At 53.5% G+C, this 53,639-nt stretch carries 54 protein-coding genes; 47 read left to right on the forward strand and 7 right to left on the reverse strand.

Going from position 1 to position 53,639, the window contains the following annotated elements; genetic code table 11:
* Window positions 1–427 precede the first annotated feature (427 nt).
* The 6 genes from NLX71_RS20440 (at window position 428) to NLX71_RS20465 (ending at window position 7,732) form a co-directional block, all read left to right on the forward strand.
* Window positions 428–997 (forward strand): GNAT family N-acetyltransferase, encoded by a 570-nt coding sequence (locus NLX71_RS20440; RefSeq protein WP_254365615.1) that lies wholly within the window; start codon window positions 428–430, stop codon window positions 995–997.
* A gap of 170 nt (window positions 998–1,167) precedes the next feature.
* Window positions 1,168–2,493, forward strand: coding sequence for a GTPase HflX (hflX, locus tag NLX71_RS20445; protein ID WP_254365616.1), 1,326 nt, complete (start codon window positions 1,168–1,170; stop codon window positions 2,491–2,493).
* A 1-nt stretch (window position 2,494) separates the two neighbouring features.
* Window positions 2,495–3,745, forward strand: a complete 1,251-nt coding sequence (locus tag NLX71_RS20450) for a methionine gamma-lyase family protein (protein WP_254365617.1) — start codon at window positions 2,495–2,497, stop codon at window positions 3,743–3,745.
* Window positions 3,746–3,913: 168 nt separating this feature from the next.
* Window positions 3,914–4,327, forward strand: a complete 414-nt coding sequence (locus NLX71_RS20455; RefSeq protein ID WP_254365618.1) for a MerR family transcriptional regulator — start codon at window positions 3,914–3,916, stop codon at window positions 4,325–4,327.
* Window positions 4,328–4,419: 92 nt separating this feature from the next.
* Window positions 4,420–5,757, forward strand: a complete 1,338-nt coding sequence (glnA, locus tag NLX71_RS20460; protein WP_254365619.1) for a type I glutamate--ammonia ligase — start codon at window positions 4,420–4,422, stop codon at window positions 5,755–5,757.
* Window positions 5,758–6,085: 328 nt separating this feature from the next.
* On the forward strand, window positions 6,086–7,732 hold the full coding sequence (locus NLX71_RS20465) for an IS1634 family transposase (RefSeq protein ID WP_254365620.1): 1,647 nt from the start codon (window positions 6,086–6,088) through the stop codon (window positions 7,730–7,732).
* Window positions 7,733–7,943: 211 nt separating this feature from the next.
* Here the strand turns inward: NLX71_RS20465 and lexA are convergent, their stop codons facing one another.
* Complete coding sequence (gene lexA, locus NLX71_RS20470) at window positions 7,944–8,564, reverse strand: transcriptional repressor LexA (protein ID WP_254365621.1); 621 nt, start codon at window positions 8,562–8,564, stop codon at window positions 7,944–7,946.
* Between the two features lie 146 nt (window positions 8,565–8,710).
* On the opposite strand from lexA, the gene NLX71_RS20475 reads away from it, so the two are divergent.
* The 4 genes from NLX71_RS20475 to NLX71_RS20490 all read left to right on the forward strand — a co-directional run bounded on the left by NLX71_RS20475 (window position 8,711) and on the right by NLX71_RS20490 (window position 10,974).
* Window positions 8,711–9,079 carry a LysM peptidoglycan-binding domain-containing protein gene (locus tag NLX71_RS20475; RefSeq protein ID WP_254365622.1) on the forward strand — a complete coding sequence of 123 codons (369 nt, stop codon included), beginning with the start codon at window positions 8,711–8,713 and terminating at the stop codon, window positions 9,077–9,079.
* 159 nt (window positions 9,080–9,238) lie between these two features.
* Window positions 9,239–9,433: a DUF896 domain-containing protein gene (locus NLX71_RS20480; protein WP_025844334.1), complete on the forward strand. Its 195-nt coding sequence runs from the start codon at window positions 9,239–9,241 to the stop codon at window positions 9,431–9,433.
* A gap of 186 nt (window positions 9,434–9,619) precedes the next feature.
* Window positions 9,620–10,135 carry a hypothetical protein gene (locus NLX71_RS20485; RefSeq protein WP_254365623.1) on the forward strand — a complete coding sequence of 172 codons (516 nt, stop codon included), beginning with the start codon at window positions 9,620–9,622 and terminating at the stop codon, window positions 10,133–10,135.
* A gap of 41 nt (window positions 10,136–10,176) precedes the next feature.
* Window positions 10,177–10,974 carry an HAD family hydrolase gene (locus NLX71_RS20490; protein WP_254365624.1) on the forward strand — a complete coding sequence of 266 codons (798 nt, stop codon included), beginning with the start codon at window positions 10,177–10,179 and terminating at the stop codon, window positions 10,972–10,974.
* Between the two features lie 181 nt (window positions 10,975–11,155).
* Here NLX71_RS20490 and NLX71_RS20495 read toward each other — a convergent pair whose 3' ends face one another.
* Complete coding sequence (locus tag NLX71_RS20495; protein WP_254365625.1) at window positions 11,156–11,698, reverse strand: 1,2-dihydroxy-3-keto-5-methylthiopentene dioxygenase; 543 nt, start codon at window positions 11,696–11,698, stop codon at window positions 11,156–11,158.
* 282 nt (window positions 11,699–11,980) lie between these two features.
* On the opposite strand from NLX71_RS20495, the gene metH reads away from it, so the two are divergent.
* Window positions 11,981–15,415, forward strand: coding sequence for a methionine synthase (metH, locus tag NLX71_RS20500; RefSeq protein WP_254365626.1), 3,435 nt, complete (start codon window positions 11,981–11,983; stop codon window positions 15,413–15,415).
* Window positions 15,416–15,510: 95 nt separating this feature from the next.
* Window positions 15,511–16,479, forward strand: coding sequence for a ribonuclease Z (gene rnz / locus NLX71_RS20505; protein WP_254365627.1), 969 nt, complete (start codon window positions 15,511–15,513; stop codon window positions 16,477–16,479).
* A 105-nt stretch (window positions 16,480–16,584) separates the two neighbouring features.
* Here the strand turns inward: rnz and tlp are convergent, their stop codons facing one another.
* Window positions 16,585–16,806, reverse strand: coding sequence for a small acid-soluble spore protein Tlp (tlp, locus tag NLX71_RS20510; protein ID WP_254365628.1), 222 nt, complete (start codon window positions 16,804–16,806; stop codon window positions 16,585–16,587).
* A 157-nt stretch (window positions 16,807–16,963) separates the two neighbouring features.
* On the opposite strand from tlp, the gene NLX71_RS20515 reads away from it, so the two are divergent.
* The 24 genes from NLX71_RS20515 to NLX71_RS20630 all read left to right on the forward strand — a co-directional run bounded on the left by NLX71_RS20515 (window position 16,964) and on the right by NLX71_RS20630 (window position 40,376).
* Window positions 16,964–17,335, forward strand: coding sequence for a CidA/LrgA family protein (locus tag NLX71_RS20515; protein ID WP_254365629.1), 372 nt, complete (start codon window positions 16,964–16,966; stop codon window positions 17,333–17,335).
* Window positions 17,322–18,014 carry an LrgB family protein gene (locus NLX71_RS20520; RefSeq protein ID WP_254365630.1) on the forward strand — a complete coding sequence of 231 codons (693 nt, stop codon included), beginning with the start codon at window positions 17,322–17,324 and terminating at the stop codon, window positions 18,012–18,014. Before NLX71_RS20515 ends, NLX71_RS20520 begins: the two co-directional genes overlap by 14 nt.
* Before the next feature lie 239 nt (window positions 18,015–18,253).
* Window positions 18,254–18,469, forward strand: a complete 216-nt coding sequence (locus tag NLX71_RS20525; protein WP_254365631.1) for a hypothetical protein — start codon at window positions 18,254–18,256, stop codon at window positions 18,467–18,469.
* A 360-nt stretch (window positions 18,470–18,829) separates the two neighbouring features.
* Window positions 18,830–21,115, forward strand: a complete 2,286-nt coding sequence (locus NLX71_RS20530) for a DEAD/DEAH box helicase (protein ID WP_254365632.1) — start codon at window positions 18,830–18,832, stop codon at window positions 21,113–21,115.
* Window positions 21,112–22,767, forward strand: a complete 1,656-nt coding sequence (locus NLX71_RS20535; protein WP_254365633.1) for a ribonuclease H-like domain-containing protein — start codon at window positions 21,112–21,114, stop codon at window positions 22,765–22,767. The genes NLX71_RS20530 and NLX71_RS20535 overlap by 4 nt, the downstream gene beginning before the upstream one ends.
* Window positions 22,768–22,829: 62 nt before the next feature.
* Entirely contained in the window at window positions 22,830–23,639 is an 810-nt protein-coding gene (locus NLX71_RS20540) for an Fpg/Nei family DNA glycosylase (RefSeq protein WP_254365634.1), read from the forward strand.
* Window positions 23,640–23,652: 13 nt separating this feature from the next.
* A complete protein-coding gene (locus tag NLX71_RS20545) occupies window positions 23,653–24,501 on the forward strand; it encodes a deoxyribonuclease IV (RefSeq protein WP_254365664.1) in 849 nt (282 codons plus the stop codon).
* Window positions 24,498–24,839 carry a cyclic-phosphate processing receiver domain-containing protein gene (locus NLX71_RS20550; RefSeq protein WP_254365635.1) on the forward strand — a complete coding sequence of 114 codons (342 nt, stop codon included), beginning with the start codon at window positions 24,498–24,500 and terminating at the stop codon, window positions 24,837–24,839. Before NLX71_RS20545 ends, NLX71_RS20550 begins: the two co-directional genes overlap by 4 nt.
* A gap of 13 nt (window positions 24,840–24,852) precedes the next feature.
* Window positions 24,853–25,626 (forward strand): ABC transporter ATP-binding protein, encoded by a 774-nt coding sequence (locus tag NLX71_RS20555; protein WP_254365636.1) that lies wholly within the window; start codon window positions 24,853–24,855, stop codon window positions 25,624–25,626.
* Window positions 25,626–26,663 (forward strand): SAM-dependent methyltransferase, encoded by a 1,038-nt coding sequence (locus NLX71_RS20560; protein WP_254365637.1) that lies wholly within the window; start codon window positions 25,626–25,628, stop codon window positions 26,661–26,663. The genes NLX71_RS20555 and NLX71_RS20560 overlap by 1 nt, the downstream gene beginning before the upstream one ends.
* A 39-nt stretch (window positions 26,664–26,702) precedes the next feature.
* Window positions 26,703–26,897 (forward strand): hypothetical protein, encoded by a 195-nt coding sequence (locus NLX71_RS20565; RefSeq protein WP_254365638.1) that lies wholly within the window; start codon window positions 26,703–26,705, stop codon window positions 26,895–26,897.
* A 219-nt stretch (window positions 26,898–27,116) separates the two neighbouring features.
* A complete protein-coding gene (locus NLX71_RS20570; protein ID WP_254365639.1) occupies window positions 27,117–28,229 on the forward strand; it encodes an AAA family ATPase in 1,113 nt (370 codons plus the stop codon).
* Window positions 28,226–29,446: a TadA family conjugal transfer-associated ATPase gene (locus NLX71_RS20575; protein WP_254365640.1), complete on the forward strand. Its 1,221-nt coding sequence runs from the start codon at window positions 28,226–28,228 to the stop codon at window positions 29,444–29,446. The genes NLX71_RS20570 and NLX71_RS20575 overlap by 4 nt, the downstream gene beginning before the upstream one ends.
* Window positions 29,447–29,481: 35 nt before the next feature.
* A complete protein-coding gene (locus NLX71_RS20580) occupies window positions 29,482–30,309 on the forward strand; it encodes a type II secretion system F family protein (RefSeq protein WP_254365641.1) in 828 nt (275 codons plus the stop codon).
* Between the two features lie 12 nt (window positions 30,310–30,321).
* Complete coding sequence (locus tag NLX71_RS20585) at window positions 30,322–31,185, forward strand: type II secretion system F family protein (RefSeq protein ID WP_254365665.1); 864 nt, start codon at window positions 30,322–30,324, stop codon at window positions 31,183–31,185.
* Between the two features lie 45 nt (window positions 31,186–31,230).
* Window positions 31,231–31,449, forward strand: coding sequence for a Flp1 family type IVb pilin (locus NLX71_RS20590; RefSeq protein WP_254365642.1), 219 nt, complete (start codon window positions 31,231–31,233; stop codon window positions 31,447–31,449).
* Between the two features lie 27 nt (window positions 31,450–31,476).
* Window positions 31,477–32,505, forward strand: a complete 1,029-nt coding sequence (locus NLX71_RS20595) for a hypothetical protein (RefSeq protein WP_254365643.1) — start codon at window positions 31,477–31,479, stop codon at window positions 32,503–32,505.
* Between the two features lie 30 nt (window positions 32,506–32,535).
* On the forward strand, window positions 32,536–34,605 hold the full coding sequence (locus tag NLX71_RS20600) for a hypothetical protein (protein WP_254365644.1): 2,070 nt from the start codon (window positions 32,536–32,538) through the stop codon (window positions 34,603–34,605).
* 10 nt (window positions 34,606–34,615) lie between these two features.
* Complete coding sequence (locus tag NLX71_RS20605) at window positions 34,616–35,275, forward strand: TadE/TadG family type IV pilus assembly protein (protein WP_254365645.1); 660 nt, start codon at window positions 34,616–34,618, stop codon at window positions 35,273–35,275.
* Between the two features lie 2 nt (window positions 35,276–35,277).
* Entirely contained in the window at window positions 35,278–35,802 is a 525-nt protein-coding gene (locus NLX71_RS20610) for an A24 family peptidase (protein WP_254365646.1), read from the forward strand.
* Window positions 35,803–35,840: 38 nt separating this feature from the next.
* Complete coding sequence (locus NLX71_RS20615) at window positions 35,841–37,505, forward strand: DUF6382 domain-containing protein (protein WP_254365647.1); 1,665 nt, start codon at window positions 35,841–35,843, stop codon at window positions 37,503–37,505.
* Between the two features lie 3 nt (window positions 37,506–37,508).
* Window positions 37,509–38,405 (forward strand): PP2C family protein-serine/threonine phosphatase, encoded by an 897-nt coding sequence (locus tag NLX71_RS20620; RefSeq protein WP_254365648.1) that lies wholly within the window; start codon window positions 37,509–37,511, stop codon window positions 38,403–38,405.
* 72 nt (window positions 38,406–38,477) lie between these two features.
* The gene (locus NLX71_RS20625) at window positions 38,478–40,037 is read left to right on the forward strand and encodes an ABC-F family ATP-binding cassette domain-containing protein (protein WP_254365649.1); all 1,560 of its coding nucleotides are present in this window, start codon (window positions 38,478–38,480) and stop codon (window positions 40,035–40,037) included.
* A gap of 48 nt (window positions 40,038–40,085) precedes the next feature.
* A complete protein-coding gene (locus tag NLX71_RS20630; RefSeq protein WP_054976137.1) occupies window positions 40,086–40,376 on the forward strand; it encodes a Dabb family protein in 291 nt (96 codons plus the stop codon).
* Between the two features lie 24 nt (window positions 40,377–40,400).
* Here the strand turns inward: NLX71_RS20630 and NLX71_RS20635 are convergent, their stop codons facing one another.
* Window positions 40,401–40,832: a DUF2269 family protein gene (locus NLX71_RS20635; protein WP_302058368.1), complete on the reverse strand. Its 432-nt coding sequence runs from the start codon at window positions 40,830–40,832 to the stop codon at window positions 40,401–40,403.
* 136 nt (window positions 40,833–40,968) lie between these two features.
* Window positions 40,969–41,298 (reverse strand): ASCH domain-containing protein, encoded by a 330-nt coding sequence (locus NLX71_RS20640; RefSeq protein ID WP_254365650.1) that lies wholly within the window; start codon window positions 41,296–41,298, stop codon window positions 40,969–40,971.
* An 86-nt stretch (window positions 41,299–41,384) separates the two neighbouring features.
* On the opposite strand from NLX71_RS20640, the gene NLX71_RS20645 reads away from it, so the two are divergent.
* The 3 genes from NLX71_RS20645 to NLX71_RS20655 all read left to right on the forward strand — a co-directional run bounded on the left by NLX71_RS20645 (window position 41,385) and on the right by NLX71_RS20655 (window position 46,166).
* The gene (locus tag NLX71_RS20645) at window positions 41,385–42,446 is read left to right on the forward strand and encodes a M42 family metallopeptidase (protein ID WP_254365651.1); all 1,062 of its coding nucleotides are present in this window, start codon (window positions 41,385–41,387) and stop codon (window positions 42,444–42,446) included.
* Window positions 42,447–42,478: 32 nt separating this feature from the next.
* Complete coding sequence (locus tag NLX71_RS20650) at window positions 42,479–44,395, forward strand: ABC-F family ATP-binding cassette domain-containing protein (protein ID WP_254365652.1); 1,917 nt, start codon at window positions 42,479–42,481, stop codon at window positions 44,393–44,395.
* A gap of 157 nt (window positions 44,396–44,552) precedes the next feature.
* Window positions 44,553–46,166, forward strand: a complete 1,614-nt coding sequence (locus tag NLX71_RS20655) for an ABC-F family ATP-binding cassette domain-containing protein (protein ID WP_254365653.1) — start codon at window positions 44,553–44,555, stop codon at window positions 46,164–46,166.
* Window positions 46,167–46,272: 106 nt separating this feature from the next.
* Here NLX71_RS20655 and NLX71_RS20660 read toward each other — a convergent pair whose 3' ends face one another.
* Complete coding sequence (locus NLX71_RS20660; RefSeq protein WP_254365654.1) at window positions 46,273–46,497, reverse strand: hypothetical protein; 225 nt, start codon at window positions 46,495–46,497, stop codon at window positions 46,273–46,275.
* Window positions 46,498–46,591: 94 nt separating this feature from the next.
* On the opposite strand from NLX71_RS20660, the gene NLX71_RS20665 reads away from it, so the two are divergent.
* The 8 genes from NLX71_RS20665 (at window position 46,592) to NLX71_RS20700 (ending at window position 52,642) form a co-directional block, all read left to right on the forward strand.
* Complete coding sequence (locus NLX71_RS20665; RefSeq protein WP_254365655.1) at window positions 46,592–46,933, forward strand: thioredoxin family protein; 342 nt, start codon at window positions 46,592–46,594, stop codon at window positions 46,931–46,933.
* 46 nt (window positions 46,934–46,979) lie between these two features.
* On the forward strand, window positions 46,980–47,363 hold the full coding sequence (gene kapB / locus NLX71_RS20670; protein ID WP_254365656.1) for a kinase-associated lipoprotein KapB: 384 nt from the start codon (window positions 46,980–46,982) through the stop codon (window positions 47,361–47,363).
* Between the two features lie 21 nt (window positions 47,364–47,384).
* Window positions 47,385–48,773 (forward strand): sensor histidine kinase, encoded by a 1,389-nt coding sequence (locus tag NLX71_RS20675; protein WP_254365657.1) that lies wholly within the window; start codon window positions 47,385–47,387, stop codon window positions 48,771–48,773.
* Window positions 48,774–49,433, forward strand: a complete 660-nt coding sequence (locus NLX71_RS20680) for a response regulator transcription factor (protein ID WP_254365658.1) — start codon at window positions 48,774–48,776, stop codon at window positions 49,431–49,433.
* 135 nt (window positions 49,434–49,568) lie between these two features.
* Window positions 49,569–50,648, forward strand: a complete 1,080-nt coding sequence (locus NLX71_RS20685) for a Gfo/Idh/MocA family protein (RefSeq protein ID WP_254365659.1) — start codon at window positions 49,569–49,571, stop codon at window positions 50,646–50,648.
* 5 nt (window positions 50,649–50,653) lie between these two features.
* Window positions 50,654–51,304 (forward strand): trimeric intracellular cation channel family protein, encoded by a 651-nt coding sequence (locus NLX71_RS20690; RefSeq protein WP_254365660.1) that lies wholly within the window; start codon window positions 50,654–50,656, stop codon window positions 51,302–51,304.
* Window position 51,305: 1 nt separating this feature from the next.
* The gene (locus NLX71_RS20695) at window positions 51,306–51,824 is read left to right on the forward strand and encodes a hypothetical protein (RefSeq protein WP_254365661.1); all 519 of its coding nucleotides are present in this window, start codon (window positions 51,306–51,308) and stop codon (window positions 51,822–51,824) included.
* A gap of 80 nt (window positions 51,825–51,904) precedes the next feature.
* Window positions 51,905–52,642 (forward strand): YhcN/YlaJ family sporulation lipoprotein, encoded by a 738-nt coding sequence (locus NLX71_RS20700; RefSeq protein ID WP_254365662.1) that lies wholly within the window; start codon window positions 51,905–51,907, stop codon window positions 52,640–52,642.
* Window positions 52,643–52,748: 106 nt separating this feature from the next.
* Here the strand turns inward: NLX71_RS20700 and NLX71_RS20705 are convergent, their stop codons facing one another.
* Window positions 52,749–53,459 (reverse strand): response regulator transcription factor, encoded by a 711-nt coding sequence (locus tag NLX71_RS20705; protein ID WP_254365663.1) that lies wholly within the window; start codon window positions 53,457–53,459, stop codon window positions 52,749–52,751.
* Between the last annotated feature and the right edge of the window lie 180 nt (window positions 53,460–53,639).

A 53,639-nucleotide genomic window follows, 5' to 3' on the forward strand; every position in this document is an offset into this window, starting at 1 on the left:
GACAGCTTGCAGCGGCTCGCATCCCATGGAAGCAGCTCATTCAACGTCTGCTCAAACTCGATTTCACGACAAAGTCGGTCCACCAACACGGCGGGGCCCGAAGTATACGAATACGTTTTAAACGGAGTATTCACGTGATCGCCTCCAGAGAAAAAACTATACTTTTACATTCTCTGGAAGTTGGTGATTTCCCTTCAATAAATTTGATTTTCGCGCAGTTTCACCTGCGAAATGTGGGGTGGAAGCAGTTCGTTTGGTGAATTGTGCGTTCCCGTTGTTTATATGGTAAAATCGGGTTGATTCGTTTGCTGTGTTTAAAGCCGGAAGGGCTGCTCCTTCGTAAAGCGCAGTATGATTTTGAATTCACGTTTGATTTCGAGGACTGGTCTAATAAATGAGAATATAGGCCAAGGAGGAAGGCGCGGGCGTGGAAAAACAAGGAACAGTCAAAATTTTGGAAGGCAAGCAAATTTACCTGCGGCCTGTCGAAATGGATGATCTGGATGATTATTATGTGTACTTGTCCGATCCGACAACGAGTAGGTTCACGGGAAGCCAGAAAGTGTTTTCGAAACAAACGGCAGCCAGTTGGATTGAAAACATCTCAAAACTTGATTCAAGCCGTGTGGACCTGATGATTGTTTCCCAAGCGACAGATCGCCTTGTGGGAGAAGTGGTGTTGAATGACATTGATCCGGTAAACCGGAGTGCGAATATTCGGATTGCCATAGCGGGCCAAGCGAACCAAGGGAAAGGCTATGGAACGGAAGCGTTGCTGCTCATGCTTCATCATGCTTTCGGGATATTGAATTTGCATAGGGTTGAGCTGAGTGTCTATGCTTTTAACGACAGGGCGATTCATGTCTACGAGAAGCTGGGCTTCAAAAGAGAGGGAGTTCAAAGGGATTGTTTATTTTGGGACCATCAGTATTACGATGCGTTAAACATGAGCATATTGGAGCATGAATTTCGGAAGCTGCATATGCCGGATGCTTGATGCGCCTGCCGGTAAGTTCATGTCTAGCTCGGAGAATCATCATGAGAAGAAATTGTTCAAGTATTTATAGAAAAAGTTCTATTCCTTGAAGATGAAATCGAAATTGGTTTAAAATTTGGTGGTGAACAAAGGCTGGAACGCACTTACCCAAAGGAGATAACTAAACTTATATGAAAAAAACGATTCATGAAGTAACGGGAGAAATTCAAGACCGTGCGGTGCTGGTCAGTCTGGTCACGCAGCAGCTCAAAAAGCAGGAGATGTACGATCCGGACCATTCGCTCGCGGAGCTGCTCAGCTTGGCCGAGACAGCACAGGTCGAGGTGCTCGGCACGTTGACGCAAAATAAGGAGTATACCGATTCCAAATGGTTCATCGGCAAAGGTAAAGCCGAAGAGCTGAAAGCGATGCTGGAGCAGACGGGCGGCAATACCGCCATCTTCGATCAGGAGCTGTCCGGCGCGCAGGTGCGCAATCTTGAGCAGTTTCTAGATGTCAAAATTATCGACCGGACGCAGCTCATTCTGGACATTTTCGCGCAGCGGGCGAAGACGCGGGAAGGGATCATTCAAGTCGAGCTTGCCCAGCTCAGCTATCTGCTGCCGAGGCTGTACGGACAAGGCAAAAACTTGTCCCGCCTCGGAGGCGGCATCGGGACGCGGGGGCCGGGGGAAACGAAGCTGGAGACGGACCGCCGTCATATCCGCGAGCGAATCTCGGAGCTGAAGCGGCAGCTGCAAGAGGTCGTCAAACACCGCAGCCTGCACCGGGAGCGCCGCAAAAAGACCGGTGTATTTCAAGTGGCGCTGGTCGGCTATACGAACGCCGGCAAATCCACGTTGCTTCGGCAATTGACCCATGCCGACGTATATGTAGAGAACCAGCTGTTTGCGACCCTCGATCTGACTTCGCGCTCACTTGAGCTGCCGGGCGGCATGGAGATCGTCGTTACCGATACAGTCGGATTTATTCAAAATCTGCCTCACGATCTGGTTGCAGCCTTCCGGGCGACGCTGGAGGAGGCTTGCGAGGCGGATCTGATTCTCCATGTCGTCGACAGCTCGTCCGAGATGATGGCGACGCATATGAAGGTCGTCGATCAAGTGTTGGAAGAACTGGGGGCGCACGGAAAAGAACGCGTGACGGTGTTCAACAAAATCGACCTCTGTTCCCCCGAGCAGAAAGAGCTGCTGACGACCGACGGGACGTTTGTCCGCCTCTCGGCTTACCGGGAAGAAGACTTAAGTCTCCTCGTCGAGCTGATCGAATCCCGGTTCATGGGCGCAAGCCGAACCTACCGCATCCCGGCGGACAAAGGCGACCTGATCTCACTCGTTTATCGCGTAGGCGAGGTGCTGGAAAATGAAGTGGATGGGGAAGACATGCGGTTCAAGGTCCGGGTGAACAACAAAGAATACGACAAAATCGGGTATCTGCTCGCCGCTTACGATGAGGCGCGCCCAACGCAAGAGCAACCCAAGGGAGAGACATTGTAGGATGTTTAAAGAGAAGGTGCTCGGTCTCATGGAGCAGGCCGAGCTGCAGATCGAGGGGAAGTTGAAAGAGATCGACCGCGTGATCGACTGGAATCAATGGAAGGTCATTCGCGCTTTTCAGAAGCATAAAGTGAGCGATTATCATTTCGCGGGCTCGACAGGCTACGGCTATAACGACCGGGGACGGGAAGTGCTTGATCTGGTGTACGCCGACGTGTTCGGCGCCGAGGCGGCGCTTGTGCGGCCGCATTTCGTTTCGGGAACGCATACGATCGGCACGGCGCTCTTCGGGGTGCTTCGTCCGGGAGACGAGCTGCTGATGATGACCGGACGGCCCTACGATACGCTGCATAAAGTGATCGGCAAGCCGGGAGACGGGCAAGGCTCGCTTCAGGATTGGGGCATTGCTTACCAGGAGGTCGACTTGCTGGAGGACGGGTCCCCGGATTTCGCCGCGGTTGCGAAGCGTATCACACCCCGAACGAAGGTGATCGGCATTCAACGTTCCCGCGGGTACGCTTGGCGTCCGTCGTTCACCGTAGCGCAAATCGGAGAGATGGTGCGGTTTGTCAAAGAAATCAAGCCGGACGTCATCGTTTTCGTCGACAACTGCTACGGGGAATTTACGGAGCTGACCGAACCGACGGAGGTCGGCGTGGATTTGATGGCCGGGTCGCTGATTAAAAATCCCGGCGGCGGTCTTGCGGCTACGGGAGGCTATATTGCGGGCAAGAGCCGCTACGTGGAACTGGCTTCTTACCGTTTGACGGCGCCCGGTATCGGAGGCGAGGTGGGGGCCATGCTGGGGACGACCCGGGCTATTTTCCAAGGGCTGTTTCTGGCGCCTCATCTGGTCGGGCAGGCCGTCAAGGGGTCGGTTTTTGCCGCATCGGTGTTCGAGCAGCTTGGATTCACGACGCATCCGCGCTGGAACGATCCGCGAACGGATCTGATTCAGGCGGTTCAATTCACGGGACCTGAGCATTTGATCGCTTTCGTACAGGGGATTCAACAGGCGGCTGCGGTCGACGCCCATGTCGTTCCGGAGCCTTGGGACATGCCCGGATACGAGCATCCGGTCATTATGGCTGCAGGCACGTTCATTCAGGGAGGAAGTCTGGAGCTTTCCGCGGATGCGCCGATCCGGGAGCCGTACATCGCCTATATGCAAGGCGGGTTAACATATTCGCATTGCAAAATGGGCGTGCTGACCGCGATCCAAAATATGATGGACCGCGGACTGCTGTCATAACACCGATTGTCCTTCATTGGATGCGCGGATGCAGGTCATCCGCGTATTTTTGTGAGAAAATATACGGTAATATGGGTTGACATAAAGCGAAAACCTTACATGACTTGACACGTTTTTTGAACAAGGTTACAATAGCGGTAAGGTTCTAAGTGCTTAGGAGTGATGGTCATGAGTGATGATATCCGCAGGAATATGGCGCTTTTTCCCATCGGCATCGTAATGAAGCTGACCGATTTAACTGCGCGGCAAATCCGGTACTACGAACAGCACGAGCTTGTAATTCCGGCCCGAACAGGAGGCAACCAGCGGTTGTATTCGTTCAACGATGTCGAGAGACTGCTCGAGATTAAAGATTTGATTGAAAAGGGTGTCAACATCGCCGGGATCAAGCAGGTGCTGCTGCCGGTCGACAAAAACTCCGAGGAAGCGACCGTCTTGAACGAGCAAACCGAGGTCAAACGTCGGGAAATGACCGATACGCAGCTGCACAAAATGCTTAAGCAGCAGTTGTTGGGCGGTGGCAAGCGTCCGAATCAGGTATCGCTGATTCAGGGCGAATTATCCCGCTTTTTCCGCAAGTAAGGCTGTGTTGGGGCCTGTTCCGGTAGCGCTTTCGCGCCTGTTCGGACAAAGCTTCGTTAATTTGGCTCATAGTTTAAGGAGGAGATTGTACAGTGACGGATAAACAATACACCAAGGAAGACATTCTGCGCATCGCCAAGGAAGAAAACGTAAGATTCATCCGCCTGCAATTTACCGACCTGCTCGGTACGATTAAAAATGTGGAAATTCCTGTGAGTCAGTTGGAGAAAGCTCTCGACAACAAAATGATGTTTGACGGTTCTTCCATCGAAGGCTATGTTCGTATCGAAGAATCCGATATGTACTTATACCCGGATCTGAATACTTGGGTCGTTTTTCCATGGGTGACGGAAGACCGCGTTGCCCGCATGATTTGCGATGTGTACCTGCCGGACGGCCGGCCGTTCCCGGGCGATCCGCGCGGCATTCTGAAATCGATGCTGAAGGAAGCCGAGGAAATGGGCTTCAGCTCGATGAATGTTGGTCCGGAGCCGGAGTTTTTCTTGTTCAAAACCGATGAAAAAGGCAACCCGACGATGGAACTGAATGACCAAGGCGGTTATTTCGATCTCGCTCCGACAGACTTGGGAGAAAACTGCCGCCGTGAGATCGTACTGACGCTGGAGGAGATGGGCTTTGAAATCGAAGCGTCTCACCACGAAGTGGCTCCGGGCCAGCACGAAATCGACTTTAAATATGCGGACGCCATCAAAGCGGCCGACCAGATTCAAACGTTCAAGCTCGTTGTCAAAACGATCGCCAGACAGCATGGCCTGCATGCCACCTTTATGCCGAAACCGCTGTTCGGCGTGAACGGCTCCGGAATGCACTGTCACCAATCGCTGTTCCGCGGCAAAGAGAACGCGTTCTACGATGAAAGCGACATGCTGGGTCTAAGCACGTTGGCCAGACAATACATGGCGGGTATTTTGCGTCACGCCCGCGCTTTTGCAGCCATTACGAACCCGACGGTCAACTCCTACAAACGTCTGGTGCCGGGCTATGAGGCGCCTTGCTACGTAGCTTGGTCGGCCAGCAACCGCAGCCCGATGATCCGCATTCCGGCTTCGCGCGGACTCAGCACGCGTGTGGAAGTGCGCAACCCGGACCCGGCGGCGAATCCGTATCTCGCGCTCGCCGTTATGCTTAAAGCTGGGCTCGACGGCATCAAGAAAAAAATGCAGCTGCCGCCTCCGACAAACCGGAACATCTATGTGATGTCCGAAGAGGAGCGGGAAGAGCAGGGCATTCCAAGCCTGCCGGTCGACCTGAAGCAAGCGCTCGATGAGCTGCTTCGCAACGAGGTCATCTGCGGCGCTCTCGGAGACCACGCTCTCGCGCACTTCGTCGAGCTCAAAGAAATCGAGTGGGACATCTACCGGACTCAAGTTCATGCTTGGGAACGCGATCAGTATTTGACCCTTTATTAATAAGCCCGGCAAGCATTAGAAGCAGCCTCTCATGATGGTGAAGCCATGGTGAGAGGCTGTTTTTCAAACTTCTGAACAACTTTCGCATGCTTCCGGCCGGTTATTCGCTGCTTACCATAGTAGGGATGGCCCGGGTTCGACAGTCTTCCCCGTTTTGTAGGCACCTGTGCTTAGCTGTGGATAAGTAAAATGCTGTAGTGGCGCAGGTTCCGTGGTTTGGTTTTTTAAAAATGTGGACAAATCGCAGAAAAATTTGTAGGCACACGCTTTATGTGGATAACTCATATTTTTTATTGATCTATAGCTATTTTAGTAGTAACATCATATTATGTACATTCGAACCACTTCTCGTAAAAACAAAGACGGCACTTCGGTCCGTTATATTCAACTTGCCCATAACGAGCGCAATCCTAAGACCGGTCAGTCACAAGCGAAGATTCTCTACAATTTTGGTCGTGACGATGAGGTGAATATGGCGGCGTTGCGGGGTCTCGCCCAAAGCATCGGACGTTATCTTGGCGATGATCCGCAAACAGCTGATCGCGACCCTTCTCCTATCGCTCCGCTTCGGCTCACACGGAGTAAGTCACTGGGCGGCGCGTGGCTCTTAAATGAGCTCTGGCAGAAGCTCGGAATCGGCAATGCGATGACCAAGCGCCTGACGGAACGGCAGTTTCAAACACCCATGGAGCGTATCTTATTCGCACTTGTCGCCAACCGGGCGCTTGCTCCATCGAGCAAACTTGCCGCTGAAGAGTGGGTGGAACACGATGTCGTCATCCCTGAGTTGCCAAAACTTGACGTTCAACAAGCGTACCGGGCGATGGATGTTCTGCTTGAATCAGAAGAAAGCATCCAGCACGATGTATTTCATGCCGTTGCAGATCTCCTTCAGTTGGAGGTCGACCTGCTCTTCTTTGATACGACGTCGACGTATTTCGAAACCGAAGACGAGGACGATGAATTTCGCAAACTCGGCTACTCGAAGGATCATCGCCCCGACTTGCCACAAGTGGTCATCGGCTTTGCCGTGACGCGGGAAGGCATTCCAATCCGATGTTGGGTATGGCCCGGGAACACGTCGGATATGAGTGTGGTTCCGGAAGTGAAAAAGGATTTGATCGGTTGGAAACTTGGACGCGTCATCTCTGTCGTTGACCGCGGCTTTTCATCGGAAGAAAATTTACGATATTTACAACGAAGTGGCGGCCATTACATCTCCGGAGAAAAGCTATCGTCCGGCAAGCCGACCGTAGAAGCAGCACTGGCACACCCGGGCCGGTTCAAAACAGTACGCGATAACCTGGAAGTTAAGGACATTACGATCGGCGACGGTGAAGCGAGAAAACGATACGTCCTGGTCCGCAATCCGGATGAAGCCAGACGTGACGCGGCGCGGCGTGAGAAGCATCTAACCGCGCTCAAAGAGGAACTCGCCCGGTTAAAGGAACTGGACGGAGAAGCACATACCAAGGCGCATTGCCGCTTGCACAACCATACGACGTACAAGCGTTATCTCAAGATGGACAAGCGTGGTAACCTCCGAATTGATCTGGAGGCTGTGAAAGGCATGGAACATCTGGATGGTAAGTATTTGCTGCAAACCTCGGATGATACGCTTTCGGCGGAAGATGTGGCGCTTGGCTATAAGCAGCTTTTGAAAGTAGAGGCCGCGTTTCGGACGCTAAAACAGTCGCTAGACCTTCGCCCCGTGTATCACCGCAAGGAAGAACGGATCCGCGCGCATGTACTCTTATGCTGGTTGGCGCTCATGCTGGTTCGTATCATAGAAAACCAGACAGGCAAAACGTGGCGAGAGGTCCGCGATTCATTCGGTCGTGTGCAATTAGTGGAGTATGAATCTCACGATGGCAAGGTTCAACAACGTACAGAATTAACACCTGAACATTTAGGTATTGTTTCGGCATTAAAATTGACAGAACCCCAGAGAATATGGGGGATTTCACTCCGTTAGCGCCCCAAAAACGTAGATACACACGTAGTTATCCACAAACCGCCTAAACCCTTGCCACGACTGGGCCCAAGGCGGTTTGTGTTTCTACGGACTGTCGAAGCCGGGGATGGAGACGCGCATTTTTATCCGAAGGCCCGGAACGTTCGGCGGACGACAGCAAAAAAAGACTCCCTCATCGGGAGTCTTTTTTTTTGGCTGCATGGGAATGAAATTAATGAATATTGCGGAATACGCCGATGACTTTGCCCAGGATCGATACACTTTTCAGACGGAGCGGCTCCATAGTCGGGTTTTCCGGTTGCAGGCGAATGTGATCCTTTTCTTTAAAGAACGTTTTGACCGTCGCTTCGTCGTCCTCAGTCATGGCGACCACGATTTCGCCGTTGTTCGCCGTTTGCTGTTGGCGAACGATGACGTAGTCCCCGTTGCGAATGCCTGCGTCGATCATACTTTCGCCGATGACGCTCAACATGAAGACGTTATGGTCCCCGACGACGTTGCTCGGAAGCGGGAAGTAGTCTTCAATGTTCTCCGTCGCGGTAATCGGTACGCCGGCCGTAACTCGTCCGATCAGCGGGACGCGAGAAACCGATACAGCGAATGCGCCGTCGCCAGTCGTGCCGTCCAAAATCTCAATGGCTCTGGGCTTCGTAGGATCGCGCCGGATCAGCCCTTTCTTTTCCAGCCGCTCCAAATGACCGTGTACCGTCGAGCTGGAAGCAAGACCGACCGCTTCGCCGATTTCCCGAACGGACGGAGGATACCCTTTATCTTTGACCTCGTTCTTGATGAACTCCAGAATAGCTTGCTGCCGAGTGGATATCTTGCCCATATGAATCACTCCATTTTTGGTAATCATTACTTAGGAGTATAACATAGAACCGGAGTTCGTACAAACATAAGTTCGAAAAATGGATTGACACAAACATTTGTTCGTGTTAAATTCAGAACAGAACAAATGTTTGGGAGATGATGTTCATGTATCAGAACAGTCAAATGCTAGCTCAATACAACCACGGTCCAGCTGCCGTCTCCATAGATACTGCTTATAAAGCGAAAAAAAACCGAACATACGTACGAGTTGTAGTTTTCATTATATCGGTAATACTGCTGCTCTTTGTCGGAAGCACCGTATCCGCCTGGGTAGGGAACGGTAACGCGCACGCCAAAGGCGTCGCTCCTGTTCAAGCTTACGTAGTCGTACATCAAGGAGATACCTTATGGAGCATTGCTTCTTCGCACGCGGCCAAAGGACAAGATCTGAGAGCGTATGTCTTTCAGCTAAGGAAGCTGAATAACTTGAAGAACGTAACGATTTACGAAGGGCAGAAGCTGCTGCTTCCATAATACATAGCTGCTTTAACTTTTTCTGGATTATTTCTTCCACAGGGCTTCGGGTCTATCTCTTGACTTTCAAATCCGGTAATGTCAAAGTATAATTTGATAAGAAGCTCTTATCGTTCGCGGATAAACGGACGAAGAGCTAACATTACCGGGAGGACAGGCATGATTGAATCAGAGCACGACGTAACCGTTAAGCGGATCAACGAATTGGCCCGCAAGGCGAAAGCCGAAGGATTGACGGAAGAAGAGATGGATGAGCGCAACGCACTTAGGAAAAAGTATATCGATTCTTTTAAATCCTCCTTGCGTTCTCAACTGGACAACATTAAATTCGTGGATGAGGACGAGAAGAAGTAAGGAGGAGGGGACTTGCTTCACTGGTATACCCCCCACTGAGACACGCATCACACGTTGGACGATCTTGTATCCGCTGGAAAAACGCGGTATACTTGGATGCTCCAACTTTTTGACGTATTTGGACGTATCGGTTGACGAATCGCTCGGGATCGGCGATTTAGAAAGAATGGATAAAGGGGCTCAACTATGTCACGAAAATGGCAACGCATGGTTAGCAAGAATACGAAAGTAACCAACACTCAGCGCAAAAAGAGCGGCAAGGAATCGATTTCGCAGTCCAGCTCCTCCGACAACTCGGTCACCTTCAAAGGACGCAGCTGGTTTCTTCCGATGATACTAGTCGCCACCGGGATTTTCTGCTTCATCGTATTCCGCGGTCAAGCGGGGCAGGATCAGATGTACTGGTTCACAGGCGCGAGCTATATTTTCCTTGCGCTGCTGATTTATTGGGTCCGCCGGCCGCTGTTGAAAATAGGTCAGGATTCGCTTACCTCACGTCGTTTCGGCGGAGACCGGACGATGAGTGCGGATATGATTAACGAAATTTCCGTGTCGAAGGATTCGATCTTTATTACATTAAAGCCGAAAGGCGCCCGCTGGGGATACACGAAATTTTATCATCAATTCCCCGTGGATGCGGCGAAGGAAAAGCTTCAGGAATTTGCTCAAAAAAATCAAGTGGCATTTAAGCAAGAATCTTAAGACAGAACCGACATCACAGGGGAGAAAGAGGAATCCGGCTTATGGCAATCAAAGCGGTGCTTTTTGATTTGGACGATACGCTGCTCTGGGACGAGCGCAGCGTAAAAGAAGCGTTTCAGGCGACATGCAGCGAGGCTGCCAAGCATTATGATCTCGATCCCGCTCAGCTTGAGGAAGCGGTGAGACGCGAAGCGCGGGCATTGTACGAATCGTTCGAGACGTTCCCGTTTACCAAAAAAATCGGCATTAACCCATTTGAAGGGCTGTGGGCCCGGTTTGTCGAAGGAGAACAGGAAGAGTTCCGCAAGCTTCAATCGTTGGCCCCGGCTTATCAACGGGATTCGTGGACGCGCGGCTTAAAGGCTCAGGGGATAGAAGATGCCGCGCTGGGCGTTAAGCTGGCGGAGATGTTTTCGGCCGAGCGAAGAAACCGTCCGATCGTTTATGAAGAGACGTTCGAGGTATTGGATCAGCTGAAAGGGAAATATAAGCTGCTTCTGCTTACGAACGGTTCGCCTGATCTGCAAAAAGAGAAATTGGCGGGTGTCCCACAGCTTGCTCCTTATTTCGATCATATCGTCATTTCCGGCGAGTTTGGCGAAGGGAAGCCGGCGGTATCGATTTTCGAGCATGCCATGCAGCTGCTTGGCATTTCGGCCGAGGAAGGCGTCATGATCGGGGACAAGCTGACAACGGACATTTTGGGCTCCAACTCGATTGGGATGCGGAACATGTGGATTAACCGTCATGGGCTCCCGCTAACGGACGAGATTGCTCCGGCGCACGAAATTACGAGCCTGCGGGATATTCAGAAGATCATTGATTCTCTGGAAGCTTAGGATCTAACGGCATCATAACCTTATTTATAATCCAATGTGTAACCGGCACTCCTTTTTGAACTAATCTAAACAAGCCCGTCATTCCATTTGGCGGGTTTTCATTTTGTTTTTAAATAATAAAACAAGCCGCCTTTCACAAGGGGCTTGCTGCTTGAGTGTTCGTTTATTTTAAAAGTTTCACTTACGCTTTTTGGAAAGTCGGGTCTTCGAACGGATGTGCGATCCAGCCCTCGGTTTCGATGAAAAGACGGACGGCTACGATTTGACGGTTTTCCATCAAGGTGAAGAAGTGCGGCTTGTGCTCCGGAACCGAGATCACGTCACCGGCTTCCAGTTCAACGTCGAAATAGCCGACATCGTCGGTCCCTTTAATGATGAAAATTCCTTTGCCGGCTGTGATAGCGCGAACTTCGTCTTCCGTATGCGTGTGCACCTGTTCGAATTTTTTGAGCAGTTCGTCCAAATTCGGGGTGGCGTCGGACAGCGCGACGATGTCCCAAGTCTGGTAGCCGCGGCGGCTGGCCAGATCGCGGATTTCTTCATCGTAAGTAGCCAAAATCTGCGATTTTTCCTCGTCCGTCAACGAAAACTTCCCTTGAAGCTCTGCGGGCAGTTTAGCGGCGTTCCAGTGCTCATAAAGCACCTCTTGCTTATCCAAAAAAGCCTTCACGTTGGCTTCGCCCGAGATGCGCTCGTTGGTGTTGCGAATGCGAATTTCTGCCATAGTTCTCCCTCTTCCTTCTTGAATTCGTGACTTCTGCTTCTTATTATAGTGGAAGGGGACGTATCTGTCGATGTATAATGTATATAAATCCGATAGGATTCGTTAGATAAGTGCTGAATTTTGTCGCAATTGCTTTTCAACAAGTAACGTTTCTGATACACTTAAGGTTACATAATTTGTGAGTATTATGCGCAGTACGGTGCGAGAATCATAGATCGGCTGCAAGAGTATCCGACCCCAACACAGAATGGAGCGGGGCGGCAGGGTGAAAGGGGATCACGGATGAGCAAGCCTTTATTGCAGGAGCAACTACAGAAAAAAATTATGATTTTAGACGGCGCCATGGGAACGATGATCCAGCAGGAGAATTTAACCGCGGATGATTTCGGCGGCGACGAGTTGGACGGCTGCAACGAAATTTTGGTGGTGACCCGGCCTGACGTCATCCGTAAAATCCATGAAGCGTATTTTGCGGCCGGTGCCGATATGGTTGAGACGAATACGTTCGGCGCAACAAGCGTCGTGCTGGCGGAATACGATCTGCAGGACCGCGCGCGGGAGCTTAACCTGGTAGCGGCCAAACTGGCCGTCGAAGCGGCTGAAAAATACAGTACGCCGGAATGGCCTAGATACGTTATCGGTGCGTTGGGGCCAACGACGAAGACGCTTTCCGTAACCGGCGGAGTCACGTTCGACGAGCTTGTAGACAGCTACTACGAACAGGCGTTGGCATTGATGGAGGCGGGCGTGGATGCGCTGCTGCTCGAAACGTCGCAGGATACGTTGAACGTCAAAGCCGGCAGCATCGGCATCCGCAAAGCGTTTGAGACGGAAGGCCGCAAGCTTCCGCTCATGATTTCCGGTACGATCGAGCCGATGGGCACGACGCTGGCGGGTCAAAATATTGAATCGTTCTATATATCGCTTGAGCATCTCGAACCGATTTCGGTCGGTCTGAACTGCGCTACCGGACCGGAGTTTATGCGTGACCATATCCGGACGTTGGCCGATATTGCGGGAACCGCGGTAAGCTGCTATCCGAACGCTGGTCTGCCGGACGAGAACGGACAGTACCATGAATCGCCGGAATCGCTCGCGAAGAAGCTGGCAGGCTTTGCCGAGCAGGGCTGGCTGAACATTGCCGGCGGCTGCTGCGGTACGACGCCGGATCATATCCGCGCCATGGCCGAAACGCTCAGCCAGTACCAGCCGCGCGGTCATCGGGGAGAGCATCCGCCCGCGGTATCCGGCATCGAGACGGTCTACATTGAAGATGCGAACCGCCCTTACATGGTTGGGGAGCGGACGAATGTTCTCGGATCGCGGAAGTTCAAGCGGCTTATTGCTGAAGGCAAATATGAGGAAGCATCCGAGATTGCCCGGGCGCAGGTGAAAGGCGGCGCGCATGTCATCGACGTCTGTCTGCAAGACCCGGACCGCGACGAAATGAGCGATATGCAGCAGTTTTTGGAGCTTGTCGTTAAAAAAGTGAAAGTTCCGCTTATGCTCGATTCCACGGATTATCGGGTCATTGAGCTCGGGCTCAAATATTCGCAGGGAAAAGCGATCATCAACTCGATCAACCTGGAGGACGGGGAAGAGAAGTTCGAGACGGTCGTACCGCTTATTCATCAATACGGCGCAGCCGCTGTCGTCGGCACGATTGACGAGCGTGGGCAGGCCATTACGGCCAAAGACAAGCTTGAAGTAGCCCAGCGTTCCTATGATTTGCTGGTGAACAAGTACGGGATGCACCCGAACGATATTATTTTTGACCCGCTTGTTTTCCCGGTCGGAACGGGAGATCAGCAGTATATCGGTTCGGCCAAGGAGACGATCGAAGGTATCCGGTTAATTAAAGAAGTGATGCCTGACACCGAGACGATTCTTGGTCTCAGCAACGTATCGTTTGGCTTGCCGGAAGCGGGCCGCGAGGTGTTGAACGCCGTCTTTTTGTACCATTGTACGAAAGCCGGGCTCGACTATGCGATCGTCAATACGGAAAAGCTGGAGCGCTATGCGTCCATACCGGAAGAAGAGCGCCGTCTTGCCGAAAGTCTGATCTACGATACGAACGACGAAACACTGGCCGAATTCGTAGCGCACTTCCGTACGAAGAAGGTCGAGAAGAAGGAAAAAATTTCGAACTTAACGCTGGAAGAGCGACTGTCCTCTTACGTTGTCGAAGGCACGAAGGACGGACTGATCCCGGATTTGGGCGAAGCGTTGCAAAAATACAAGCCGCTCGATATTATTAACGGTCCGCTGATGAAAGGGATGGGGGAAGTCGGCCGGCTGTTCAACAATAACGAGCTGATCGTGGCGGAGGTGCTTCAGAGCGCCGAGGTCATGAAGGCGTCCGTTGCTTATTTGGAGCCGTTCATGGAAAAATCGGAAAGCGCCGTGAAAGGCAAAATCATTTTGGCCACGGTCAAGGGCGACGTGCATGATATCGGCAAAAACTTGGTCGAAATCATTTTATCCAACAACGGCTACCAGATCATCAACCTGGGCATTAAAGTGCCGCCGGAGCAGTTGATCGACGCTTACCGCAAGGAGCGCCCGGATGCGATCGGGCTGTCCGGGCTGCTCGTCAAATCGGCGCAGCAGATGATTGTCACCGCACAGGACTTGAAGACGGCTGGCATCGATGTGCCGATTCTGGTAGGCGGCGCGGCGCTGACCCGGAAATTCACCAAGACCCGCATTGCGCCGGAGTATGATGGTTTGGTACTATATGCCAAGGACGCGATGGACGGGCTGGATATTGCGAACAAGCTGAGCGACCCCGAGCAAAGGCAGCAGCTAGTGCGGGAGCTTCGGGAAAGCATGGAATCCGACGTGAAGGAATCCGGCCGCAAGGAAGAGCAAATGCCGGTCTTGACTCGCGTCAGAACATCGTCGGTAGACCGGAATGTTCCGGTACAGGTGCCGCCGAGCTTGGAGCGACGCGTGCTGCGCGACTACCCGATAAGCCATCTGATCCCGTATATCAATATGCAGATGCTCCTCGGGCATCATCTTGGCTTGAAGGGGAAAATCGAGCAATTGCTGGCCGACAAAGATCCGAAGGCGCTGCAGCTTAAAGAAACCGTTGATGAGCTGCTGGCGGAGGCGCAAAAAAGCGGCATTCTTCAAGCGCACGGCATTTACCGTTTCTTTCCGGCGCAGTCGGACGGCAACGATGTGCTCGTCTACGATCCCGAGGATCATACGAAAGTGCTCCAGAAGTATACGTTCCCGCGGCAGGGGAAGGAGCCGTACTTGTGCCTGGCCGACTACCTCAAGCCGGTAGATAGCGGAATCATGGATTACGTCGGTTTCCTCGTCGTGACGGCCGGTCATGGCGTCAGCAATCTGGCCGCTGAGTGGCGGGATAAAGGCGACTACCTGCGGTCTCATGCGCTTCAAGCGGCGGCTCTCGAGGCTGCCGAAGGGTTTGCCGAGCGTATCCACCAAATGATGCGCGATGTCTGGGGCTTCCCGGACCCGGCCGAAATGACGATGCAGGAGCGCTTTGGAGCCAAGTACCGCGGACAGCGGTTCTCGTTTGGCTATCCGGCGTGTCCGAACCTCGACGATCAGCAGCAGCTGTTTGCTTTGATGAAGCCGGAGGATATCGGCGTACACTTGACGGAAGGCAGCATGATGGAGCCGGAGGCATCCGTCTCGGCTATCGTGTTTGCGCATCCACAGGCTCGTTATTTCAACGTATAACCGTTTTTTGGGTATGCTATAACAGGGTGGGGCCGTGGTCGCTCCACTCTTTTGTTTATTAACAATCGTAACGATAGAAATGGGGTTGATGCAGCTTGGAGCTGTATTTTCTTGGAACAGGCGCAGGTATGCCTTCCAAAGAGCGGAATGTCACCTCCGTCATGCTGAATCTGATTGCGGAGCGAAACGTCTATTGGATGTTCGACTGCGGGGAAGGGACGCAGCATCAAATATTACGGGCGCCGGTCAAAATCGGCAAGCTGGAAAAGCTGTTTATTACTCATCTGCACGGCGATCACATTTACGGCCTTCCGGGGCTCATGTCGAGCCGTTCTTATCAAGGGGGGGATACGCTGTTTACGATTTACGGGCCGGCAGGCATCCGGGAGTTTGTGGAAACGGCGCTTCGGATTAGCGATTCCCATCTCGGCTACCAGACGAACATCGTGGAATTCGAAGAGAAGGCGGAGTTCGTGCTGTACGAGGATGAACAGTTCATCGTGAAGGCGGCTCCGCTGGTTCACCGGGTCGACAGCTACGGCTACCGGATCGAAGAAAAACCGCAGAAGGGGAAGCTTGACGCGGCGAAGCTGAAGGAGCTCGGCATCGCTTCGGGGCCGCTGTACGGCAAAATCAAGAAAGGAGAAGACGTTACGCTGGAGGACGGCACGGTGATTGAAGCCAGCCGATTTATCGGTCCTCCGGTTCCCGGCCGGATCGTGACGATCCTTGGCGATACCCAGCCTTGCGAACATGTCATCACGCTTGCGCGCCAAGCGGATGTGCTGGTGCACGAAGCGACCTTTGCGGAGGACCGCAAGGAGCTTGCGATGCAATATGATCATTCCACAGCGATGGATGCGGCTCGTGCTGCTCAGGAAGCAGGGGCTAAGATGTTGGTTTTAACTCATATCAGCTCCCGGTATCAGGATGCGGAGGTTGAGCAGCTGCGGGAAGAAGCGCGAACGGTTCATGATGGAACTTATCTTGCGCACGATCATTTTCGCTTGGACATCCCGGCGCGAAAACCGTCGCCGGCTTCCGGCGAAGCGGCGCCGTTGTAAGTATGGTCCGTATCACATCGCCGCGATGACAAAAACCTCCGTTCCTTACGAGATGTCTGCTAGGAACCGGAGGTTTTTGTATCATGTCCCGTTAACGGGCTGCAATTATTGTTGATTTTCGGCTTCGTCCTTAATTTCCGAACGGAAGGCATTCAAGCTTTCGTGGCGGCGTTCGTTTTTGGACTCGATGTGCTCCCGTTCCTGCGGGCTGATTTCATCAGCGTGCTCGCTCAAATAGTCTTCGGCTTCATTCATGTTTTCAATCGTGTGGTCGATGCTATTTTGCAAATGCTCCACGTTGTCGGCACGGTTGTCCGGTTTAGCCATAGTCCCATCGAACTCCTTTATTGTAAAAGTAAGGCGCTTGGATAGCGCGCCATCTTTACGGTGCCACTGTCCGTGTCGGAATATGCATGAAAGCATCAACTTTGGCATACTAGCGGAAACGGGCTGATATTTTTGGGGAGAGGGGAGGCGGCTCCTGATGCGCGGCTTTGCTATCTTGCTCGGTTTTTATTTGCTGGGAACGATTCTGCAGTTCGGCTTAAACCTTCCGCTTCCGGCTAACGTCATCGGTTTGATTTTGTTTACGGCCAGTTTGTTTCTTAAGTGGATCAAGGTGGAATGGGTAGAGGAGGCTGGCAGCTTCTTGATCAAGCATATGCTGCTGCTCTTTGCGCCGATTGTCGTGGGAACGATGGTGTTTTTTTCTTGGATTGGGGAGCAGGCGGTGACCATCCTGGTGAGCTTGTTTGCCAGCACGTTCGGGGTGCTGCTTGTGACAGGCTGGACGGCTAAGCTCCTTGGCGGCGGACGCGCACGGAAGGAGGGGGATGGTCGTCATGACGTTCCGTGAATGGACGGAGCAACCGCTGTTCGGCATCGCTCTGACGGTGCTGGCTTATGTGTTTGCGCTTGCGTTGCAGCAGCGCTGGAAAGCGCTTCATCCGTTGTTGACATGCTCGGTGCTTGTGATTGCCTTCCTGCTCGCGACGAATGTGCCCTACGAAGCGTACCGAAAAGGCGGGGACTATATTGTGTTTCTGCTCGGTCCCGCGACGGTAGCGCTCGGTATCCCGCTGTACAAAAACGCGCAGCGCATCCGCAATGCCCTGCTGCCGATTGCTGCGGGCATTACTGCGGGTTCAATCAGCGCGCTGCTGCTGGCTGCCGGACTCGTCTGGGGGCTCGGAGGTAGTCGCGAGCTGCTTGTGACCATGATGCCCAAATCGGTCACTTCGCCGATTGCGCTTGAGATTTCCCGGCAAGCGGGAGGGATTCCCGAGCTGACCGCCGTGCTGACCGTTCTGACCGGCCTGATCGGAAGCATGCTCGGACCGGGGCTGCTGCGGCTGGCAGGCGTGTGCGACGACATCTCGATTGGCACCGCCATCGGCACTTCGTCGCACGGTATCGGCACGGCGCGGATCATCCGCGATTCGGAGCTGGCGGGCAGCGTCAGCGGCTTTGCGATGGGCGCTGCGGCGATTTTGACATCGTTGCTTTTTATTCCGCTGTATTGGTGGTTGCGGTGACGCTTCAATTCGCATTGCTGAAGAAAATAGAGTGTCTTTCCATGATGCAGCCGTTCTGCCGAACGGTTCCTTTTTTGTGTCGGACAATCGGATAAGGATAAGCCGGGCGAAGCCTAGCCCACAAAATGCTGTACTATCGTTCCATAATTGGCAAATATGATTTTGTCCCGAGGTATGAATAAAAAACGATCGGGTTAAAATAGTTCCAGTATACAACCAAGCATGGGGAGGTTGACGGAATGGATTTTACAAGCCAGGATATCGCCGTGATCGAGCAGGCGCTGCAGCTTGCCATTCGGTCGCAATCAAGCGGCGCCAAGGCCCAGCCATTTCAGGAAGTGCTGGGCAAGCTCCAGGCGAGCGCGAACGCGGCCATGAACTCAGCTTTGATTCATAAGGTGTCTATGCATGATGGCATAAGGTTCGACTACGACGATTCCTCCGATGTGCTTTAAGTTGATCCGCGCGTATAGAGCGATCGGAACCCCGCCAGTCCGATGAGCGGCAGGCCAAGGCTTTTCTGCTCGACTGCCGCTTGCCGGTTTCATCAGAGATTATTCTCCACTATAATTACATCGCATCAAGCCAACCTTCATAGAAAGTATCACTATTCCTTCAAAATCGAACTGCCCCCTTTTACACGACTCTATAACGAAAAACTTTCCCGGGAAAGCGCAGGTTACGACATGCTTTCTTCAAGTTTAACACCGCTTAGGCGCGTCATTCCGATTCCGTTCCGCTAAGAAAAGAGATTGTCACACGAACATGCATTCGATATAATGAAAGGAACGTTACCGTCAAAAGGAGTTGCACTTATGAACCGTTTGACCGGCAAGGTTTCTTCCATCGAAGAAATGATCGATTTGATCCGCTCGTCGTCCGAGCTGATGTCCCAGGTGACTTACTGGCATACGATTCCGCCGCGGGAAGGGCGGTACGAGTTATTCCCTGAAGGCCTGCACGCCGGGCTGCGGGAAGCATTGCTCGCCCGGGGCATCGGACAATTATATACGCATCAAGCCCAATCGTTCCGCGAAGTAAGCGCGGGGCGGCACGTCGTGACCGTGACCCCGACCGCCTCGGGCAAGACGCTGTGCTACAACCTGCCGGTGCTGGAGGGCATATTGCAAGACGAGAGCGCGCGTGCGCTCTATTTGTTTCCGACCAAAGCGCTCGCACAAGACCAGGTGGCCGAGCTTCAAGAGCTGGCGAATATCATGGGCGCGGATATCAAAACCCACACCTACGATGGGGATACGCCACCGACCGTACGCCAAGCCATTCGCAATGCCGGGCACATCGTCGTGACGAACCCGGATATGCTGCACTCCGCGATTTTGCCGCATCACACGAAATGGGTAAAGCTGTTTGAGAATATAAAGTTTATTGTTATTGACGAGGTTCACTCTTACCGCGGCGTGTTCGGCAGTCATGTGGCTAACGTGATTCGGCGGCTTAAGCGGATTTGCCGTTTTTACGGCTCGAATCCGCAGTTTATTTGCGCTTCGGCGACGATCGACAATCCGAAGGAGCATACGGAGCGGCTGATTGGGGAGAGCGTATCCCTTGTCAACGATAACGGTGCGCCCGCGGGAGAGAAGCACTTTGTCTTCTACAATCCTCCCGTCGTTAATCAGCAGCTTGGTATCCGTAAAAGCAGCGTGCTGGAGACGAGGAAAATCGCTGCGATGCTGCTGCGCCAAGGTATACAAACGATCGTTTTCGCACGGAGCCGTGTACGGGTCGAAATTTTGCTTACGTATTTGCAGGAGTTGGTCGCTCACGAGTTAGGCACGAAATCGATCCGCGGTTATCGCGGCGGGTACCTGCCCAAGCTGCGGCGCGAAATCGAGCGGGGGCTGCGCAGCGGAGAGATCCGCGGCGTCGTTAGCACAAACGCGCTGGAGCTCGGGATCGATATCGGGCAGCTGCAGGCGTGCGTGTTGAACGGCTATCCCGGCACGATCGCGAGCACGTGGCAGCAGTCGGGCCGCGCCGGGAGGCGGCAGGAAAGCTCCGTTACGTTTCTCGTGGCGAGCAGCAATCCGCTGGATCAATATATGATCCAGAACCCCCGATTTTTTTTCGAGCGTCCGCCGGAGCGGGCGCTGATCGAGCCGGACAACCTTATTATCTTGGTCGACCATGTCAAATGCGCCGCCTACGAGCTGCCGTTTGAAGAGAACGAACAATACGGCGGCGAGTCGCTGCATGATATTTTGGAGTTTTTGACGGAGGAACGCATATTGCACCGGGTCAAAAACAGGTGGCATTGGATGGAGCAGTCGTTTCCGGCGCACGATATCAGCTTGCGATCGGCCGCACAGGAAAATTTCATTATCATCGATATGACGAAGGGCGCCCGGGTTATCGGCGAAGTGGACCGGTTCAGTGCGCCGACGATGATTCACGAGGAAGCGATCTATATTCACGAGGGCGTGCAATATCAGGTGGAGAAGCTCGATTACGAGGAGAAGAAGGCTTACATACGCGAGGTCGACGTCGATTATTTCACGGACGCCAGCCTGGCCGTCCAGTTGAAGGTGCTGCATGTGCACCGGGAGGCGATTGACCGGGGGCTCAAGCGGCAGTTCGGCGAAGTGACCGTGAACGCGAAGGCGACGATTTTCAAAAAAATCAAGCTGCGGACTCACGAGAATATCGGATCGGGGCCGATTCATCTGCCGGAGGAGGAACTGCATACGAGCTCTTACTGGTTCACGTTCGACGACGAGATTGCCGCGGGCATGGCGGGGAACGATATGCAGTTTGCGCTGCTGGGGCTGGCGAACGTGCTTGTGCATATCGCGCCGCTTTATTTGATGTGCGATCCGCATGACATCCGCGTCGTTCCGCAGGTGAAGGCGGTGCATAACAAGCAGCCTACGATATTTTTCTATGACCGTTACCCGGGCGGCGTTGGGCTTAGCGAGCGGCTGTACGAAGTGCATGGGGAACTGCTCGCCGAAGCGCAGCGCCTGATTTCGTCTTGTGGCTGCTTGAGCGGCTGTCCGGCCTGTGTCGGGCCGATTGAAGAAGTCGGGCTGACCGGAAAGCAGCTGTCGCTCGGGCTGCTGAAGCAGTTGGAGGCCTCGCGATGAGCTCGCTCAAGGAAAGGCTGCTGCGGCATAAAAAGTCGATAGCGGGTACGCAGGAACGCGAGGAAGAAGTCAAGATTCTAATGCCTGCGGGAGAGGAGCCACTTGGGGCGGCAGAAGAGGGCCAGGCGGCTCACGGTGAGAGTAAACCGGAGTCTGCGGCGGAATTTGACGAATGGTCGGTTGTCGGCGCGGCCATGGAGCATACGGAGTGGGGCGATTTCGTGATCCGCCGCCGTACGTATGAAGCAGGGTTCCGTCACGGGCAGTATGAGCTTGGCCGTTTATCATCCTGCGCGGAGGAGCTGTTCGCGCTGCTGGAGCCGGCGGCAGGCAATGCGGCGGCGAACCGTTCGGCCGCTCCGTTCCATGAACGGCTGCTCTTTCTGGATACCGAGACGACTGGGCTGGGGCATGGGGCAGGCAACGTGCCGTTTATGGTCGGAGTCGGATTTTACCAAGGCGATCAATATCATATCGAGCAGATGCTGATCCGGCACCCCGGCGAAGAGTCGGCGATGCTGGCCTATCTGGAGCAAAAGCTTGCGGCGCATCCGGTGTTAATCTCGTATAACGGCAAATCGTTCGATTGGCCGATTGTTAAAAACCGCTATATCATGAACCGGATGGAGCTGGCCGCCGAGCCCTCGGGGCACATCGATTTTTTGCATCCGTCCCGCAGCTTGTGGAAGCATACGCTGCCTTCCTGCCGACTAGGCAAAGTAGAGGAGGAACGGCTTGGCGTCCGGCGCGAAGAAGATGTGCCGGGCTCGCTTGCGCCGACGCTCTATTTTCAATATTTGGCGCAGCGCGACCCTTCCGTTTTGGAAGGCGTGTTCGTGCATAACGAGCTGGACGTACTAACGTTAGCTGGCTTGGCCGTTCATTTTGCCTGCTTGCTGAACGGTTCGTATGATTGGTCCCGCGCGAGGTTGTTCGGTTTAGAGGAGTGCTTTCGGCTCGGCCTATGGCTCGATAAAATCGGTCGAGGCGGCATGGCTGACACGGTAATGAATGCGCTGGCCGAAGAGCTTCTCACTGTGGACGAACTTGCTTCTGAGGAACCGTGCCTGCTGCCGCTTGCGCAATTTTGCAAGCGCCGGGGGCGCTTTACGCAAGCCTGCTCGCTCTGGAGCCGGTATATCGCCCTGAAGGGCGGTCGGGCTACGGCTTCGCTGGAGCCGTATATCGAGTTGTCCATGTACTACGAGCATAAGGAAAAACAGTGGGAGCGCGCTCTCGCCTATGCGCAGGAAGCGCTGGACCATCTTTGGCGGCGAGATGCCTTGAAGCGGAGCGGGGAGCGCAACTCGATCGCACATGGTGGCAAGCGTATGAGGGAAAAAGAGGAGCGGGAGGAGGATGCCGAAGCCGTCAGTCTGCGCAAGCGAATCGAACGGCTGCGGCGGAAAGCGTCCTCATCCGTAAGTGCGACGCGTGCTACAGGTGCTGTTGAGCAAGAAGCGTCCGATTCGCTACTGCCGACACAATCAAGCGCCCGGATACGGGCAAAGCTTTCCACCGGGGCAGTTGGTCAAGCACCGGCATCAGCTCCGCTACAGGGGGCAGCGTCTGCGGTATCCCGTGTTCCTCAATCCACAAGAAAAAGAAAGTCCGGCCTGTCTGCGGTGGAACAGCTTTCTATGCCGCTGTAAGTATAATTTCACTTCGGGGTGGAAATACATGGTAAGATCATGATCCGAAAGGAGCAATGACGATGCCTGAGCTGCCCGAAATGGAAAATTACCGAAAGCTGCTAAGCGAGCGAATCATAGGCAGGACTGTGACGGATACGGAAGTCACAAGAGAAAAATCGATTAATGTGACGCCCGAGCGATGGGCGCAGGAGCTGCTCGGTCACGCCGTTTCCCGCATTGACAGGCGAGCGAAGCATCTGCTGTTTCGGTTAACGACAGGCAACGTTCTGGTACTCCATTTAATGCTCGGAGGCATGATGTTCTACGGCAGGGCAGAGGAAAAGCCCGACCGGTCCGTTCAGGTGCGGCTCGGCTTCGGAGATCGTCACTTGTTTTTTATCGGGCTGCGGCTTGGTTATTTGCATCTCCATACTCCGTCGGAAGTTGATGAGCTGATGAATAAGCTCGGTCCCGAGCCATTCGATCCGGGGCTGACGCCCGACCGTTTCGCCGAGCGTCTGCGTGCAAAAACGGGTACGCTCAAAAGCAGTCTCGTCGATCAAAGCGTCTTTGCGGGCATCGGCAACTGCTACAGCGATGAAATCTGCTATCATGCCGGTCTCCTGCCGTCCCGGCGTCCCAGTGCGCTCTCCGATGAAGAGCTTCGCCGCTTATTCCACTCCATGCGCGAAGTGCTGACGGAAGCGACGCAAGGCGGCGGGTACATGGAAATGCCGCTATTCGTCGGCGATTCGCTTACAGGCGGCTTTGACAGCCGCTGCCGGGTTTACGACCGCGAAGGAGAACCGTGCTTGCGCTGCGGCAGCCTGATTGCCAGACGCGATGTCTCGTCCAAGAAATCGTTTTGCTGTCTGGTCTGTCAGAGGTGAGGGGGCGTTGACCATGCGTTTCGGCTGCCATATCAGTATTCGGGGCGGTTATGCGGAAGCAGCAAAGACAGCGGTAAAGCTAGGAGCCCAGTCGTTCCAATATTTCCCCAAAAATCCGCGAAGCCTGACCGTTAAGTCGTTCAACCGCCAGGACGCCGAGCAGTGCGCCCGGTTTTGCCGCGAGAACAGCCTGCTCAGCATCGCTCACACCCCTTATCCGACCAATCTTGCCGTAGGCCCGGGCGAGCTGCGGCAGGCGACGATCGCCTCGCTTCGCAACGATCTTGAGATTGCAGATGCGTGCGGCTCGGTTGGCGTGGTGGTCCATTTTGGCAAATATAAAGGGGAAGACCCGTTACAAGGCTATAAAAATATTATACAATGTATGAATGAAGCGCTTGCCGGCTATACGGGCCGTTCGCTGCTGCTGATCGAGAATCAGGCGGGCGAAGGAACCTCCATGGGGACGACGCTTGAGGAACTGGTGCAGGTGCGGAATCTTTGCGCTTTTCCGGGGCTTGTCGGCTTTTGCCTCGACACGTGCCATGCTTTTGCCTCAGGTTTATGGCCCTCCTTCAAGGACGGGTGGCCGGAGCTGGAGCGGCATGCGGCAGCGACCGGTTATTTGCAGCATCTTCGGGCGATTCATCTGAACGATTCCGTGTATCCGCGTGGCGCGCATAAAGATCGGCATGCCATGATCGGCCGGGGCGAAATCGGGGAAGCCAGGTTCGCTTCGCTGCTGCGCTCGACTGCGCTCAAGTCGATGCCGGACCTTCCGATGGTGCTGGAAACGCCTGTCCTGCGGGGGAGTACGCACGCTTCTGAAATTCGATATGTCAAGGAGCTGAGCGAAGGGTGATCCACGTTTATTTGGACGATTATCGCGCTTGTCCGAGAGGCTTCGTGCCTGCCCGTACCGTGGAGGAATGCTTGCTTCTGCTGTGGGAATGCGAAGTGGACGTGCTTTCGCTCGACTACGACTTGGGCTGGGGACAGCCCAACGGACTTGAATTGGTCCGGGCGATGGCAAGCGCCGGCTTATTTCCGCAGCGCATTTATTTGCACACGTCGAGCGATGCGGGTCGTCAGCAAATGTTTCAACTGCTGTATGCGAGCAAGCCGGAGCACGTCCGGTTGACGAACGGTCCGATGCCTCAAGAGCTGCTTATGGAAATTTTCGAAACTGTAAAAGAATAGGTTGTGATTCAACATGACAATGGTCTTATCCTTGCAAGATATTTATTTTATCCGCGAAGACCGGCATATTTTGTCCGGCGTCAATATCGATATTCGTCAAGGGGAGCATTGGGTCGTGCTCGGTCGGAACGGCTCGGGCAAAACGACGGTTCTGGAGCTGATGAACGGCTACGAGTTCCCGACCCGGGGAAAAGTGCAAGTGCTCGGCAATACATACGGGCAGTGCGATGTCCGCGAAGTGCGCAAGCAGATCGGTTATATCAGCCAATCGCTGTATGAGAAATTAAATGCCGGGGACCCGGTGTGGGAAGTGATTGCCACCGGCGAATTCGGTTACTTGCGTTTTTATGAAGAAATTCCGCAGTCTGCCCGCGAGAAGGCGATCAGCATGCTGGACAAGGTGAAGCTAGCCCATCTGGCCAATCAGCCGCTTGGTACGCTGTCGCAAGGCGAGCGGAAAAAAGTGATGCTGGCCCGCGCTTTGATGACAAATCCGTCGATTCTCATTATGGACGAGCCTTGTTCGGGTCTCGACTTGTATGAACGTGAGCGGCTGCTTGAAAATATCAACGTGCTCGGCGGCCAGCAAATGACAGTCGTTTATGTTACACATCATATCGAAGAGATCGTACCGCTTTTCACGCATGTTGTACTGATCGAGCAGGGACGTATTATCGCTTCCGGCGCGAAGCGGGACGTGTTGACCGAGGAAAATTTGGAAAAAGCGTATCAAGTGCCGATCCGGATCGAATGGTCCGGAGACCGGCCTTGGATTAAGGTGCTGTGATGAGCGACTCGACATTTATCGGCACGTCCAACCGGGGATTTGCTCAGCAGGCGCAAGAAGAGCTTCGGCGTTTGCTGGATCAGTCGGTTAAGTTCGAATGGCTGGCTCCGGGCGAAGTGTTCGTATTTACATCCGAATCTGAGCGCAGCGAGACGATTGGGCGCATCCTGGCGCAGGAGCCTGTGTTTCTGCGGCATATGCAGCCGGTCGACGTGGAGCAACCGTGGGACGGCAGTTTCGAGCATGCAATTCGCCATATTCATGAGATGCTGGTCGTTAGGGGAGCGTCGCTGAAGCAGATGAACGTAGCGGTACAAGCCAGAAAAGCGGAAGGGGAAGCTTTAACGAGCTTATCCCTGCCGTCGGTGCGATCTTCCGTTGAAGAGATGCTGGCAGCGGATTTGGAGGCGAATCCGGTATCGCGCGATGCGGACCTCATCCTTTCGCTGTATTTCACAGAAGTTAAGCTATATTTTGGCTTGTCCCGGCCGCAGGATAATTTGTCTGATTGGTCCGGCGGCGCCATCCGCTTCCGCAAGGAGGAAGGGCAAGTATCGCGAGCCAAGTTCAAGCTGTTGGAGGCGGAGCAGGCCTTCGGCTTGGATTTGTCTCAATACCGGGCGGCGCTCGATATTGGCGCTGCGCCGGGCGGGTGGACGTCGCTGCTGCTGGAGCGCGGACTTCGGGTAACCGCGGTCGACCCGGCCAAGCTGGATGCGTCGCTGCTGCGTCATCCGCAGCTTACGTATTTTCAGAAAAAGGCGGATGAGGTTTCGTTTGCGGCGAACACATTCGACCTGCTCGTTTGCGACATGAGCTGGAGTCACCGGCAAATGGCCAAGCTCGTCCGGGGGCTGTTGGGTGCGCTGCAGCCGGGTGGAACGGCTGTTATCACGGTGAAGCTGATGCACAAGAAGGCGTTTCAAACGCTTCGCGAAGTGGTGAGCGATCTGGCTCCGGAGCTGGAGCTGCAGCAAGCGAAGCAGCTTTTTCACAACCGCGAGGAGCTGACGCTGTTTTTGATGAAACAAGTGTGACCGGTTGTTCTGGCAATGAAAGCCGAAGGAGCCTTGCGAATGTCGGATGCGATTTTTTGGAACGATTTGTTTTCCAAGCCGAGACCGGAGCAGGTCAAGTACGATATGTGGCTGGAGCCGTTCATCGGAGGCCTTGATTCGTCCGAGACGGGGTCCATTCTGGATCTTGGCTGCGGCGCGGGGAACGATACGCTTGGAAGTGTAGATCGGGTGGCTGACAAAGTGGAAACGTAATTTTTGTCCCAGACTCTTGCGCTACCCATTTTTTATGCTATAATACGGTTAATTGCATATTTACAAAAGCGGAAGCACCGCTGACCAAGGAAAGGATTTCCTGTCAGTGCGTGCTTTTTTTGTGTTTCTAAGGGGGAACTAGAGAGTATGTGATCTATGAAGCGCAGGGAAGAAATGGAATAAACTTATCGCACAGATACGAAGGGGAGGGTGCCGTCGGTGGCCAAAATTATGCTGGTGCTGTTGGACGAGGATGCTTATTTTGGCGAGATGCTGTCCGCTTACGTTCGCTCGTCCGAATATGCGGAGCGGTTTAGTATACGCGTGTTTACGTCGATGGACGAAGGAGTCCGGTTTGTAGAGCAAACCAGGGAACCGCTGATTATTATGGTCCACGAATCGCTTATGCCGCTGCCCGAAGTCGTTTTCGGGCTTAAACCGGGGTGTACGGTCGTGATCAGCGATTCGGCAAGAGAGGGCGGACTGCTCGAATATCCGATTATGTTTAAATACCAGCCGCTGGACAGGCTGTTATCGGGTATTACTGCGCATTACAACGAATTTTGTGCAGGCGAGCCGCTGCGGGGGAACCGGGGAGCGAAGACGGTCGCCGTTTATTCGGCTGTCGGCGGAACGGGCAAAACGGTAACGGCCGTTCATTTGGCGTACCAGCTTGCCCAGCAGGGGGAACGCGTCTTCTGTTTGAGTCTGGAGCTGCTCCCGTCCCGGGCTTGGTATGTTCAGGAAGGAGCGGAGGAAACGGAATCGTTTTCCCAGCTTTTATACTATGCCAAGACGGCCCCAGCGCTTATTTCTTCCAAGCTGGAAGGGCTCAAAAGGAAGCATCCTGACTGCAAATTCGATTACGTTCCTCCGTCGATGCACCTGAAAGAACTGGCGGAGATGGAGGCGGCCGATTTGAAGCAGATTTTGCAAGGGATTGAAGCTACGAGGATGTACGATCGTATCGTAATCGATTTGGACTCGGCGCCGCATACGGCGACAAGGGAAGCGATTCAAGAGGCTGACCTCGTTCTATGGCTGCTGCTGGACGACTGCGTACATTTGAGTAAAAACGCCGAGCTGCTCCGAAGCTGGACTGCCGGGGAACGAGCGGCAGACTGGCTGCATAGGGTGCGGTTCGTACATAACAAAAATGCCGGACAGGCTGTGAACCGGTTCGAAGCGTACGGAATTGCAAATAACAGCGAACTGCCTTACGTCCCTGAATGGAAGGGCATTGGGCGAGTGGAGGACATGATGTCGCCGGCCTTTGCCTTGGCCGCTGCCGGTTTGGTTCGAGCCGGCGGGGAGGGATCGCGGTACCGATGAAGGACGTCGCCGTAAAGCAGCTGATCAAACAGCGCGTACAGGACAGCTTGGATTATGGAAATGCCTTGTCGGACGAGCAGCTCATGGAGCAGATTGAGCAAATCGTGTTTGCTTACTCCAGGGAATCCTTTTTGACCGCGGGGCAGAAGCAGACTTTGGTGCAAGAGGTGTTTCACTCGTTCCGCGGTTTGGATGTGCTTCAACCGCTCGTCGATGATCGGACGATTACTGAAATTATGATTAATTCTCACGACCAGATCTTTGTTGAAAAAGACGGCCGCGTGCTGGAGACGGATATCCGCTTCGAAAGCCGAGAGAAGCTGGAAGATACGATTCAAGCGATCGTCGGCCGGGTCAACCGGATTGTGAACGAGTCGACTCCGATCGTTGACGCCCGGCTTGCGGACGGCTCCCGCGTCAATGTTGTCCTCCCGCCAATTGCGTTGAAAGGTCCGGCGATGACGATCCGGAAATTTCCGGAAAAGCCGATGACACTGGATGATCTGATTGCGCGTCAGGCGCTTTCGCATGAAGCAGCGCAGCGGCTTATTCGCTTCGTTAAGGCAAAATACAATTTGTTTATCGGAGGGGGAACAGGCTCGGGGAAAACGACGTTTCTCAATGCGCTGGGACAATATATTCCGCCGGACGAACGCGTCATCACGATCGAAGATTCGGCCGAACTGCAAATTCGCGGCGTGCCGAACCTCGTCAGCCTCGAAACCCGCAATGCCAATACGGAAGGAAAAGGCGAGATTACGATTCGCGACTTGATTCGTTCATCGCTGAGGATGCGGCCCAACCGCATCATTGTCGGCGAAGTCCGGGGCGCGGAAGCTTTGGATATGCTTGCAGCACTTAATACGGGGCACGACGGGGCGTTATCGACCGGCCATGCGAATTCGGTTCAGGATATGCTCAGTCGTTTGGAGACGATGGTATTGAGCGGGGCCAGCCTGCCGGTCGAAGTGGTGCGGAAGCAAATCGCATCGGCGATTGATGTCATGATCCACTTGACCCGTCTTCGCGACCGTTCCAGACGGGTGACGGAAATTACCGAAATTGTCGGGGTCGACGAAGGGGAGGTGAAGCTCAATCCGCTTTATCGGTTTGTGGAGACAGGCGAAACGCCGGAAGGCAAAGTCATCGGGCAGCTTGAGCCTACCGGGAATGAGCTGGCAGGGACATGGAAATTGGAGATGGCTGGCTTGCTCTAACAGAACGATAGCAGGAAAGGGGGAGGATATCCGTCATGAACAAATTGGCTTTCGGCCGTTGGCGTGTCTTGGCAGGGTTGTCTTTCGGCACGAAGCCGTCGCCCGCGGCATCCAAAGCAAAGCTTCCGGATTATAACGAATACCAGCTAACGTGGGGACAAAAGGTCTCTGCTGTCATCTGCGGCGCAGCCGTTATGGCGGGGATTGGTATGGTGTTTTACAAAAATCCGTTGATTGCAGGGCTGTTTGCCTTAACCGGATTGTATTATCCCGTCATGCGGCGCAAGGCCATTATAGCTAAAAGGAAGGCACAGCTTAAACAGCAGTTCAAACAAATGCTTGCTTCGCTGGCCTCTTCCATGGGGGCCGGTCGCTCGATCGAATCGTCTTTTGCCGAGGCGCTCGACGACTTGCGGCTGCTGTATCCCGATGCCGGAGCGATGATTGTGCGTGAGCTCGAACTGATCATCTGGCGGCTGCAAAACGGTGAAACGGTGGAAGCATGCCTGCTCGACTTCAGCCGTCGGGCCCACATCGACGAGATCGGCCAGTTCGCGGACGTATTTGTGATATGCAAGCGGACGGGCGGCAGTCTGGTTCAGGTGGTTCGACGAACGGCCGTCGTTATTCAGGAAAAATTGGATATCGAGCAGGACATCCATGTCACATTGGCCCAAAAGAAATTCGAATCCAAAGTGCTCACGGTTGCGCCCGTCATTCTCATTGCAGCACTCGCTTGGACGACGCCGGATTATATGGAACCGCTGTATCAAGGCGGCGGCCTGCTTATCATGACCGGTGCGCTTGGTGTATTGTTCGGCTGCTTTGCCTTGGCGCAAAAAATTATGAATATAAAGGTGTGAAGCGATTTGTGGATGCTCGCGCTGTTGCTGTTGGAGCTGTTCGCCGTTGCAGGTGCGGCTAGGGCAGGATTTCCAAAGTATGCTCCATGGGTCCGCGACAATCGAGGTCTTACGCGCTCGGATGCGTTCTATTGGCTCGCTCCTGCAAGCTTATGGTTTATGGACCGGACGAAACTGGCCGACCGATTATCCGAGCCGCTCGGCAAGGTGCATCGCGTCATGATAGGACTATACGGAGCGAAATCGGCGATCTCAGAAACGAAATGGTTTGCAGCCAAGACGCTTATTATCGTTTACGGTCTGGTTATCTTGACTACCATGGCCGGTTTGGCTGCCGGTGAAGCCGAGATGCTGGTTTACGGCCTGCCATTGACGATCTTTGTTCCGTTTCTGATGTACAAACAAGCAGCCGGGGACCTTAAACGGAAGAAGCAGTCCATCTTAATTGAGCTTCCGGAAGTGTTGAACCAACTGATGCTGCTGGTTGGCGCAGGCGAAACGGTACCGCAGGCCCTGATACGGATTACGAATGGAAAAGAGGCGGTCGCCAGTCCGTTAATGGTTGAATTGAAAGAAACCGTTCACGCCCTTAAGGTGAACGTGTCCTTTCCCAAAGCGATGGAGGACTTCAGCAAGCGGTGTGCAGTGCAGGAGGTTTCGCTGTTTACGACAACGCTGCTGTTAAATTACAAACGGGGAGGCGATGAACTGGTAATGGCCTTGAAGGAACTATCCGCCAACCTGTGGGAGAAGCGCAAGGCGCTTGCCAAAACGCTCGGTGAAGAAGCGGCATCCAAGCTGGTGTTTCCGATGGTCATGATATTTTTTGTCGTCATGGTTATGGTGGCGGCGCCTGCTTTAATGATGGTGAATTAATCAAGTAACAGACATAGTCTTGCGACAATAGAGGAGGAAAAAGGAATGGAAGCTTTGAAAACGGCGTTGCAGCGGTTTTGGAAAGAAGAAGACGGACTCGGTACGCTGGAGATTTTATTAATCATTGCGGTACTGCTTATTATTGCGATTGCTTTCCGGAAGTGGATTACGAAGTGGATGGAAAGCTTATTTAACGATGCCAGTAAAGAAATTAAGGATTCCAAAAATGTAAAAATCGATGACGGCAAGTTAGGCACCCCCTAACCTTGGCATGATGACATGACAGGGTTCATGAGAATTATTTATAACCGGACGTTCGTTATAGCGGTCCGCCGATTCGTCATCGGTCATTCCGGTCAATTTACGATTGAGGCGTCCCTGACACTGCCGATCATATTAATCGCGACCTTGCTGCTTATTATCTTATCGCTGTTTGCCTATCAGCAAGCTTCCGTTCATTATACGGCGGCGTTGACGGCGGAACGGACGGCTTATATTTGGGACAACAGCAGGAAAGATCCGGTCACCGGATCGGTTGGGTTGGGGCAAACGGATGGCCTGTACTGGCGGCTGACGAACGACCATGTGATGAATTTGTTCAGTTTTATGCTCCCTATCGCTCCCGTATCCGTTCAGCTTCCAGCATCCGGGCAAGCAGCCGGTCAAATCGATCCGATCTGGAAGCTTTCCCGAGCCGCAGGCAGCCTGCCGGAGCAGCTGCGCGGAGAGATCGCTTATTCGAATCACGGGTTTTTGCGTTATATTCGCGTCGCCTTGGAAAAAAAGTTTCACGTTCCTTCCATGGCTCGGTATTGGCGGGGCAAAGAAGCCGATGTGGAGACTTCGTCCAAATCCTACGTCGTTGACCCGATTGAAACGATCCGGCTGACGGATCTGACCCGAACCTTTATCGGTGAAATCCAAGGGCGAATCAAGCCGAAGGATGCGCTGAAAATGATGGTCGACCCGAAGACCTCAGTCAAAGAACCGGTTATAATCACCTCTGAAAGAGAAGCTGCAGAGCATTTACGCGGCTTGGTTGGCGGGGTAAGCAAAAAAATTAATGTGACCCCGGAGACCGTCAGGGTTGTTGACGCGCTGGATTCTTCCAATGTAGCGCATCAGGCTTTTTACACCTTTTATGAACAAAATTTGCGAGAGCAGATGGCAAAAGACGCAGAGCTGCTGAAGCAGGGCACAGAAATTAGAGGCGTGGTATGGCATTTTTTCAAAGTGTCAAAGAACGATGAAATGAGGCTGTCTCAAGGGTTAAAACGTGAGTTGGAACAAAAAGGAATTGTGGTCGTGTTTCATGAGTAAAGGAAAGCGGGAGAATCCGGAGGTGAATGCTTGAGGAGGTTACTAAAGCTATGGAAGGAGCAGAGCGGTGCCGTATCCATCTATTTGATCATCATTCTTGTTCCTTTGTTTCTGCTGTGCGGGCTGCTGATCGATGTCGCAAGGTGGAGGACCGCGGATAAGGAAGCCGAGAATGCCGTAAAATCCGGGGTTCGCTCGACACTTTCGGCTTTTTCCCCGAAGCTGGCAGCTTATGGGTTGTTCGGTACGGACCTGACCGGCAGCAAGGGAGACGAGATTTTCAAGCAAACGGTAGCCGGCAATTTGTCCGGCGCTGCGGAGCCTGGTCAATTCCGTTTTATTGATCAGCGTTTGGAAGAAGACTCGGCTAAGGTGACACCGATTTTCGTCTTATCCAATCATACGATCTTCAAGCAGCAAATATTGGAGGAGATGAAATACCGGGCTCCGATAATATACGCGCTTGAACTGACCGACAAATTCAAAAAAACAGGCCTTGATGCTCAATTGAATCAGGCTTCGAAATTCGCCGAAAATGCGGTTAAAGTGCAAGAGCTGCTGGAGGAACGCGATCGTAAACTGAACGAAGTTTGGGACGTCTTTCAAGCGATACGTCAAAAATCTGAGGTACTGTACCCGCATTACGACACGCAGCTTCGCGATTTGAATACCTTAAGTGAGAAAATCGGCAGCCCTGCTCAGGAAAACGAATACGCCGCTCTGCTCGGATCGTTGAAGGGCGAGGCAGCGCTCGATGATACGGAGCTCTCCAAACATAAGGATGCGTTCTCGGAAGCGATGAAGCTGACTAAAAAAGCAAATGATGACTTGAATGACGAAATCAGCAAGATTCGGCAGCCAAACGGTTCGGATCAGCAGCTAAGGGCCGAGGATGTTTTCAACTTTGTGTATTTAATTGACCGCCAGGAACTGGAACAGTGGGAAGCGGGAGTAGGAACGGCGGTAGCCCAGTTTTCCAGCGTACGGGTTCAGCTTGAAGATAACCTCATCTTTACAAATCAAAAATATTCTGCAACCTCAACGGCATTGAACGGTTTCAAAACGAAAGTGGATGAATGGTACGACAGACAGAATAAGGCGCAAACCGAACGTCAGAGCAAAAACAAAGCGACGGCAGCGGCTAAGCGGGAGCAAAGGGCCAAAGCGCAGCCGATTCTGGACGAGTTTCGGCGAACGATCCGCAGCTGCTCTCTTGTATCGAATGCCGATCTGTATGAGGAGAGCTACCGCAAGCTTCAGGGCGATCCGGGGACGGTTGGCAGCAAAGGTTTCTACCAGACGTATTTGGAGATGAATCAAGCAGCCGGGGCCATTTCTCCTGTATCGACTGTTAATTTGAAAAATCCGGATCAGGCCGGGTCCAGCTCTTTGAAGCTGGTTTCTGCACTGGAAGGCTTGTTGACGGAGGTGCGGGACGAGTTTTATATCGATGAATTTGCCGTCAGCAAATTTAGCTACCGGACACTTGGCTTGGAAAAGGATGCGTTCGGCCGGCCGAAAACCTCCAAAGAGCTTTCCAATCCTGCAAGCCATGAATTAACGAATCAGGAAGTTGAATATTTAATATACGGTTCGAATACGTGCAGCGGCAATTATTCGTCGGCGTATGCGGAAATGTTCGCCGTACGGTTGGCGATCGGAACGACCGAAGCGCTGCTTGAACCGCGCAACGAAGCGCTCGCAGCCGGTTCGCCGCTACTCGTCTTGCTGGCTGCGGTGACGGAAGGCGCAATCCGGGCGCAAGCAGACATGACGAAGCTCGTTCAAGGCGAGCAGGTGCCGCTGTCCCGGAAATTGAGCGGAGTGATTACGCTGGGATATAAAGATTACTTGAGATTATTCCTGCTGCTTCATAGCCGTGAATCGGTTCTGTTGTCCCGGATGCAGGCGCTGATCGAATTGAACACAAAACAGAAGCTTTATCAAATGACTACCTATGTTTCCGGTGGTGCTTCAACCTCATATCGGCTCTGGTTTTTACCGGCTATCATGAAGCTGGTAGGGAATAGCGAGTTCTCCGGTTGCGAGGTAAGAGGCAACCGCTGCCGAATGACCAAAACGGCAGACTTTACATATTAGGGAGGCCAGTATGTTGCGATGGACGAAAGAGCAGAGAGGAAGCATCACTCTTGAGGCGGCGCTCGTGCTGCCCTTTTTTCTGGCATTTCTTCTGCTGCTGATTGCGTTTATTCGCGTATCTTTGGCTGAGATGGCGCTGCAGTCTGCCGTCTCGGAATCGGCTAAAGTCATTGCTGCAAACATGTATCCGGTCGAGCTGCTGTACCGACAAGGGCAAGCGCGGTGGCAGAACAGCCAAGCCAGCGCTTGGCTGGGTAACGTGGTCACCCAACTGGAGACGGCCAGACAAACGGTCATCGATTCCGAACAATTCGTAGAGGACTACTCTAAATGGATTCCTGAACCTATGGTACGTTTGGTCGCTTGGGAAAAAGAACGAAGAGAACAGCTGGAGGCGCTTGGCAGCTCAGCGAAGGATGAGGCGAAGCAAACGGTCGAAAAAAAGGTCGCGGAGGTGGCGACGCCAATTATTGCGTCGTTTGCCGATATGGGAAGCCTCGATCAACGTAAGCTTAAGGTAACCTCTCTACAATTTCCAAACTTTGACGACCGTGAGAAGGCTTATGTTGTTATCGAAGCGCAGTATGAGTATACGTTCGCAGTCCCTTTTTTTAAGAAAACCGTCATACTTCGAAAAAAAGCGCAGGAACGCGCATGGATAGGGGGATAAGCATGCTCGGTATTTGGTTTGCTGCGGTGATGCTGGCCGTTGCGTTCGTTACGGACATCACGAAACAAAAAATTCCGAACTGGCTTACCGTGACGGGAGCAACCTCCGGATTGATCTTTCATTTGGCTACGACCGGTTGGAACGGGCTGGCATTTTCCGCTGCTGGATTGGCCTGCGGCTTTGCTCCGATGCTCGCGTTGTATGTGCTGCGTGCGGTAGGGGCAGGAGACGTTAAGCTGTTTGCCGCGCTGGGAGCCTTTACTGGGGCGGTGTTTTCTCTCTACGCAATGGCGGCTTCTCTCATATGCGCCGGTCTGATCGCGCTGCTTGTGCTGTTATGGCGCAGCGACGGCGTTCAACGGCTGACCCATGCAGCATTTTTGCTTATCCAGCTCGCTGCGTTCCGCAAGCTATCGGTATTGAAGTCTGATCCCGCATCCGACGGCCGGCTCCGTTTTCCATTCATGTGGGCAGTGCTGCCGGGCGTTATTATTACGATCGTCCAATGGGAATTTTTGGGTATTTAAGGTTGCTGAATGGAAAATGAAAGGAAAGGAGAATGACATTGGATCAGCAGCTATACGGCCTGAAAGTCGATTTCGATAACCGGAACGGTCATTTTATGGTACTCTCTTCACCGACCGGGATGAAACAGCAAGACCTCTCAAGCTTTCAAGTCAATATGCTGTCGGCTAACCGGATTCCGCGGCTGCTCGAAGTTCAGGTAGAGGCAAGGAACGGAGAGGTATGCTTGTACTATGCCATTACCGGTAAACGAATGCTCAGCCACTGGCTGCGAATGGAGAAGCTTTCGCTCGCCCAATATTATGCGCTGCTGCTGCATATTGTCGAAGTGCTTGACGACAGCAAGGTATATATGCTTCAGCCCGACAGATATGTTCTAAAGGAGGAGTACATTTATTGCGAAGCCGGTTTTCAGGATTTGTATTTAACTTATATTCCTAAAGAACATTTGGATGGGAAAGGATCGGTTTCTTCAGAGCTCCATCATTTGGCGTCGCGTTTGATTCACCGGGTTACCGAGCTCCACGGAAGCGGATTTCAGGAGCTGATGCGATATTTGCAGGAGGAAGCTTTCAATTTGCCCGAGCTTAAACAACTGCTCTTGAAGCAAATCGGTCTTTTGCAGCATGTGTCACCCGCAGGACCGGAACTGACGGGGATGACGGCTCCGCCACAGCATGCTTTCAGAGCTTCCGTTCATCCGGAGTCTGCGTTATTCCATCGTCCGGAGCAGCCGTTTAGCGGTACCCCGGGAGCGGTGCGCAACGAGCATTCGGGGTATGAACTGATTGGCGGACAAGTACCGGTATCGTCCCAGTCACAGCATTCGACGGAGCCCGGAATGTCCAAGGCCGAAGCAGCACCGAAAGCGAGGCCTGAATCCCGTAGGAAGCAATTGTTCGTTATTTTACTTACCGTGCTCGCATGGTGCTTCATTTGGAAAATTTATCTTGACGATTCGAGCGACACCATGCTCTGGATGTGCATCGGTTTGACGCTGATCTTCACGGCGGGAGCAATGCTGCTGCTTCTCAGAATGGCAAAGACTTCATCCGAGGCACCGAAACAGGGGGCATCGGGTTTGTCCTTCGAGTCCAATAACGAAAAATTGCCAGAGCCGGACCGCGGGGACCAGGCAAGCTTTATGAGCCGTGTCGGCTTGGCGTCGCCATCGCCGATTAGCTTTGCCACTCCGGGAGATCCGGTTGTGCCGGATGCGGGACGTCCGAGGGAGCCGGATTCGATTTCTTCCCCGGCAACCGGGTACAGCCAATTGCTGAATGGGGAGTCGGAGCCGTACGAAACGCAGCCCCAATCATCGGATCTCGCGATGCGAACAACGCTGCTTGCGCCGCAGGATGCAACGGTCTTTCTAGGCAAATCAACGCGCTCTTCGGACCGCTCGTGCGCATGCTTGGAAGTTTATTGCAACGGCGTCAGGGAGCAAATACAACTTCATAAAAACAGCTTCGTCATCGGACGAGCTGGAGCGGGTGCGGATTGGGTGTACGAGGAGGCAGGCGTGTCCCGCTTGCATGCCGAATTTGTTAAGGATGACGAAGGGTATACCATCAAAGATTTGGGATCGCGTAACGGAACAAGTGTCAATGGCGAATCTTTGGTGCCTTACCGGGTGCATCGGTTGGAGGAAGGTGATATAGTTAAGATCGTATCGACCGAATTTACGTTTAAAATGGGGTTCTGACGCGTGAAACCGACGATTGCCGTCCATTTTCAATATGGGTCCGCCACGCATACGGGATGGTTCCGTACAATTAACGAAGACCGCTCGCTGCTGCGAGTGGGACAGACAGTGAAAGGCGTTCCGTATGCAGCTGCCGCGCTCGCTGACGGGATGGGCGGCTCGGAGGACGGCGCACAAGCCAGCGAATTGGCCATTCGTCGGTTGAAGGAGTGGCTTGACGCCAAGGTTCCCGCTCTGCTAACCGCAGGAGACAGTCTGGCAAGCTTGGAACGCGAGGCGGAAGCATGGTTTTTTGCTGTTCACCGGGAGTTAGTCGAAGCGGGGCGGGGGAGCGGCGGCCGACTTGGCACGACATTGACGCTCTTATTGTTGACGGATGCCGTCTACTTCATAGCACATGTCGGGGATTGCCGCATTTACCGGTTAACGCCGGCAGGCCGATGCAAACGGTTGACCCGCGATCACACATGGGTATCCGCCCAAGTCCGCCGCGGGCGAATGTCCGTACGGCGCGCGCGAAGTCATCCCAAGCGCAATGTGCTGCTGCATTCGCTCGGCATGGGGGAACGGCCTGACGTCTACATCCGTTCGGGTTGCTACGCACCGGGCACTTTATTTTTGCTGAGCAGCGACGGTTTTCACGACCGTTTTCTACCTAGATCCATTGCCGCGCTGCTGCGAACGGCGAATGGCAAGGGCAGCGACTTGCAGGAAATGTGCGATTTGCTGTTAACAAAGGCGCTCCAGCGAAAATCCGACGACAATATCAGCGTTGTTTTGCTCAAGCCTGTAACGGGACGAAAGAACGCGAAAGAGCGGCTGCGATTACACTGCGGACTATGGCTCCGCCGACTTTATCGCTGCGGTCGCAAGCTCCTGTCAAGTCTATCATCTGGATAACTTGCGCCTACTGATGTTATAATGAATTGTCGAGCGCGAATTATTTTCATAGACAGGAGATTCCGAAATTACATGAGCTTGTTGACGGTGGAAGAACTAAGCCACAGCTTTGGTGGCAGGGTATTGTTTAAAAATGTTTCGTTTCGCCTGCTTCCGGGAGAGCATGTTGGAATGGTAGGTGCCAACGGCGTCGGTAAATCGACGCTGATGAATATTTTGACCGGCAATTTATTGAAGGATTCGGGGAAGGTCGAATGGACCCCCAAAGTAAATTATGGCTATTTGGACCAACATACGAAGCTAACACCGGGGAAAACGGTACGCGAAGTGCTCAAGGACGCTTTTCTGCCTTTATTTGAACTGGAGCAGGAGCTCAATGGGATCACCGAACAGATGGCCGATGCCGACCCGGACAAATTGGAGCTGCTGCTGGAGCAAATGGGCGAGATTCAAGATAGGTTGGAAAATAGCGGCTTTTATCTGCTTGACGTCAAGGTCGAGGAGATGGCGAACGGTCTGGGACTTGACGCAATCGGATTGGACCGCGACGTGGCCCAGCTTAGCGGCGGACAACGGACGAAGGTGCTGCTGGCCAAGCTGCTGCTGGAACAGCCGACGGTGCTTCTGCTCGACGAGCCGACCAACTATTTGGACGTTGAGCACATCGACTGGCTGACGGATTACTTGCAAAACTATCCGTACGCCTTCATGCTGATATCCCATGATACCGAGTTTATGAACAAGGTTGTAAACGTCATTTATCATTTGGAATTTGCCAAGCTGACGCGATACACCGCCAACTACGAAAAATTTCTGCAAATGGCAGATATCAATAAACAGCAGCATATCGACGCGTACGAGAAGCAGCAGGAGTTTATCAAGAAGCAGGAAGATTTCATTCAGCGCAACAAAGCCCGTTATTCGACGTCGGGTCGGGCAAAAAGCCGTCAGAAGCAGCTTGACCGCATCGATCGGATCGACCGTCCCGAAGAGGCGGTAAAACCGACCTTCGTATTCAAGGAATCGCGGGCAAGCGGACGCATTGTTTTCGAGGGCAAGGACTTGGAAATCGGCTATTCCCATGCGCTGCTGCCCAAGATGAACGTCACGATTGAGCGCGGCGATAAAATCGCTGTCGTGGGATGTAACGGAGTCGGGAAATCGACGCTGTTGAAAACGATTTTGGGCAAAATCCAGCCGTTCGGCGGATCGACGTTTTTGGGCGATTTTCTGTACCCTTCTTATTTCGAGCAGGAAGTGAAAGCGCCGAATTTGACGCCGATCGACGATGTATGGAATGAATTTTCGCATCTGAATCAGCATGAGGTTCGAGCTGCGCTAGCCCGGTGCGGGCTTAAAAACGAGCACATTACCCGGCCGCTGAGCAGCTTGAGCGGGGGCGAGCAGGCGAAGGTTCGGATGTGCAAGCTGCTGATGCATGAGAGCAACTGGATTGCATTTGACGAGCCGACGAACCATTTGGATGTGGCGGCCAAAGACGAGCTGAAGCGAGCGCTGAAGGAATACAAGGGCACGATCGTACTTGTATGCCACGAGCCCGATTTTTACGAGGATTGGGTAACCAAGGTGTGGGATGTCGAGGAATGGTCCGCCGCCAAAGCAGGCAGGTAAGGATAGGAGCAGTCGACAAATTCGATTTTGAAAAGGGGATTGTAATCGATGATTACTCATATTGTATTGTTCAAATTAAAGGACCGCAGCCCGGAAGCGGTCAAGCGCACGTATGACGTTCTGGCGAACATGGAAGGTAAAATCCCGGTGCTTCGCCATCTGGAAGTGGGCATGGACGTGCTTCACTTGGAACGTTCCTACGATATTGCGCTGATTACGAAATTCGATTCCCTCGAAGACTTGAAAACGTACGATACGCATCCGGTGCATGAAGAAGTGAAGGCGCATATGAAGCAGGTGCTTGACGGAACCAGCATTTGCGTCGATTTCCAAAGCTGATTCCGGATTAGCTTCCACAAGGTGTCACCATAACATCGGCTTCATGATCATGAGCCACAGCATGACGAACAATATGAACAAATATAAATAAAACGACCGGCTAAGCTTGCGGAGAAGCGCCTGACGGTCGTGTTCCGGTTCGCGCAGCTTACGGATCGTCGGAGAGAACGCGCGGGCCATGAACAACAGCGACGCGAACAGAACGACGAACGTGCCGAAAATCCACGGGGTGGTCCATGGCCAACCGCCAAGCCACATCAGAAGCAGCCCGGAAGCGACGAGCACGTGTCCGGCATGCTTGGACAAACGAACGACGAAGCGGAAGGAATCAAGGTAGGAGTGCAGCAGATCGCCATCGGCGGTTTTTAACCTGCGAAGCATCGGTATCAGCACGAAGAATGGTCCGATCGATACCATGGCGCTGACGGCATGAATGAATACGAGCCAGGAATACAAGGTCAATACACCTCCATACGGTAGCAGAAAATCTTTAAAGAAAAGAAACAGTGTAGCAAAGGCACCTGCGGCAAGCGGACCCGGCTTGGCCGGAGAGGCCCGTGGCAAGTACCAAGGCTACACTGTTTTTGCCGTATTATACGGCGCGGAAATCGTGGACCCACACCTTCATGTGCGGAAGCCACGGCATGCCCGCATGCAGCGATAAAATATAATTTTTGTAGGCCTCGACCGACTCGTATCCTTCCGTCTTTGCGTGCTCGTCGGTCAGCTCTCCGAGCGATTGCTGATAAACGTTCGTCACTTCAAAGCGGTGGCCGTTCAACTCCATGATTTCGCCCGGATCGGCGTAACGTCCGTTGCGGCGGGTAGCCGTTTTTTCTCCGCGGAGCACTTTTTCGACATCTTCTTGAACGGTGACCAGACGGTCGATACTACAGGTTTTCGGCGGCAATGGTTGAGTCATGCTGATATGTACCTCCTTGGTTATTAGATCCATTCCGTAGCTTACCTTAAATTGTTTTGAGAAGCAAACGAACGGAGGCCGATTGTATGAAATGGGATATAAACGAAACGTATATGATGCAGGTGCTGGACATGCTGCTCTCGACGCCGAGCCCGAGCGGTTTTTGCAGCGAGGTCATGGGCAAGCTGGCCGCCGAAGCGGAGAAGTTGGGGTACCCGATCAGCATCACGCCCAAGGGCTGCGGGATTATTACAGTAGAAGGCGAGCAAAAGAACCGGGTGATCGGCTTGTTCGGTCATGTCGATACGCTCGGAGCGATGGTGCGTTCGATTAAGAGCAACGGCACGCTGCGGTTTACGCTGATCGGCGGCTATATGATGAGTTCCGTCGAAAACGAATACTGCCGCGTGCATACCCGTGACGGACGAACCTACGACGGTACGATCCTGACGACCAAGCCTTCGGTGCATGTCTTTCCGGATGCGCGAGATTTGAAGCGGGAAGAAGCGGTCATGGAGGTGCGTCTGGACGAACCGGTCAAGTCGGCGGACGATGTCAAAGCGCTCGGCATTGCTACAGGGGATATCATTTCCTTTGACCCGCGCACCGAGTTTAAAACGAATGGCTTTATCAAATCCCGTCACCTGGATGATAAAGCAGGCGTTGCCGCGCTGTTCGGGCTGCTTGAACTGCTTAAGCGCGAGGCTATCGTGCCATCCTGCACGCTGAAGATTATGATCAGTGTATATGAAGAGGTCGGTCATGGCTCGGCTTGGATTCCGGGAGACATCAGCGAGGTGCTCGCGGTCGATATGGGCGCGATGGGAGAAGACTTGAATTGTACGGAGTTCGACGTCTCGATCTGTCCCAAAGATTCGTCCGGGCCTTACGATTACGCGATGACGTCGAAGCTGATCGAGCTGGCGAAGCGTGACGGACTGAGCTACGCGGTCGATATTTACCCGCATTACAGTTCGGATGCTTCCGCTGCGCTTAGCGGAGGAAGCAACATTCGCGCCGCTTTGATTGGCCCGGGCGTTCACGCTTCCCACGCGATGGAGCGGACGCATAAGGATGCCGTGCGGCATACGGCTTCGCTGCTTGCCGCTTACGTGACGGAGCCTGCCGAACCTTACAGCAATCAATAAACGCAAGCAACGGCGAGGAGGCTTGAATCCGCTTGAACATCATGACGGTAGAAGATATATATAAAAGCTACGGCGAGAAAGTTTTATTTGACGGCATTCATTTTCAGATCAACGAGAAAGAACGGATCGGGCTTGTCGGCGTGAACGGATCGGGCAAATCGACCCTGCTGAAAATTATGGCCGGACTCGAATCGATGGAGCGAGGAAAGCTCATTCATGCGAACCATTTCCATGTCGAGTATTTGCCGCAAAATCCGTCGTTCGATTCCGACTCGACCGTGCTTGAGCAGGTGTTTTTCGGGGATACGCCGATGATGCAGGCATTGCGGGAATACGAATGGGCGCTTGCCGAGCTGCAGCTTGCCCCCGAGGACGAGAAGCGGCAAGCGAAGCTGTTCGCCGCGCAGCAGCGCATGGATGCGACAGGCGCATGGGACGCCTCCACGACGGCCAAGACCGTGCTGACCCGGCTCGGCATCCGCGATTTCGGCCAAAAGGTCGGCACGCTTTCCGGCGGGCAGCGCAAGCGCGTCGCCATGGCTCGGGCGCTCATTCAACCGGCGGATTTGCTCATCTTGGACGAACCGACCAACCATATCGACCATGAAACGGTGCAGTGGCTGGAAGAATTTCTGGCGAAGTGGCGAGGGGCGCTGCTGCTCGTGACGCATGACCGGTATTTTCTCGACCGGGTAACGAACCGGATCTTCGAGCTGGACCGCGGCGAGCTGTACAGCTACGACGGCAATTATGCGGCATTTCTGGAGAAAAAGGCCGATCGGCTGGAACGCGAAGCCGCGGAGGAAGACAAGCGGCAAAACCTGCTGCGCAGAGAGCTGGCATGGCTTCGGCGGGGAGCCAAAGCCCGGACGACGAAACAGAAAGCGCGTGTAGAACGTGTCATCGAGCTGCGCGACCGCAAGGTGGACGGACCCGCCGCACAGATGGACATTTCGCTGAGTGCGAGCCGACTCGGCAAAAAGATCATGGAGCTGGAAGATGTCGGCAAATCGTTCGAGCAGCGAAAAATCGTCGACAATTTCAGCTATATCGTTTTGCCTGAAGATCGCATCGGCATTATCGGACCGAACGGGACGGGTAAATCGACGTTTTTGAACATGCTGACCGGCCGACTGGAGCCGGATGCGGGCTCCATCGTAACCGGTCCGACCGTGAAGCTGGCTTACTACACGCAGGAAAACGTCGAGATGGACGAGAAGCAGCGGGCGATCGACTATATTAAGGAAGCGGCTGAGGTGGTGCGAACCTCAAGCGGTGAATCGGTTACGGCGGCGCAAATGTTCGAACGCTTTCTGTTTACGCCTGCCCAGCAATGGACGCCGATCGGCAAGCTGTCCGGAGGCGAGCGGCGTCGGCTGTATCTGCTGCGCACGCTGATGGGCGAGCCGAATGTTCTTTTGCTGGACGAGCCGACGAACGATTTGGATATCCAAACGTTGACTATTTTAGAAGAGTATCTGGAAGATTTTCCGGGCGTGGTTATCACCGTGTCCCATGACCGTTATTTTCTGGACCGGACGGCGGATCATCTGTTCGTGTTCGAAGGGGAGGGCCGCATCCGAAGGTTTTTCGGCAATTATACGGAATATTTGGAAGCGTCCCGAAGCGAAAAGCAGGCGGCGGCGGAAGAGCGGCGCGAAACCAAAGCAACTGGCGAAACGGCGCAGACGCAGCAGCGCGAATCGAATCGTTCCCGCAAGCTCTCCTATAAGGAGCAAAAGGAATGGGACGAGATTGAGGATAAAATCGCCGGGATCGAGGAGCGTTTGACACAGGTCAAGCGGGACATTGAGAACGCGGGCAGCGATTATACGAAAGCGCAAGAGCTGTTTCAGGAAGAGCAGGAGCTGACACAGCGGCTGGAGGAAGCGATGGAGCGCTGGACGGAGCTGTCCGAGCTGGTAGAGAGTATCGCACAGAACAAGTAACGAAGCAGCGTTTCATCGGTGCAGCTCGCCGAATGGGACGGCACGAAAAATAACATCCAGTGGGAAGACACGCCAATTTATGCTATAATATACGTTCGTAAGCGGCCTTACATGGGCTGATCGCTTTATTATAATTGCGAAAGTAGGTTTTAAACAGATGATTACGGTAACAGGAGTCACCTTAAGATACGGCAAACGGGCACTGTTCGAGGATGTCAACATTAAGTTTACTCCCGGCAACTGCTACGGTTTGATCGGCGCAAACGGAGCGGGCAAATCGACATTCCTGAAAATTTTGTCCGGTGAATTGGAAGCGAACAAAGGCGAAGTCAGCATCACCCCGGGCGAGCGTATGGCAGTTCTGAAGCAGAACCATTTCGAATATGACGAAGTGGACGTGCTCAGGACAGTCATGATGGGACATGCGCGCTTGTTCCAAATTATGGAGGAAAAAGACGCTTTGTATGCAAAGCCGGATTTCTCCGAAGAGGACGGCATGCGTGCGGCTGAGCTGGAAGGGGAATTCCAGGAGTTGGACGGCTGGCAGGCGGAATCGGACGCGGCGGAGCTGCTGATTGGTCTTGGCATTTCCAAAGACCTGCACGATATCAAAATGAAAGAACTCGACGGCAACCAAAAAGTCCGCGTCTTGCTGGCGCAGGCATTGTTCGGCAATCCGAATATTTTGCTGCTTGATGAGCCTACGAACCATTTGAACATCGAATCGATCAACTGGCTTGAAAATTTCCTTGCCAAATATGAAGGCACCGTTATTGTCGTATCCCATGACCGTCACTTCCTGAACCAGGTGTGTACGCACATTGCGGATATCGATTTTAGCAAAATTCAGCTGTACGTCGGCAACTACGACTTCTGGTACGAATCCAGCCAGCTGGCTTTGAAGCTGCAGCGCGAGGCCAACAAGAAGGTTGAGGAGAAGCGCAAAGAGCTCGAAACGTTCATTCAGCGCTTTAGCGCGAACGCCTCCAAGTCGAAGCAGGCGACTTCGCGTAAGAAGCTGCTGGAGAAGCTGACGCTCGAAGATCTCAAGCCGTCGACCCGGAAGTATCCGTTCATCAAATTTACGCCGGAGCGGGAAGCGGGCAAGCAATTGCTTCAAGTGGACCGGGTCAGCAAATCGATCGACGGCCAGTTGATATTGAACAATATCAGCTTTACTGTGAACAAAGGCGACAAAATCGCCCTCGTCGGCCCGAACGGAATCGCCAAATCGACGTTGTTCCAAGTGCTGACGGGTGAGCTTGAAGCCGACGCCGGCGAGTACAGCTGGGGCGTGACGACGACGCAAGCGTACTTCCCGAAAGACAACTCGGCTTATTTCGATACGGACATCAACTTGGTTGACTGGCTGCGCCAATATTCCAAGGATCAAGACGAGTCCTATATCCGCGGCTTCCTTGGCCGCATGCTGTTCTCAGGCGAAGAGGCGCTTAAGAAATCAAGCGTGCTGTCCGGGGGCGAAAAAGTGCGCTGCATGCTGTCCAAAATGATGATGAGCGGCGCCAACGTGCTCATTCTGGATGAGCCGACCAACCACTTGGATTTGGAGTCAATCACGGCGCTGAACAACGGGATGATGGATTTCGACGGCACGATGTTATTCGTATCCCATGACCATCAATTCGTGCAAACCGTGGCAAACCGGATTATCGAAATTACGCCGAACGGCCTGATCGACAAGGTCATCACCTACGACGAATACTTGGAGAACGACGAGATTAAGAAGCAGCGCAACCTGCTGTATGCTTAATTATCATCCCAAGCTTGCCAGAAACAGCTGTTCCGTATAATTAAAAAAAGGATGAGCCGCAGGCCTGAAAAGGCTGTGCTCATCCTTCTTTTCCAATCGCGGCCGGTCAGCTTCCGCCGGTACGCCGGCGTTGGTTGTTCGGCTTTTTGTTGTTTTGGCTTTTCATTACGGATGCGTTTCCGGCACGCAGTTGGCCGTTGGCTTTAGCGTCGTGCTGGGCTTGCTTCTTTTGCGCGAGCTTGTTTTTAATCGCATCCGCCAAGCTGACTTTTTTAGCCTCGCTGGTGGATTGCGGTTGCTCATTCGAATTTTGGTTCGTTGTGTCCGACATTGTTTAACACCTGCCCTATACCCTGGATAGTACTATTCTACCGGATAGGTCCCTCTGGAAGCAATAAGCAAATAGGTGGGAAGGGATTCAAACTATGACGCTCATGGAATGGTCGGAAAAAGACCTGCTTGCATGGACGCTCGCTCCGTCCGAAGGCCGCTTGGCTCATTCGGCGCCCCGGTACGTATTCTTCTACACTCCGTTGTGCGGCACGTGCAAGTTAGGCGAGAGGATGCTGGAAGTCGTCGCGGCGTTGAATCCGCAGACTACCATTGGCCGCTGCAATATTAATTTTTCTCCGGTTCTAGCGCGGAATTGGCAAATCGAAAGCGTGCCGTGTCTGGTGCGATGGCAGCGGGGAACGATGGACAAAAAATACCGGTTCGACGACGTACAAGAGCTGCACCGCTGGATGAACGTTACTATGAATGGCTAATGAGGCCTTTCAAACTTATACCAAGGAAGGGAGTCGTATCAATACGATGCTGGAATCCATGTTAACACCCGGAACGATGGTCCGGGCTTCCTACAAAACAGGCGATTACATCGGAGAGGTAGTTGAACTGTCCCCTACCGGCAAAGTCGCCGTCAAGATTGCCGCGGTCGTAAAACACCCGACGCAAGGAGATTTGCACAATCCGATGGACCCGGATGTGGCGTTTTTCCATCAGCGGCGCGCGCTGGCTTATCAGGAGATTGCGCTAATGCCGCCGAACACCGTCCGGCCGTACCAAGGGACGGTGCCGGATTACCGCGAATCGCTGCGGCAAGCCTTGGCGCAGGAGCGCGCGCGGCTGCAGCAGACGGTTCGCTGGGCCGAGCGGTGCCTCGAAGAATTGGACCGGCTCGAAGGAGAGTACGCTTAAGACGGAAGGGATCGGGTTGTCATGCTGTTTGTGTTTATCGGCTTATGGACGATCGGGCTGCTCCTGATCGTCACCGATCCGAAGCGGGCGACGACACAATGGATCAGCAGCATTGCCTTTACAGGCGGCTGCGGGGGATTGTCGGCGGTAATTGCGGACGATATCGTGCCTTATTTGTTTGACCGCGGCCTGTTGACGATGCCTGTTGCGGTGCTGGTTAGCAAAGCCGAGCTCGCCAGTTCGCTGATATGCTACTTCGGCTTGCCTTATACGTTTTTGATGTTCGCAATCGTTTACTATCCGGATTATCCGGTGTGGCCGTGGAAACGATGGATTCCGTGGGCGTTGGCGATTCTTCCTGCCTTTTCCTTCGTACTCGAACCGAAGCCTGGCGATCCGATCCCTTATTACTTTGTCACCCCTTGGGCGGCGCCGTATATTGTGGCAGGGGCTGTTTTATTGATCATGGCGCTGCTGAAGGAGAAAAATTCGTTTCTCCGCCGCAGCCGGATGCTGACGACGCTAGCGGCTGCGCCAACGCTGGTATTCGCTTTGTTTACGCTTTATTTGCTGCCCACCTTTTTCGGTTTCTCCGAATTGTGGCGCTATAACATCGGGGTGATTGCGCTCACCCTGGCCATCATTGTCGGATCGAGCTTCCGCTACGGATTCATGGGTCTGCAAATTTCCATACGAAACCAGAAGCTCGATTATACGCTGCGCGCGATTACGTCCGGGACATCGATTTTGAACCATGCGATCAAGAACGATGTCGGCAAAATCCGGCTGTTCGGCGACAAAATCAAATCCGAGGCGGCAGCCGGACGAACGGACCCGGCTCAAGTGATGCAGGATGTGGAGGTCATATTGTCCGCTTCGCAGCATATTTACGATATGATCTACCGGATTCAAGGACAAACCCAAGAGATCAAGCTGCAATTGAAGGAGTTGGACCCGCGCGAGCTGATGAGGGACTGCATTCGCACGCTGTCTCCGGAACTGCATAAAGTCGAGGTTCGCGAGCAGTATTTGACCGAGGAGCCGATTGCTGCCGACCGGGCGCAGCTGACCGAGGTGTGGACCAATGTGCTTACCAATGCCGTTGAAGCGATGCCGGACGGAGGCGTCCTGATCGTACGCTTGACGGAAACGAAGCGCAAAGTCGTTGTGGAAGTGAAGGACACAGGCCCGGGAATGGACAAGGCGCAGCTCAAGCGCGTCTTCGATCCGTTCTATACGACCAAAAGCGGCAAAAAAATGAACTTCGGCTTGGGACTGTCTTACTGTTATACTATAGTTCAAAAGCACAAAGGCACCATGAACATTCACAGCGAGCCGGGCCAAGGAACGAGCGTCTTCATGCAGTTTCCGAAGCGAAAGCGGCTTCCGGCGGGAAGGGAGTTAATTTGAATGGAGCACCCTGCGATTCGCGTCGTCATTGTCGAGGACGATCCGGACTGGCTGCGCGGCCTGCACAGCTACTTGCAGAAGGAACCGGATATCGAAGTAGTAGGTCAGGCCTCGTCCGGCGAAGCGGCTGTCGAGCTGCTGGAGAAGACGGAAGCGGATGTCGTTCTGATGGATGTCATGATGTCGGATAGTCCGGAGGGACTATGGGCCGCAGCGGAAATTGTTAAATGCAGCGGGGCCCGCGTCGTGATGCTTTCTTCGATGGAGGAGAAAGAAATCATTTTTGAGGCGTTCAAGGCTGGCGCGGTCGATTATATGGTAAAGTCCAACTTCACGGAAATTCCGCAGACGATCCGCAGCGCATACGCCAACCGGAGCTCGATCCATCCGAGCGTCGCCGCACAGATGCGGGAAGAATTCCGCCGCTTGAAGCAGCTTGAGCATGATGTCCGGGTAAGAGAACTCAAAAACTTGCTGACGCCGACCGAAATTCAAGTGCTCGACCTGATCGAAAAAGGTCACACGCAAACGCAAATCGCTGACAAATTTGTCGTTTCCATCCGAACGATCAAAGTGCATGTTGGGAACATTTTGAAGAAATTGGGCGGAAAAAGCAGCAAGGAAGCGGCCCAAAAAGCAAAAGATATGGGCATTTTGTAAGCTGCCCGAAAAGCGGCTGCCACAGGCGTAAAAACCGGAAGGAGGCCGCTTTTTTTCGTTACACCTTGCCCGAAGTTTGTGGTATAGTGGAACTGTTTGAAAACATAGAAAACCGTCAGCGAAGGAGCCTAACGCATGAGCGCAAACGACAAAATACAAATTGGCGTCATCGGCGCCGGAAACATCGGCAACGTACACATTCAGGAATTTTTACAACTCTCGGACGCCGCTGTAACGGCCGTGACGGACGTCTACCAGCCTATGGCTATCGCGCGGGCGAAGGAATACAACATTCCGAACGTTTATGCAACCTATCAGGAATTGCTACAGGATCCGAGCGTGGATGCGGTGATCGTGGCCGTCCCGAACGATGCTCATGCCCCCATTGCCATCGAAGCGCTTCAAGCCGGCAAGCACGTTCTGCTTGAAAAGCCGATGGCTGTTAACGCGGCTTCCGCCAAAGAAATTGTCAAGGCATGCCAGAAGTCGGGCAAAGTGCTGATGATGTCGCATCAGATGCGTTGGGAATTGCTTAATATGCAGGTGAAGGAACAAATCGACAAAGGCGCGTTCGGCAGCATCTATAATGTAAAGACCGGCTGGATGCGTCGCAAAGGGATTCCGGGCTGGGGCTCTTGGTTTACGCAAATGAATAAATCCGGTGGCGGGCCGCTGATCGATATCGGCGTGCACATGCTTGATTTGTCGCTGCACTTGATGGGCAGTCCGAAGCCGGTTTCCGTCTTCGGGACGACGTATGCCGAGTTCGGACCGAAGAAGCGCGGTATCGGCACTTGGGGCAAGACGGATTGGAACGGCTTCTATGACGTTGAAGATCTGGCAACTGCTCTAATCAAGCTGGATAACGGCAGCACGCTGTCGCTGGATGTAAGCTGGGCCGCCAATACCGATTTTATCGATAACGGACCTTATATTTATCTGATGGGCTCCGAAGGGGGCGCTTCCCTGCGCGCAGGCAGAGGGACGCTGCATACCGAGCTGTTCGACCGGACCGCCGATGTGGATTTGACGGTGGATTCGAACGATGAAGGGCCTCGTCAGCGTATGAGCCGCCACTTCCTGGAATGTATCCGGGAGGATCGCGAGCCGCTTACGTCTGCCATGTCAGGCCTGACGAACAGTTTAGTGCTGGAAGCGATCTATGAGTCGTCCCGTACAGGCCAACTCGTTACGTTGGATTGGAGCTTGGATTAACCCTCATGGATGAACTGCTTCAAGTCAATCTGCAATTATTTAGTATTATCGGCACGATCGCGTTCGCTATTTCCGGCGCGGTCGTTGCCATGGAAGAAGATTACGATATTTTGGGAGTTTTTGTGCTGGCGTTTGTGACGGCGTTCGGCGGCGGGGTCGTCCGGAACTTGCTGATCGGCATTCCGGTTAGCACGCTTTGGACACAGGGACTTTACTTGAAAACGGCGCTCATCGCGGCGTTTCTTGTTTTTATCGTTCCTGTCAGCTGGATTCGCCGCTGGAAAACATGGGAATCCTTGTTCGACGCGCTCGGCTTGGCGGCTTTCTCCATTCAAGGGGCGCTGTATGCGGTTCAGATGAATGCTCCGCTAAGCGCCGTCATCGTCGCGGCGATGATGACCGGGATCGGCGGCGGAATCATCCGCGACGTGCTGGCCGGACGGAAGCCGCTTGTGTTGCGTGACGAGATCTATGCGGTCTGGGGGATGCTCGCGGGATTACTGATCGGGATCGGGTGGTTCCAAGGGTCGTGGGCGCTGCTTGGACTATTCGCGCTTATTGTTATTTTGCGGATGCTGTCGGTGGTGTACAAATGGCGGCTGCCGCGGCGTACGCTGCGGCTTGGTGAGGAATCGAAAAAAGCTGAGGGGGCTTAGCATGATGTCGGAAGCAAACGAGCCAAGCGCGTCCTGGAGCAGTCGGAAGCGTATTCCGGGCGAAGAAATCGGGGAGCGGCTCGACTCCGTGCGCGTGTTGAAGGAAGATGCGCTTGAACTGTACGAGATCGCCAAAGACAAGGCGACCGGGGAGCATTACCTGCATTATGCCTATCTGCACCGGAATTTGGCCGCGATCCCGGCGGGATCGGATGCCGGACAGGAAGAATCGTTCCACCATTTGATGCCGCTGGAAAGCGACGAGGTGCTTGGCTTTTTGTTCGGGGAAGCGCCTTACGATTATCCGGCCCACTGGAGCAAGCCGTTCTTGCGCAATGGCCCGGAAGGCGATTATGTGTGGTTCGATCCCGGCTATGCGGCTGAGGAAGCCGAGCACGAAGCCATCGGTCTCGATATTGCGGAGCAGCTTGCGCTCTTTAAGCAAGCGGGAGACGTATCGGAACAAAAAGTCCGCGAGCTGCTGGAGCGGCTGAATCGAGGCGATAGCGAAAAGAAGTAGCGCTGCGCATATTTTCCGGCGGGTGATTCATCCTAAGCGTAAGCCTTATGAGGGCACGTCTACAGGAGGGACACGACAGGATGAACACCGTGATAAACCGAAAGGGGCTGCTTCTGTTCGCTATAGCCGGCTGCTTGCTGCTGCAAAGCGCGTGCGGCGGGAATCGGCCGCAGGCCAGCCGACCCGGCGGCGGGCTGGAGGATTACCGGCGGCAAGCCTTGTACGATCGCGATTCCCGCAATAACGAAGATGGATCGCTTGGGGTCAAGCAGCGTTGGGTAGACGAGCAGGAAGCCCGCCAAGGGAAGGAATATAGCGGACGAAAACAGCTCGATATGACAAACCGGCACTCGGCGGGTACAATGGCATTTGCGCCGCAGATCGCGGAGCGGGTGAAGGGCGTCTCCAGCGTTCGTGAGGCCCAAGTGCTGCTGACGGAAGTGAACAGCTATGTGACGGTTGTTTTGGACGGGCATAGCCCGGAAGCCGAGGCGTCTCCGGACATGATGGGATATCAAGTAACGTCGAAAGGCGGAGTCGGGATATTCGGAGGAAGCGATAAAGGGCCGAACCGATATTCGTGGACGGAAAACGGGGGCTTGTCGACCGGAAAGGCCGATGAAATCCGCAAGCTGGTGTTGTCGATGGCGCCTACCAACATTCAGCAGGTATATGTATCGGCTAACCCGAACTTCGTGCAGCGCGTCCGCTTTTATGCGAAGGAAGAGAAGGAGCGCGGCACCATGACCAATTATGTGAACGAGTTCAACACTCTGATTCTGCACGTATTTCCGGACGATGCCAACACCCGCAAATAAACGAAGTCGCGCCGTATGCAAAAATCCGGCCGGTCGCAACGCTTGACAAGGTTGCGTGCCCGGCCGGATTTTTATGTTGACCAAAGTGCGCCGTTGGCGAGCCCGGTTAATGGGCCTTCATTGGCATTTCGAATTTATATCCGACGCCCCATACGGTTTTGATATATTTAGGCTCTTTAGGGTCCGTCTCGATTTTTTTGCGGAGATTGGTAATATGTACGTCCACCGAACGTTCGGTCACAAAGGAATCGATACCGCGAATTTTGTTCAGCAGCTCTTCTCTTGAGAAGACTTTGCCCGGATGAAGCCAGAAATTTTTCATGATTTCAAATTCCGAATACGTCGTTTCCACCGCTTGACCGTGCAAGTAGATGCCTCGCTTTTCCACATCAAGGACGATGTCCTTCGTTTCCGCCGGAACGGAGTCCGCAGTTGCAATGCTGACCGATTGGGTTAAAGCGGAGCGGCGCAGAAGCGCACTCGTCCGCGCGGCCATCTCCCGCATGCTGAACGGCTTGCACAAATAATCGTCCGCGCCGATCATCAGCGCGTTGACGCGTTCGGATACCTCGTTTTTGGCGGAAACGATCATGATCGGTACGTTGGAGACGGTGCGAAAATGCTTGCACAGCTCAATGCCGTTCGAATCCGGAAGCATCAAATCAAGAATAATGACATCCGGCTCATGCCGGCTGAACAATTCTTTGCCTTGCTTGCCGTCGGTCGCGCAATACACAGTATAATTTTCTTCGCTCAAGTAAATGGATATCATATCCGCAATACTTTGATCATCCTCAACCAGCAATACTTTAGACATGGCGTGGCACCTCGACGCAATGAAGTATTAGATAAATGTTAAGAAACTTGTAACTATTCAGGTACACATTCAACACAAATAGGGGGTGCGAAGCACCCCGGCGGGAATCGAAAATGAATTATTGTATGATCGGTTGTTCTCGGAAAGCTCGTTCAAGAGCGTCTATGATCGTGCGGGTTT

Origin of the sequence: Paenibacillus sp. MZ04-78.2, assembly GCF_024213375.1 — a bacterium.
Classification (GTDB): Bacteria; Bacillota; Bacilli; order Paenibacillales; family NBRC-103111; genus Paenibacillus_G.

Excerpts from the sequence above, each read along its gene's own strand:
- hflX (WP_254365616.1), top strand. The coding sequence starts at position 1,168 with ATGAAAAAAACGATTCATGAAGTAACGGGAGAAATTCAAGACCGTGCG.
- NLX71_RS20450 (WP_254365617.1), top strand. The coding sequence starts at position 2,495 with ATGTTTAAAGAGAAGGTGCTCGGTCTCATGGAGCAGGCCGAGCTGCAG.
- NLX71_RS20455 (WP_254365618.1), top strand. The coding sequence starts at position 3,914 with ATGAGTGATGATATCCGCAGGAATATGGCGCTTTTTCCCATCGGCATC.
- NLX71_RS20465 (WP_254365620.1), top strand. The coding sequence starts at position 6,086 with ATGTACATTCGAACCACTTCTCGTAAAAACAAAGACGGCACTTCGGTC.
- lexA (WP_254365621.1), bottom strand. The coding sequence starts at position 8,564 with ATGGGCAAGATATCCACTCGGCAGCAAGCTATTCTGGAGTTCATCAAG.
- NLX71_RS20475 (WP_254365622.1), top strand. The coding sequence starts at position 8,711 with ATGTATCAGAACAGTCAAATGCTAGCTCAATACAACCACGGTCCAGCT.
- NLX71_RS20480 (WP_025844334.1), top strand. The coding sequence starts at position 9,239 with ATGATTGAATCAGAGCACGACGTAACCGTTAAGCGGATCAACGAATTG.
- NLX71_RS20485 (WP_254365623.1), top strand. The coding sequence starts at position 9,620 with ATGTCACGAAAATGGCAACGCATGGTTAGCAAGAATACGAAAGTAACC.
- NLX71_RS20490 (WP_254365624.1), top strand. The coding sequence starts at position 10,177 with ATGGCAATCAAAGCGGTGCTTTTTGATTTGGACGATACGCTGCTCTGG.
- NLX71_RS20495 (WP_254365625.1), bottom strand. The coding sequence starts at position 11,698 with ATGGCAGAAATTCGCATTCGCAACACCAACGAGCGCATCTCGGGCGAA.
- metH (WP_254365626.1), top strand. The coding sequence starts at position 11,981 with ATGAGCAAGCCTTTATTGCAGGAGCAACTACAGAAAAAAATTATGATT.
- tlp (WP_254365628.1), bottom strand. The coding sequence starts at position 16,806 with ATGGCTAAACCGGACAACCGTGCCGACAACGTGGAGCATTTGCAAAAT.
- NLX71_RS20515 (WP_254365629.1), top strand. The coding sequence starts at position 16,964 with ATGCGCGGCTTTGCTATCTTGCTCGGTTTTTATTTGCTGGGAACGATT.
- NLX71_RS20520 (WP_254365630.1), top strand. The coding sequence starts at position 17,322 with ATGACGTTCCGTGAATGGACGGAGCAACCGCTGTTCGGCATCGCTCTG.
- NLX71_RS20525 (WP_254365631.1), top strand. The coding sequence starts at position 18,254 with ATGGATTTTACAAGCCAGGATATCGCCGTGATCGAGCAGGCGCTGCAG.
- NLX71_RS20530 (WP_254365632.1), top strand. The coding sequence starts at position 18,830 with ATGAACCGTTTGACCGGCAAGGTTTCTTCCATCGAAGAAATGATCGAT.
- NLX71_RS20535 (WP_254365633.1), top strand. The coding sequence starts at position 21,112 with ATGAGCTCGCTCAAGGAAAGGCTGCTGCGGCATAAAAAGTCGATAGCG.
- NLX71_RS20540 (WP_254365634.1), top strand. The coding sequence starts at position 22,830 with ATGCCTGAGCTGCCCGAAATGGAAAATTACCGAAAGCTGCTAAGCGAG.
- NLX71_RS20545 (WP_254365664.1), top strand. The coding sequence starts at position 23,653 with ATGCGTTTCGGCTGCCATATCAGTATTCGGGGCGGTTATGCGGAAGCA.
- NLX71_RS20555 (WP_254365636.1), top strand. The coding sequence starts at position 24,853 with ATGACAATGGTCTTATCCTTGCAAGATATTTATTTTATCCGCGAAGAC.
- NLX71_RS20560 (WP_254365637.1), top strand. The coding sequence starts at position 25,626 with ATGAGCGACTCGACATTTATCGGCACGTCCAACCGGGGATTTGCTCAG.
- NLX71_RS20565 (WP_254365638.1), top strand. The coding sequence starts at position 26,703 with ATGTCGGATGCGATTTTTTGGAACGATTTGTTTTCCAAGCCGAGACCG.
- NLX71_RS20575 (WP_254365640.1), top strand. The coding sequence starts at position 28,226 with ATGAAGGACGTCGCCGTAAAGCAGCTGATCAAACAGCGCGTACAGGAC.
- NLX71_RS20580 (WP_254365641.1), top strand. The coding sequence starts at position 29,482 with ATGAACAAATTGGCTTTCGGCCGTTGGCGTGTCTTGGCAGGGTTGTCT.
- NLX71_RS20585 (WP_254365665.1), top strand. The coding sequence starts at position 30,322 with ATGCTCGCGCTGTTGCTGTTGGAGCTGTTCGCCGTTGCAGGTGCGGCT.
- NLX71_RS20590 (WP_254365642.1), top strand. The coding sequence starts at position 31,231 with ATGGAAGCTTTGAAAACGGCGTTGCAGCGGTTTTGGAAAGAAGAAGAC.
- NLX71_RS20595 (WP_254365643.1), top strand. The coding sequence starts at position 31,477 with ATGAGAATTATTTATAACCGGACGTTCGTTATAGCGGTCCGCCGATTC.
- NLX71_RS20605 (WP_254365645.1), top strand. The coding sequence starts at position 34,616 with ATGTTGCGATGGACGAAAGAGCAGAGAGGAAGCATCACTCTTGAGGCG.
- NLX71_RS20610 (WP_254365646.1), top strand. The coding sequence starts at position 35,278 with ATGCTCGGTATTTGGTTTGCTGCGGTGATGCTGGCCGTTGCGTTCGTT.
- NLX71_RS20625 (WP_254365649.1), top strand. The coding sequence starts at position 38,478 with ATGAGCTTGTTGACGGTGGAAGAACTAAGCCACAGCTTTGGTGGCAGG.
- NLX71_RS20630 (WP_054976137.1), top strand. The coding sequence starts at position 40,086 with ATGATTACTCATATTGTATTGTTCAAATTAAAGGACCGCAGCCCGGAA.
- NLX71_RS20640 (WP_254365650.1), bottom strand. The coding sequence starts at position 41,298 with ATGACTCAACCATTGCCGCCGAAAACCTGTAGTATCGACCGTCTGGTC.
- NLX71_RS20645 (WP_254365651.1), top strand. The coding sequence starts at position 41,385 with ATGAAATGGGATATAAACGAAACGTATATGATGCAGGTGCTGGACATG.
- NLX71_RS20655 (WP_254365653.1), top strand. The coding sequence starts at position 44,553 with ATGATTACGGTAACAGGAGTCACCTTAAGATACGGCAAACGGGCACTG.
- NLX71_RS20660 (WP_254365654.1), bottom strand. The coding sequence starts at position 46,497 with ATGTCGGACACAACGAACCAAAATTCGAATGAGCAACCGCAATCCACC.
- NLX71_RS20665 (WP_254365655.1), top strand. The coding sequence starts at position 46,592 with ATGACGCTCATGGAATGGTCGGAAAAAGACCTGCTTGCATGGACGCTC.
- kapB (WP_254365656.1), top strand. The coding sequence starts at position 46,980 with ATGCTGGAATCCATGTTAACACCCGGAACGATGGTCCGGGCTTCCTAC.
- NLX71_RS20675 (WP_254365657.1), top strand. The coding sequence starts at position 47,385 with ATGCTGTTTGTGTTTATCGGCTTATGGACGATCGGGCTGCTCCTGATC.
- NLX71_RS20680 (WP_254365658.1), top strand. The coding sequence starts at position 48,774 with ATGGAGCACCCTGCGATTCGCGTCGTCATTGTCGAGGACGATCCGGAC.
- NLX71_RS20685 (WP_254365659.1), top strand. The coding sequence starts at position 49,569 with ATGAGCGCAAACGACAAAATACAAATTGGCGTCATCGGCGCCGGAAAC.
- NLX71_RS20690 (WP_254365660.1), top strand. The coding sequence starts at position 50,654 with ATGGATGAACTGCTTCAAGTCAATCTGCAATTATTTAGTATTATCGGC.
- NLX71_RS20695 (WP_254365661.1), top strand. The coding sequence starts at position 51,306 with ATGATGTCGGAAGCAAACGAGCCAAGCGCGTCCTGGAGCAGTCGGAAG.
- NLX71_RS20700 (WP_254365662.1), top strand. The coding sequence starts at position 51,905 with ATGAACACCGTGATAAACCGAAAGGGGCTGCTTCTGTTCGCTATAGCC.
- NLX71_RS20705 (WP_254365663.1), bottom strand. The coding sequence starts at position 53,459 with ATGTCTAAAGTATTGCTGGTTGAGGATGATCAAAGTATTGCGGATATG.